49 protein-coding genes (2 of these 49 running past the window's edge) are annotated in these 57,671 nt (G+C 40.7%); 25 read left to right on the top strand and 24 right to left on the bottom strand.

Annotation, left to right across the window (positions count from 1 at the left end; all coding sequences use genetic code 11):
* Both OWEHO_RS09305 and OWEHO_RS09300 read right to left on the bottom strand, forming a co-directional pair.
* Window positions 1-1,250, bottom strand: the 5' portion of a protein-coding gene (locus OWEHO_RS09305) for a cytochrome P450 (protein WP_014202222.1). Its footprint begins 157 nt before the window's first position; only the first 1,250 of its 1,407 coding nucleotides appear in the window; the start codon lies at window positions 1,248-1,250; the stop codon falls past the left edge of the window.
* A 137-nt stretch (window positions 1,251-1,387) separates the two neighbouring features.
* The gene (locus OWEHO_RS09300; protein WP_014202221.1) at window positions 1,388-2,170 is read right to left on the bottom strand and encodes a glucose 1-dehydrogenase; all 783 of its coding nucleotides are present in this window, start codon (window positions 2,168-2,170) and stop codon (window positions 1,388-1,390) included.
* Between the two features lie 244 nt (window positions 2,171-2,414).
* Between OWEHO_RS09300 and OWEHO_RS09295 the strand changes: the two genes are divergently transcribed.
* The gene (locus OWEHO_RS09295) at window positions 2,415-3,404 is read left to right on the top strand and encodes an LLM class flavin-dependent oxidoreductase (RefSeq protein WP_014202220.1); all 990 of its coding nucleotides are present in this window, start codon (window positions 2,415-2,417) and stop codon (window positions 3,402-3,404) included.
* Between the two features lie 2 nt (window positions 3,405-3,406).
* On the opposite strand, the gene OWEHO_RS09290 is transcribed toward OWEHO_RS09295, so the two are convergent.
* Complete coding sequence (locus OWEHO_RS09290) at window positions 3,407-4,963, bottom strand: peptide MFS transporter (protein ID WP_014202219.1); 1,557 nt, start codon at window positions 4,961-4,963, stop codon at window positions 3,407-3,409.
* A gap of 92 nt (window positions 4,964-5,055) precedes the next feature.
* Window positions 5,056-6,216, bottom strand: a complete 1,161-nt coding sequence (locus tag OWEHO_RS09285) for a GlsB/YeaQ/YmgE family stress response membrane protein (RefSeq protein WP_014202218.1) — start codon at window positions 6,214-6,216, stop codon at window positions 5,056-5,058.
* A gap of 134 nt (window positions 6,217-6,350) precedes the next feature.
* Here OWEHO_RS09285 and OWEHO_RS09280 point away from each other — a divergent pair, with 134 nt between their 5' ends.
* Window positions 6,351-6,809 carry a DUF1569 domain-containing protein gene (locus OWEHO_RS09280; RefSeq protein ID WP_014202217.1) on the top strand — a complete coding sequence of 153 codons (459 nt, stop codon included), beginning with the start codon at window positions 6,351-6,353 and terminating at the stop codon, window positions 6,807-6,809.
* A 19-nt stretch (window positions 6,810-6,828) separates the two neighbouring features.
* Here the strand turns inward: OWEHO_RS09280 and OWEHO_RS09275 are convergent, their stop codons facing one another.
* The 3 genes from OWEHO_RS09275 to OWEHO_RS18495 form a co-directional block, all read right to left on the bottom strand.
* Complete coding sequence (locus tag OWEHO_RS09275; RefSeq protein WP_014202216.1) at window positions 6,829-7,869, bottom strand: AI-2E family transporter; 1,041 nt, start codon at window positions 7,867-7,869, stop codon at window positions 6,829-6,831.
* Between the two features lie 64 nt (window positions 7,870-7,933).
* Complete coding sequence (locus tag OWEHO_RS09270) at window positions 7,934-8,830, bottom strand: AlbA family DNA-binding domain-containing protein (RefSeq protein WP_014202215.1); 897 nt, start codon at window positions 8,828-8,830, stop codon at window positions 7,934-7,936.
* Between the two features lie 51 nt (window positions 8,831-8,881).
* Window positions 8,882-9,034, bottom strand: coding sequence for a hypothetical protein (locus OWEHO_RS18495; RefSeq protein ID WP_014202214.1), 153 nt, complete (start codon window positions 9,032-9,034; stop codon window positions 8,882-8,884).
* Window positions 9,035-9,157: 123 nt separating this feature from the next.
* Between OWEHO_RS18495 and OWEHO_RS09260 the strand changes: the two genes are divergently transcribed.
* Both OWEHO_RS09260 and OWEHO_RS09255 read left to right on the top strand, forming a co-directional pair.
* Window positions 9,158-9,784, top strand: a complete 627-nt coding sequence (locus OWEHO_RS09260; RefSeq protein WP_014202213.1) for an OmpH family outer membrane protein — start codon at window positions 9,158-9,160, stop codon at window positions 9,782-9,784.
* Window positions 9,785-10,189 (top strand): hypothetical protein, encoded by a 405-nt coding sequence (locus OWEHO_RS09255; RefSeq protein WP_014202212.1) that lies wholly within the window; start codon window positions 9,785-9,787, stop codon window positions 10,187-10,189.
* A gap of 10 nt (window positions 10,190-10,199) precedes the next feature.
* Here OWEHO_RS09255 and OWEHO_RS09250 read toward each other — a convergent pair whose 3' ends face one another.
* Window positions 10,200-10,949, bottom strand: a complete 750-nt coding sequence (locus OWEHO_RS09250; RefSeq protein WP_014202211.1) for a hypothetical protein — start codon at window positions 10,947-10,949, stop codon at window positions 10,200-10,202.
* Window positions 10,950-13,571, bottom strand: a complete 2,622-nt coding sequence (gene alaS / locus OWEHO_RS09245) for an alanine--tRNA ligase (protein WP_014202210.1) — start codon at window positions 13,569-13,571, stop codon at window positions 10,950-10,952.
* 127 nt (window positions 13,572-13,698) lie between these two features.
* Between alaS and OWEHO_RS09240 the strand changes: the two genes are divergently transcribed.
* The 12 genes from OWEHO_RS09240 to OWEHO_RS09185 all read left to right on the top strand — a co-directional run bounded on the left by OWEHO_RS09240 (window position 13,699) and on the right by OWEHO_RS09185 (window position 22,797).
* Complete coding sequence (locus OWEHO_RS09240; protein WP_014202209.1) at window positions 13,699-14,670, top strand: M23 family metallopeptidase; 972 nt, start codon at window positions 13,699-13,701, stop codon at window positions 14,668-14,670.
* Window positions 14,670-15,002, top strand: coding sequence for a MerR family transcriptional regulator (locus OWEHO_RS09235; protein WP_014202208.1), 333 nt, complete (start codon window positions 14,670-14,672; stop codon window positions 15,000-15,002). Before OWEHO_RS09240 ends, OWEHO_RS09235 begins: the two co-directional genes overlap by 1 nt.
* 119 nt (window positions 15,003-15,121) lie before the next feature.
* Window positions 15,122-15,712 (top strand): LemA family protein, encoded by a 591-nt coding sequence (locus OWEHO_RS09230; RefSeq protein ID WP_014202207.1) that lies wholly within the window; start codon window positions 15,122-15,124, stop codon window positions 15,710-15,712.
* A gap of 59 nt (window positions 15,713-15,771) precedes the next feature.
* The gene (locus tag OWEHO_RS09225) at window positions 15,772-16,218 is read left to right on the top strand and encodes a TPM domain-containing protein (RefSeq protein ID WP_014202206.1); all 447 of its coding nucleotides are present in this window, start codon (window positions 15,772-15,774) and stop codon (window positions 16,216-16,218) included.
* A 4-nt stretch (window positions 16,219-16,222) separates the two neighbouring features.
* A complete protein-coding gene (locus tag OWEHO_RS09220) occupies window positions 16,223-16,975 on the top strand; it encodes a TPM domain-containing protein (protein WP_223252678.1) in 753 nt (250 codons plus the stop codon).
* 86 nt (window positions 16,976-17,061) lie between these two features.
* On the top strand, window positions 17,062-17,475 hold the full coding sequence (locus tag OWEHO_RS09215; protein ID WP_014202204.1) for a 6-pyruvoyl trahydropterin synthase family protein: 414 nt from the start codon (window positions 17,062-17,064) through the stop codon (window positions 17,473-17,475).
* Between the two features lie 61 nt (window positions 17,476-17,536).
* Window positions 17,537-17,893: a four helix bundle protein gene (locus tag OWEHO_RS09210; protein ID WP_014202203.1), complete on the top strand. Its 357-nt coding sequence runs from the start codon at window positions 17,537-17,539 to the stop codon at window positions 17,891-17,893.
* 65 nt (window positions 17,894-17,958) lie between these two features.
* The gene (fabD, locus tag OWEHO_RS09205; RefSeq protein ID WP_014202202.1) at window positions 17,959-18,837 is read left to right on the top strand and encodes an ACP S-malonyltransferase; all 879 of its coding nucleotides are present in this window, start codon (window positions 17,959-17,961) and stop codon (window positions 18,835-18,837) included.
* A gap of 27 nt (window positions 18,838-18,864) precedes the next feature.
* Window positions 18,865-19,908 carry a diphosphomevalonate decarboxylase gene (gene mvaD / locus OWEHO_RS09200; protein ID WP_014202201.1) on the top strand — a complete coding sequence of 348 codons (1,044 nt, stop codon included), beginning with the start codon at window positions 18,865-18,867 and terminating at the stop codon, window positions 19,906-19,908.
* 104 nt (window positions 19,909-20,012) lie between these two features.
* Window positions 20,013-20,951 (top strand): mevalonate kinase family protein, encoded by a 939-nt coding sequence (locus tag OWEHO_RS09195; RefSeq protein WP_014202200.1) that lies wholly within the window; start codon window positions 20,013-20,015, stop codon window positions 20,949-20,951.
* 1 nt (window position 20,952) lies between these two features.
* Window positions 20,953-21,837, top strand: a complete 885-nt coding sequence (locus OWEHO_RS09190; RefSeq protein WP_014202199.1) for a geranylgeranylglycerol-phosphate geranylgeranyltransferase — start codon at window positions 20,953-20,955, stop codon at window positions 21,835-21,837.
* A gap of 66 nt (window positions 21,838-21,903) precedes the next feature.
* Window positions 21,904-22,797 carry a T9SS type A sorting domain-containing protein gene (locus OWEHO_RS09185; RefSeq protein WP_014202198.1) on the top strand — a complete coding sequence of 298 codons (894 nt, stop codon included), beginning with the start codon at window positions 21,904-21,906 and terminating at the stop codon, window positions 22,795-22,797.
* Between the two features lie 36 nt (window positions 22,798-22,833).
* Here OWEHO_RS09185 and OWEHO_RS09180 read toward each other — a convergent pair whose 3' ends face one another.
* The 4 genes from OWEHO_RS09180 to OWEHO_RS09165 are packed head-to-tail and all read right to left on the bottom strand — an operon-like array spanning window position 22,834 to window position 25,404.
* Window positions 22,834-23,535: a hypothetical protein gene (locus OWEHO_RS09180; protein WP_014202197.1), complete on the bottom strand. Its 702-nt coding sequence runs from the start codon at window positions 23,533-23,535 to the stop codon at window positions 22,834-22,836.
* A gap of 31 nt (window positions 23,536-23,566) precedes the next feature.
* Window positions 23,567-24,271, bottom strand: coding sequence for a hypothetical protein (locus OWEHO_RS09175; protein WP_014202196.1), 705 nt, complete (start codon window positions 24,269-24,271; stop codon window positions 23,567-23,569).
* 33 nt (window positions 24,272-24,304) lie between these two features.
* A complete protein-coding gene (locus tag OWEHO_RS09170) occupies window positions 24,305-24,712 on the bottom strand; it encodes an NUDIX domain-containing protein (protein ID WP_014202195.1) in 408 nt (135 codons plus the stop codon).
* Window positions 24,712-25,404 carry a hypothetical protein gene (locus tag OWEHO_RS09165; RefSeq protein WP_014202194.1) on the bottom strand — a complete coding sequence of 231 codons (693 nt, stop codon included), beginning with the start codon at window positions 25,402-25,404 and terminating at the stop codon, window positions 24,712-24,714. Before OWEHO_RS09165 ends, OWEHO_RS09170 begins: the two co-directional genes overlap by 1 nt.
* Before the next feature lie 148 nt (window positions 25,405-25,552).
* On the opposite strand from OWEHO_RS09165, the gene OWEHO_RS09160 reads away from it, so the two are divergent.
* Window positions 25,553-26,941, top strand: a complete 1,389-nt coding sequence (locus OWEHO_RS09160) for a dipeptidase (protein WP_014202193.1) — start codon at window positions 25,553-25,555, stop codon at window positions 26,939-26,941.
* 49 nt (window positions 26,942-26,990) lie between these two features.
* On the opposite strand, the gene OWEHO_RS09155 is transcribed toward OWEHO_RS09160, so the two are convergent.
* Both OWEHO_RS09155 and OWEHO_RS09150 read right to left on the bottom strand, forming a co-directional pair.
* The gene (locus OWEHO_RS09155; RefSeq protein ID WP_014202192.1) at window positions 26,991-27,857 is read right to left on the bottom strand and encodes a DUF4846 domain-containing protein; all 867 of its coding nucleotides are present in this window, start codon (window positions 27,855-27,857) and stop codon (window positions 26,991-26,993) included.
* A gap of 135 nt (window positions 27,858-27,992) precedes the next feature.
* Window positions 27,993-30,245, bottom strand: coding sequence for an inorganic phosphate transporter (locus OWEHO_RS09150; protein ID WP_014202191.1), 2,253 nt, complete (start codon window positions 30,243-30,245; stop codon window positions 27,993-27,995).
* A gap of 175 nt (window positions 30,246-30,420) precedes the next feature.
* On the opposite strand from OWEHO_RS09150, the gene OWEHO_RS09145 reads away from it, so the two are divergent.
* From OWEHO_RS09145 to OWEHO_RS09135, 3 genes are all read left to right on the top strand, one after another.
* Window positions 30,421-32,403, top strand: coding sequence for a thioredoxin domain-containing protein (locus tag OWEHO_RS09145; RefSeq protein WP_041628131.1), 1,983 nt, complete (start codon window positions 30,421-30,423; stop codon window positions 32,401-32,403).
* A gap of 119 nt (window positions 32,404-32,522) precedes the next feature.
* Window positions 32,523-33,467, top strand: coding sequence for a 1-aminocyclopropane-1-carboxylate deaminase/D-cysteine desulfhydrase (locus tag OWEHO_RS09140; RefSeq protein ID WP_014202189.1), 945 nt, complete (start codon window positions 32,523-32,525; stop codon window positions 33,465-33,467).
* Window positions 33,467-34,345 carry a glucosaminidase domain-containing protein gene (locus OWEHO_RS09135; protein ID WP_014202188.1) on the top strand — a complete coding sequence of 293 codons (879 nt, stop codon included), beginning with the start codon at window positions 33,467-33,469 and terminating at the stop codon, window positions 34,343-34,345. The genes OWEHO_RS09140 and OWEHO_RS09135 overlap by 1 nt, the downstream gene beginning before the upstream one ends.
* Window positions 34,346-34,519: 174 nt before the next feature.
* Here the strand turns inward: OWEHO_RS09135 and OWEHO_RS09130 are convergent, their stop codons facing one another.
* The 6 genes from OWEHO_RS09130 to OWEHO_RS09105 all read right to left on the bottom strand — a co-directional run bounded on the left by OWEHO_RS09130 (window position 34,520) and on the right by OWEHO_RS09105 (window position 46,497).
* Entirely contained in the window at window positions 34,520-34,750 is a 231-nt protein-coding gene (locus tag OWEHO_RS09130; protein WP_041627529.1) for a hypothetical protein, read from the bottom strand.
* Window positions 34,751-34,809: 59 nt separating this feature from the next.
* A complete protein-coding gene (locus OWEHO_RS09125; RefSeq protein WP_014202187.1) occupies window positions 34,810-40,935 on the bottom strand; it encodes a right-handed parallel beta-helix repeat-containing protein in 6,126 nt (2,041 codons plus the stop codon).
* Window positions 40,936-41,187: 252 nt separating this feature from the next.
* Entirely contained in the window at window positions 41,188-43,815 is a 2,628-nt protein-coding gene (locus tag OWEHO_RS09120) for a DUF3352 domain-containing protein (RefSeq protein WP_014202186.1), read from the bottom strand.
* Window positions 43,816-44,036: 221 nt separating this feature from the next.
* Entirely contained in the window at window positions 44,037-44,630 is a 594-nt protein-coding gene (locus OWEHO_RS09115; RefSeq protein WP_014202185.1) for a hypothetical protein, read from the bottom strand.
* Window positions 44,631-44,769: 139 nt separating this feature from the next.
* The gene (locus tag OWEHO_RS09110; protein ID WP_014202184.1) at window positions 44,770-45,375 is read right to left on the bottom strand and encodes a ribonuclease HII; all 606 of its coding nucleotides are present in this window, start codon (window positions 45,373-45,375) and stop codon (window positions 44,770-44,772) included.
* On the bottom strand, window positions 45,376-46,497 hold the full coding sequence (locus OWEHO_RS09105) for a glycosyltransferase family 4 protein (RefSeq protein ID WP_014202183.1): 1,122 nt from the start codon (window positions 46,495-46,497) through the stop codon (window positions 45,376-45,378).
* Window positions 46,498-46,549: 52 nt separating this feature from the next.
* Between OWEHO_RS09105 and OWEHO_RS09100 the strand changes: the two genes are divergently transcribed.
* The 5 genes from OWEHO_RS09100 to OWEHO_RS09080 all read left to right on the top strand — a co-directional run bounded on the left by OWEHO_RS09100 (window position 46,550) and on the right by OWEHO_RS09080 (window position 55,474).
* On the top strand, window positions 46,550-47,989 hold the full coding sequence (locus tag OWEHO_RS09100; RefSeq protein ID WP_014202182.1) for an oligosaccharide flippase family protein: 1,440 nt from the start codon (window positions 46,550-46,552) through the stop codon (window positions 47,987-47,989).
* Between the two features lie 50 nt (window positions 47,990-48,039).
* Window positions 48,040-49,077: a Wzz/FepE/Etk N-terminal domain-containing protein gene (locus OWEHO_RS09095; protein WP_014202181.1), complete on the top strand. Its 1,038-nt coding sequence runs from the start codon at window positions 48,040-48,042 to the stop codon at window positions 49,075-49,077.
* Window positions 49,074-50,501, top strand: a complete 1,428-nt coding sequence (locus tag OWEHO_RS09090; protein WP_014202180.1) for an O-antigen ligase family protein — start codon at window positions 49,074-49,076, stop codon at window positions 50,499-50,501. The genes OWEHO_RS09095 and OWEHO_RS09090 overlap by 4 nt, the downstream gene beginning before the upstream one ends.
* Before the next feature lie 169 nt (window positions 50,502-50,670).
* Window positions 50,671-53,973: a SusC/RagA family TonB-linked outer membrane protein gene (locus OWEHO_RS09085; RefSeq protein ID WP_014202179.1), complete on the top strand. Its 3,303-nt coding sequence runs from the start codon at window positions 50,671-50,673 to the stop codon at window positions 53,971-53,973.
* A gap of 25 nt (window positions 53,974-53,998) precedes the next feature.
* Window positions 53,999-55,474 carry a SusD/RagB family nutrient-binding outer membrane lipoprotein gene (locus tag OWEHO_RS09080; protein ID WP_014202178.1) on the top strand — a complete coding sequence of 492 codons (1,476 nt, stop codon included), beginning with the start codon at window positions 53,999-54,001 and terminating at the stop codon, window positions 55,472-55,474.
* A gap of 83 nt (window positions 55,475-55,557) precedes the next feature.
* On the opposite strand, the gene OWEHO_RS09075 is transcribed toward OWEHO_RS09080, so the two are convergent.
* The 3 genes in view from OWEHO_RS09075 to OWEHO_RS09065 are tightly spaced (at most 27 nt apart) and all read right to left on the bottom strand, a layout consistent with a single transcriptional unit that may run on beyond the window.
* Window positions 55,558-56,499 carry a UDP-3-O-(3-hydroxymyristoyl)glucosamine N-acyltransferase gene (locus OWEHO_RS09075; protein WP_014202177.1) on the bottom strand — a complete coding sequence of 314 codons (942 nt, stop codon included), beginning with the start codon at window positions 56,497-56,499 and terminating at the stop codon, window positions 55,558-55,560.
* Window positions 56,500-56,504: 5 nt separating this feature from the next.
* A complete protein-coding gene (efp, locus tag OWEHO_RS09070) occupies window positions 56,505-57,071 on the bottom strand; it encodes an elongation factor P (protein WP_014202176.1) in 567 nt (188 codons plus the stop codon).
* Between the two features lie 27 nt (window positions 57,072-57,098).
* Window positions 57,099-57,671, bottom strand: partial view of an ABC transporter ATP-binding protein gene (locus tag OWEHO_RS09065; RefSeq protein WP_014202175.1) — the 3' portion only. 54 nt of this gene lie beyond the right edge of the window; the window shows 573 of its 627 coding nt (coding positions 55-627); the start codon falls outside the window, past its right edge; it ends in the stop codon at window positions 57,099-57,101.

The following is a 57,671-nucleotide window of genomic DNA, read 5'->3' as shown; positions in this document are numbered from 1 at the left end:
GGGCAAAAACGTGGGCCAGCCCCAAAAGCACGCATCATTTGTGGCGAATGTGCCGTGTGGTGTGGGCATCCATTGGCAATCCATCTTTCGGGAATAAATTGATCAGCATCAGTAAAGTGAGCTTCATCCGTTTGCCCCACCTTGTTTTGCATCATTATCGTAGTTCCTTTTGGTATTGCCAAATCCTGAATCACCACATCTTCTTTGGCCTGCATGTATAAGTTTGGCGTCACAGGCTTCAGGCGCATTGCCTCCATACACACAGCCTCGGTATATTTTAGTTCGGCTACTTGTTCATGTGAAGTAGCACATCTTGTACTGCCAAAAACCTGCTGGGCTTCTTCTCTTACTTTTTGATACACTTCAGGGTGTTGAGCTAAATAGAACAGTGTCCATGAAATAGAATTGGAAGTCGTGTCTTCGCCCGCCAAAAGGATGGTGAATACATTCCCAAAAACCTCCTGATCAGTAAAGTCAGGGTTTTTCTTTTGCTCCACTAAAAGGGCTTCCAAAAAGTTAGTTGGGTTTTCCTGAAGCTCAGAATTATCGTGTAGTCTGGCTTTAGCTTCTTCAATAAATTGATGCACCAAATCCTCAATCGCCTTCAATGCAACATCCAGTTCTTTGTCCTTTTTAGATTTTATTAATCGCCAAATAGGGATGGGCGCGGTAATTCGGCTGTTGATCATGGGGAAGATTTTCTCCATATGATCCTGAATCACATCGCCTTCTTTTTCCAGTGTATTCACATCATAACCAAAAGCGATGGAGGTGGTGATGTCTACCGTATATCGCACCATTTCCTTTTGTACGTCTATTTCTTTTTTCGCTTTCGCGAAAGCGCACCACCGTCCGTAAAGGCGCTCCGTCATCATCTGAAGAGTAGAGAAGAAGCTCCGTACATTTTTCACATTTAGCGCCTCAGCGGTCAATTCGCGATGTTGTTTCCACTGCTCACCTTCAGCATTAAAAACGCCAACAACACCCATCTCGGTGAGAATCTCATTTATCTTAAAAAAGCGCTGAAACTTATCAGGACGACTTTTCAGAATTTCAAGATTTATATCTGGATTGGCTGAAACCAAAAATGGCTTTCCGAGCATATTGATTCTGAAAACATCACCAACTTCCTTTACCCAATTTTCAAGTACTGTGTGTTTGGCTTCCGAGTTGAATTGTAATAAGTGCCCAACAATGGGTTGACCTTTTGGGGAGGGAAGGTCATTGATGTTTCTTTGAGAGGTGTCCATCCTTCAAAAGTAAACCAAGCTCTGTTATTTTAAGCTTTATCTCTTGAAATTAAACACATTGGGTGTAAAAAAAGAAACACCGATTCCTGGGTTGTAAGACCTTAGGAATCGATGTTTTATGAATAAGTTGTAAAACCTTACACGATACCGTATACATTGGACTGGCCTCCATCAATTGCAATGGTCTGGCCACTTACATATCCGTTTTCAGGGCTCAAGAAAAACGCAACTACTTTGGCTACATCTTCGGGTTCACCCAATCGTTTGGTAGGATTGTTTGCCGCATATTCTTTTTCAGCAGCTTTTGGGTCATCAGGGTTCACTTGCTTAAATGAGGCGGCCACCATAGGTGTAAGAATCGCTCCAGGTGCTATGGCGTTGGTCAACACCCCATCTTTACCAAATTCCAAGGCGGCATTTTTCGTCATTCCTGATACCGCATGTTTACTAGCTACATAAGGAACCTCGTTTAGCACTCCTCTTATTCCCCCTACAGAGGCTACATTTACAATACGTCCGTAGCCCTGCTTTTGCATTACAGGAATTACATAGCGCATGCCGTAATAAACCCCCATTAGGTTAATGTCAATCACCTTTTTGAAGGTCTCCATTTCATATTCAGTGATGGAAGCTTGTTTACCTTCAATCCCTGCATTGTTGTAAAAACCATCGATACGTCCAAATTTCTCTACGGTCTTGTCTACATAGTTTTTTACGGCTTGCTCATCGGATACATCGGCTATCACAGTAAGTATTTCTACTTCTGAATATTTATCTTTTATTTCCTTCTGTGCAGCTTCCAATTTTTCTTCATTGTAGTCTACCAAAACCAACTTGGCACCCTGTGAAGCTAATTCTACGGCTGCAGCATAGCCTAGTCCCATTGCTGCTCCGGTGATGATAACCACTTTATCTTTCATATCGTTATTTAAATTTTGAATAATTAATTACAGGATCTATTAAAATCCTTTAGCTAAGTAACTCAATGTGGTGTTGTGAGTTCGTTTATTTTGAAAGAATATTCCTATAAAAAGATAGGTTTAGACTAATGTGTTTTTCTTGAAATTGTTGTAAATCAAGCTATATAAGATTGAACTATACGTAGATTGATCTGTAAAGGAATACGCTAGCTGATTAATAGCTTTGCCATCTCAAAAAGAAACTATGTCAATTCCATTTTCAATATTAGAACTAGCCACTGTTGGCAAAGATTTAGGCCCGGGTGTAGCTTTACGCGATACACTAAAAATTGCCAAAAAAGCGGAGGAATTTGGCTATTCTAGATTTTGGTTAGCCGAACATCACAATATGGTAAGTATTGCCAGTTCGGCTACAGCTGTACTTATTGGGCAAGTGGCGGCTGCAACTAAAAGTATACGGGTAGGTTCTGGTGGAGTCATGCTTCCTAATCATTCACCTCTTATAGTTGCTGAGCAATTTGGAACCTTAGGTCATCTTTTTCCCAACAGAATTGACCTCGGATTAGGACGCGCGCCAGGAACGGATCAAGTTACGGCCAATGCGATAAGGAGCGATAGAATGCAGGCCACGCATCACTTCCCACATGAAGTGGAAAAAATTCAGCAATACTTCTCTGTAGAAAATGAAAATTCTGATGTTCGCGCTACTGTGGCCGAAGGTGTAGATGTTCCTATTTGGATTTTGGGCTCCAGCACCGATAGTGCCCACTTGGCTGCAGAAAAAGGTTTGCCCTATGCTTTTGCCAGTCATTTTTCTTCGGCACAACTTTTTGATGCTCTAAATATTTACCACAATAATTTTAAGCCTTCAAAGTATCTGGATAAGCCCAAAACTATAGCGTGTATAAATGTGATTTTGGCGGATACTGTTGAAGAAGCTGAAAGACTTTTTACTTCGTTAATCAAACGGTTTTTAGGCATACTCACAAACGACCGTGACTATATGGACCCTCCGCAAGATATGACACCAGAGCTGAGGGAGTTGACACAGCACCCTTCTTTCCAGCGAATGCTTAAGTATACATTCGTGGGCACCAAAGAAAAGGTAAAGCCGCAGGTGGATGAATTTGTAAAAGCCACGGAGGTAGATGAGTTGATGGTGGTGTCACACATGTACAGTACCGAAGACCGAATAAAGTCTATTCGTTTGTTCTCTGAAATTATGAAGGGTTAAAATCAATTAATTCCACCCATCAGCTTTTTAATAATCGGTGAAATCACAATGGCCAAAAGGCCGAGTAAAACCATAAGCACGCCAAAACCGGCATACACCGAAACGTATGAATAGAGCTGTTCAAAACCTGGAACATTGGCTGTAGTAATTTGTGTATAATCAAGGCCGGTGACCCAAGCGGTGATTTTTCCAAAAAATCCTTCTGAAAATATATTTACCTCTCCTTTTTTCAGTGCGGTGAGCGAGGCTATTTTTCCTGCAAAGAAATGCCCAAAAAAGGATGACGAAAAGAACACGCCCATTACAAAGGAAACATACTTTGTAGGCGAAAGCTCCGTCATTTTAGAAAGTCCGATTGGAGAGATGAAGAGTTCGCCAATGGTAAGAATAAAATAGCCAGCAAAGAGGTAAAACATAGGTGTCCGGGCAAGTGCATCCACATCACGGGCGGAGAGTGCGAAAACCAAAAAACCAATACCAAGAAATAGAAGGCCCATTCCTGATTTTATGGCTGAGTTTGGATTGCGATTTATGCGGGTGAGGTAAGCCCAAAGTGCAGAAAATGGAATGGCGAGGGCAATTATAAAGAGAGAATTAATGCTATTGGTTTGTGCGGCACTCAGCCAAATGAGATTCACATTTCTATCAGCAAACAAGGTGAGTGAACTTCCGGCTTGCTCAAACACAGCCCAAAACAAGGTCATAAGCATGGTGAGGTAGCCAATTACAATCAGGCGGCTTTTTTCAACTTTATCAGATTTTAGATAAATCTGAACTAAAACGCCAACAATGAGGAAGGCTGCCAGCCACACAATAAAATGCTCATAATGGTGAAGATAAATGCCAAGCGCAAATAAGGGAACGCTAAGAAAGGATAAAAGGGCGATGAGGTTTCCGCGGTTTAAGCCAGCTACTTTTTGGTTGTAAATTTCTTGAGAAGGAGGAAGTCCATGGTTTCCAAATACGCCACTTTTTATACCTCTGTAAAAAACGATAAGGCCAGTTATCATGCCCAATCCGGCAAGGATAAAACCATAATGCCAACCGTACATTTCGGCAACCAATGCGCAAAGTAAAGGAGCTAGCGCACCGCCAATATTTATTCCCATATAAAAAATGGTAAAGCCCGAATCTCTACGAGGGTCTTTTTTGTGATACAAGCTTCCCACGAAAGTGGAAATATTGGGCTTAAAAAAACCATTACCCACAATGATAAGCGCAAGTGAACCGTAAAAGAAAACGGGCATTTCTATGGTGAGGAGCAGGTGGCCCAAAGTCATAAATACGCCACCGATAATTATTGCTTTGCGGAAGCCTAAAAATTTATCGGCCAGCATACCGCCAATGAGTGGAGTAACATACACCAGCGACATATAGGCGGCAAATACGCCAAAGGACATTTCATCGGTAAAGAGGAGCTGCTTTATCATGTAAAGCACCAGCAGGGCTTTCATTCCATAAAAGGAAAACCGCTCCCACAATTCGGCAAAAAAGAGATAAAATAAACCTTTGGGATGCCCCATCATTTCGGGGGCGCTTGTACTTTCTTGTGCTTTCATTTTAGCTTCATTTATAATGAATGGCCAAATAATGAAAGACGGCTTACGAGGATGAAGTGTTGTGACAATGAATAGTAAAAAATAACACAATGTTATTTTTTGTAACCGCTCGATGTTTGGTCTAAAATGCTTTGGTACTGGGGGTTTTTGGCATTAGCTGCAAATTCGCTTAGCAAGGCATCGTCTATAAAAATATCCTGCGGCAGCATTCGGATTCTGTACTTTCCTTCGCCCAAAAAGGTGAAAAGGTCCTTGCGCTCCAGTGCATTTTCAGGGCTTTGGTTTAATATCTCATTTATGTTTTCGAGGATGCGGGTGAGATAGGTTTGGTTTTTAATTTCACCAGCTGCACCTACCACCATCGGTTGCATTTCGGCAGCACCATATTTTCGCCTTATGGCAAATTTTAAAAGATTGCTGAACTGAGTGGTTTTGGAACTAAAATCCACCGTTTGGTCTTCGATGTTTTTAGATGGAATGGTAAGTTTTATAAGTGACCAGTCTAAAAAGTGAATACGCATTTCGGTGGGCCGTGGGGTATTTGCCAGCTGAATGACCCAAGTGGTAGCCAATACCAGGAAAATAAAAATCAAGGAGGTTTTGGAAACTATCTTGAGCAGGTACACTGCAAAGTCATTCTTTAAAAATAAAAAGACCTCGGGCAGTTGAGAGGCTAGCATAAGCATTACCACAATAGAGGAAATAACTGCAACCACCGGTAAGCCCCGATGCAAAAAAGTGCGGTACAAAGATATAATGAGTAGAAACGAAATAAGGGCAGAAAGCAAGAGGTCTGGCAGGGCTTTTAGGCTAAGTCCAAAATAAATCATGGGTTTGTCCGCCAAGGCAGCGCCCAAGGTTAGTAGGGTTACCAAAATAATGATGGACAAGATTACACGTCCGCCCTTTTTGCTTTCATAAACAAACGAGGGTGCATACTGAAAATAGAAAAGTGCCAGCAGCAAAAAGAAATTATTGGCAATAGAAAGCAGACTGATAATTAAAACTTGGAAGGGTGATGTTTGAAAATTAAAGTGATAAGCCAAGTAAGAGTCAAAGCCAGAAACGACCCACACGAGCATGGCAAGGCTCAGGTAAATCAAACCTCTATCCACACGCTTTTGTGATTCGTCTTCGGCCAGCAGGCTACCAAAGCGCTTGCGAATATTGCGATAAATAGCTAGTAATACGATTGCGCCAATTAGCGAAATGAATAGGTGAGAAAGGTTGTGAAACTGGGCTACGTCTGTCATAAAAAAAGGAGCAAGCTTTTGTTCAAAGCTAAAATGTTTTTTGATTGAAGCTTAGGAAGTGGAAAAGCTAAATCAAAAACTAGATAAGTGAAGCATTGGTTTAGATTTGTGTTTTAGAATAATAAAGAAAAAAAATGGACTACCCTGATATTTTTACCAAAGAAGTAAGTGATGAAATAGTGGAGCGAATAGGTAAACTTACACCCGAAACACAGCCACAGTGGGGTAAAATGTCAGTAGGTCAAATGCTGGCGCATTGTTGCGTAACCTACGAAATGGTGTACACGGATAAATTTCCCAAGCCAAAGGGTGTGGTAAAATTTATGCTAAAGGTATTTGTGAAAAACACGGTGGTAGGTCCAGCCCCTTACAAGAGAAACTCACGTACGGCCCCAGCTTTTTTGATTACCGGAAGCAAAGATTTTGATGCTGAGAAAGCACGGCTGATAGGTTACATTAGGCAGACACAAGAATTGGGTGGAGCGCATTTCGGCAATAAGGAGTCACTCTCTTTTGGGAAACTAAGAACCGATCAATGGAACACTATGTTCTACAAGCATTTGGATCATCACCTTAACCAATTTGGTGTGTAGCTGTACAGAGCTTTTTACATTACTCCATCACCTTTACAATTACCTCGGTACTTTTGAATTGCTCAAAAATAATTTTGAGCATTACGGTAATTGGAACAGAAAGAATAAGCCCTGCAACACCCCAAATGTAGCCCCACAGCATAAGCATTACGAGTACGGTAATGGTGTTTATCCTAAAAGATTGCCCCATAAAAATGGGCTCTAAAACACCTCCTACCAAAACTTGAATGCCGACAAGGATTAATACAAAGGCAAGAAATGACCCCGGTGCGGTCAGATCGATTAAAGCAAAAAGGGCCAGGAAGATAGTAACAACAACGGAGCCTATCATTTGCACATAGTTGGTGGCAAATGCTATTAAACCCCAAAACAAGGCAAAGCTTACCCCAAAGAAATAACAGGTCAGTCCAAAACCGATTCCTGTCATTAAGCTGGTAAGTGTTTTAACTTTTATAAACGTAACAATGCTGCTTTCAATTTTGCTAAATGCTTTTACTGATGAGTTTTTTCTATTGAAAACGAGAGTGCCAAAAATCTGTTGAACATTTAAGGATCCAGATAGGAGAAGAATTAAAAAGAAAAGCATCATGAGGATAGTAACTACCATCCGCTGAACTACGGCAATGGTGCTTCCAAAATGACTGTACACCCATTCAGATACTTTGTCATTATCCATGAGTTCTTTGGCGATGCTTTCATCATTATTAGATGAAACTTCAATGTCAAGCATGTCTGTGACTGGAGCCCATGTGGTAGTTAAACTTTCGTCAGCCTTTTCCCAAAATTCTGTTTGACCTTGTGTTATTTGTCTTACACTAAGACCAATAAGTTGATAGGTGCCAAAAAGCACCACGAGCATTATAAAAGCGGAAATAGTGACGGACGCCCACTTTGGAACTTTTTTACGCCTTAACCAGCGCATAAGAGGTGTAAAAAGCAGCGCCAAAAAAATGGCGGATATAAAAGGGATAAAAATGAAGGAAAGAATTTTTAGCAGATAAAAGCTAAGAACCACGGCCATAAAAATGAGAACTCCCTTAATAGTATTCGTGTTGTCCATACGTTATGATTAGTTGAAATAGAACCATAAGTTTAGTCAAAAGTTTAACTCAATCAACGGGAATTTACGCCAGAAGATATTTATTGGTTTCAAAAAAAACTACCGGGCTCGGGGCATTTATTTCTTCAGAGTAATAAGTAGCCAAAAGCTCGGTTCTGGTCTTGGCTATTGCTACAAAGGCTGCTTTTGTTTTGGTAATTAGGTTTTCGCCAAAAGTGTCCACCTGAATGTAAATTCGCTCACTGCTATATGGAATAGAAACTTTGTCTTTCCATGATTGATGTTGGTTCAGAGTTTTGTGAAAATATTTCTCTACAACAAAACGCTCCATTTGCCTTACCGGCAAACACTGCACTTTGTAACCAATGTTTTTCGCAGTTTTCGAACTTAGGTTTTCAATAGAGATAGCCAAGCTTAAATCATCAACTTCCTTGTCCAGTTTTAGTTGTATTTGCAGGTTTCCATTTTGCCTGTTGGCAAACATTTTCTCCACTTCTCGATGACGCGCGGGACGGGACATATCTCCATCTCTAAAGTAGTACTTTCCATTTCGCAACACTTGATGAGGAGCGGCTGGGCTGGCAGGAATATCAATCACAAATACATTGCGGGTGGAATCCTGAAGCTGTACAATTTCTAATCGAGGTGGCGGAGGAATTATATCATTTGATAAATATGTCTTTACCGTATCTACCGATTCAAAACTGGACTTGGTGAGTTCACCAATGCAAACACCTGTATCATGGGGTCGTTCAAGTTCTCTAGGAGCGCCAATTATTAAAACACCACCTTCTGCATTGAGAAAGGCTCCAACTTCTTTAAGAATTTTGTCAATCGTAACCTCCCCACTCTTAAACTCTAGGTGCTGATTTTCCCTTCGCTTCTGCGAAAAGTATTCCTCTAAATCGGCAAAGGTTAATTCCTGTATGCTTTTTTTAAACGGATAGGGATGTGGGTTCATGTGGTTAAAATACAAAAAGGCTCTGTTTGAAAACCACAGGAATGTTAAGGATTAATTTTTAGACGAAGAATCAGCTGTGTCATCGCCATCACGAACTTTGCGCCAAGCCTGCACACCTCGGTAGCCCAAGGCAAGAAGTCCTAGAGAACCACTTTTTGGAATGTCAAACTTCTTATTTTCTTTGTTTATGCTATCACCTTTCATGGGGGTAAATTTATGAAAATAGCTTGTTTGCATTTTTTTAAAGTAAAGCCCACCCTTTCTCTTTTTTTACCGTTAGTCTTATAGCATCCCTTTTGCTTATTTTCGCGGCAAAATAATTTTTTGATGAAGACTTTTAACACTGTAGCAATTATCGTTTTAATAGTAGCCGTTGGCTATTTGTTTATTAAAGATTCAGGCAGCGGGAGCTCCGCAATATCACCAGCTAATGATAGTGAGGTAGCTGAAAACTTGAAAGGCCAAGATTTTAAGGGTGTACGTGTGGCGTATATCAATACTGATTCTTTAGTAAGAAAATATGATCTTCATAAAGAACTTCAGGAAAAATTGGCGGGCCGCGCTCGTATTTTGGAGCAGGATATGGCCAATAAGGCACAGGTTTTTCAGCAGAATGTAGAGCTTTTGCAAAAGCAGGCCCCAAATATGAGTGAAGCTGAATTGCAGGCTGCACAAATGGATTTGCAACAATCGCAACAGTCGCTTATGGCTTATCGTGATGAAAAGGGAGCTGAATTAGCGAAAGAACAGCGCAGCCTTGATTCTTTGATAATGGATGATTTAAAGGATATAGTGGAAAATGTAAAGGACGAATTCGGTTTGGACTACATTTTGAGCTACGACCCAAATAGCATTTTGCTTGCGGCTAATGAAAACTACAATATCACAGCAGTGGTAGTAGAGCGCCTAAATAAGAAGCACAATCAAGGAAAGGCTTCTAAAGAAGAAGAGTAAATGAAGAAATTTGTAAAGTCCTTATTGCTTGTAGCATTTGCCTCTTTGGTATTTGTGGCCTGTGAAAAGGATCCGGAAGAAGTTGAAGACTTTAGAAATCGGTACATTGGCACATGGAGTGCCAATGACCGTGAAGGTTGGAATGCTCCGGCTTTTTATGACATTACCATTGGTGAGGGTGCTGCTCCTGATGAGGTGGTTATAAGAGGGCTTTACAATCACCCCAATACTGAGCTGATTGCTGTGGTAAACGAGTATAACTTGATTATTGTAAAGCAAACTACAGATGAAATCACCTTTAATGGTGACGCAAAAGCAAACCTGGATTTTGATCAAGTTACCTTCACTTACACCGCCAATGATGGCACTGGCGATGATGAGGTGAAAACTGTTTGTACGAGATGATTTTTTTCGCTTAGAAACTGTATTTCAAGCCGAGGTCTATCCCAAAACTTAGCGTTGTCTCTCTAGGATAATTAGGTTGTTCGATTAATGCATTCAGCATATAGCTTACGTTTCCACGAACGATTAACCCCCAATTGTCTGCAAATTTATAGGTCCCTCCAAGACTTAAGCCTACAGTAAAAGTCGGGCTGTTCAGGTCATCATCACCATCATAAGTATATTCCTGAATCATACTATTCACAGGTTTTACCTCGCTTGTGTATTCGTAAGGTAGATTAACCTGAATAGCAGGCACAACCTCTAAATCCCAAATATCATTGATTGAGGTATTGAAATTGAACTTAAAGGGAATAGTGTACCACCTTGCTGAGTTAGTGAAATCAGCAACAAAAGTAGTGGTGTCTCCAGGTTGTGATTCGTAATCATTCACTAGCACATCTTCTACTTTATAGCTGATACCGCCATGGCCAAAACCTACACTAATATCAAGGGCAGAGCCAAGTGAATAAATTATATCAATACCATAATTTAACTGAAACGAGCCTATAGCTCTATTGTTGGTTAATAGAAAGTCGCCACCTTCGGGGGTTTCATTATTAATTAATCTACGATCGCTAAAGTTGGGGTTTGTTATCAAAGCAATTCCAAACTTTGAATGCTTCACATTGGCGTCATCGTAGTATACAATATCGTCTTTCTTTTTCTGCGCGCTAAGGCTAAGGCCAACAGCGACAAGGGCGAGGGTAAATAGTTTTTTCATTTATAAGAGAGTTTTAGCTTTTTCAAGTGCTTTGTCAATACCTGCTGGGTCTTTACCTCCAGCTGTTGCAAAAAATGGTTGGCCACCGCCACCACCTTTGATTTCACGAGCAAGTTCTTTCACCATATTGCCCGCATGCCAGCCCTTTTCTTTGGCAAGTTCGTCACTAAAGGCAACTGCAATTTGCGCTTTATCGCCCATATCAACGCCAATTACAGCGGCAATATTTTCATTTTCATTTTTGATTTGGAAAAGAAGGTCCTTCACAGCGCCCCCATCCAAAGCAGTTTTTTGGATAATCAAAGTGTAGCCATCTTTTTGAATGGCATTGTTCACCCACACATCTTTTTCGCCTTTTGCCTTTTCGCGAATCAGTTCTTCAATTTGCTTTTTCAGCTTGCTGTTTTCGTCTTTCAAGCTATTGATTCCGGCAATCAGGTCTTTTACGTTTTTAAGTTCTTGCTTAATGGTGTTCAAGGTTTCGATGTGCTCATTCACATACTTTCGGGCAGTAGCTCCGGTAAGTGCTTCAATTCTGCGAATGCCTGCAGCTACAGCACCTTCGTGAGTGATTTTAAATAAACCAATCTCACCGGTAGCTCCTACATGAATACCTCCGCAAAGTTCAATGGATTCGCCAAATTTAATAGCACGAACGGTGTCGCCATATTTTTCACCAAACAACATCATAGCGCCCATTTCCTGCGCTTTGTTTATTGGGATATTTCTGAATTCCTCTAGTGAGAAGTTTTTCTGAACACGGTTATTTACCAAATCCTCAATTTGCTGAATTTCTTCATCCGTCACTTTTGAAAAGTGACTAAAGTCAAAACGCAAGTGATTTGGAGCTACCAATGATCCTTTTTGTTCTACGTGTGTTCCTAACACTTCGCGCAAAGCTTGATGCAGCAAGTGCGTTGCACTGTGGTTGTAGGATGCGTCAGTGCGTAACTCGGTGTTTACTTCTGCCTGAAATTTAGCATCAAGATTTTCAGGAAGCTTTTCAGCAATGTGAATAATTACACCGTGCTCTTTTTTGGTGTCAATGATTTCAATCTTTTCATTGTCATTGTGTAATAGCCCTTTATCACCAACTTGCCCACCACCTTCGGGGTAAAAAGGAGTAAGGCTAAATACCAATTGATAAAGTTCTTTTTTCTTAGCTACTACTTTGCGATAACGCGTAATGGAAACCTGAGCAGAAGTATAATCATAACCAATAAATTCTTCCTTTTCATCATCCTTCAGAGTTACCCAGTCTCCGGTGTCTAACTTCCCGGCACTTCGTGCGCGCTCCTTTTGTGAAGTCATTTCGGTGTCATAGCCTTTTTGATTGTAGCTATACCCTTGCTCGCTAAGAATAAGTCCGGTCAAATCTGGTGGAAAACCAAATGTGTCATACAATTCAAAAACCTTTGCGCCTTCTACCATTTTGCCATCAGTTTCAGCAATAATTTGATCGAGGCGGCTAAGGCCTTGCTCCAAAGTTCTTAGGAACGAATTCTCTTCTTCGTGAATTACTTTCTCTACCAACTGCTTCTGCGACTGTATCTCCGGGAAAAATTCGCCCATTTGCTCAGCCAGAATTTCTACCAATTGGTATATGAAAGCTTCCTTCATATTAAGGTAAGAGAATCCATAACGGATAGCTCTTCTCAAAATTCTTCGGATCACATATCCAGCACCAGTATTTGAAGGCAATTGTCCATCTGCAATAGCAAACGCCACTGCACGTACATGGTCAGCAATTACACGGATTGCAATGGTTTGCTGTTCATCTTTACCATAAGCGATTCCGCTGAGGTTTTCAATTTTCGCGATAAGCGGAGTAAACACATCCGTATCATAATTGGATTGCTTGCCTTGTAAAGCCATGCAAAGTCTCTCAAAGCCCATCCCAGTATCTACGTGCTTGGCAGGTAGCTTTTCTAAGCTTCCATCAGCCTTGCGGTTAAATTCTATAAATACAAGGTTCCATATTTCCACCACTTGTGGATGGTCCATATTTACCAAAGTGCGCGCATCTACTTTTGCGCGCTCATCGTCATTTCGTAGGTCGATGTGTATTTCAGAACTTGGTCCACATGGGCCTGAAGCCCCCATTTCCCAAAAGTTATCTTTTTTATTTCCGTTAAGGATTCTATCCTCAGCGGTAAATTTTTTCCAGTTGTTAAAAGAGTCCTGATCTTTTTCAAGTTCATCTTCTTTGTCACCTTCAAATACGGTAACGTAAAGTCGATCTTTATCCAAACCGTACACTTCCGTCAATAATGTCCAGGCCCACTCTATGGCTTCGGTTTTAAAATAATCACCAAAACTCCAGTTACCCAGCATTTCAAACATGGTGTGGTGGTAGGTATCATGGCCCACCTCTTCCAGGTCATTGTGTTTTCCGCTTACGCGAAGACATTTTTGAGTATCCGTAACACGGGTGTTTTTTGGAGTGTCATTTCCCAAAAAGTAATCCTTAAACTGATTCATACCAGCATTGGTAAACATCAGTGTAGGGTCGCCTTTTAGCACTATTGGTGCAGAAGGAACGATGTCATGTTTTCGTGCTTCAAAAAAGTCAAGAAACGATTGACGAATTTTACGGGCGGTCCATTTTTGGGATTGATCCATAGCTGTTTAAACAAAAATATCTTAAATATGTACTTTTGGAGTTCTATAAAGGCTTTCATTTGTAAGCTGAAACCTTGTAAAACCTGTACATTTCCACTTAAGGAAATGCAGGCCAAAAGTAGAAAATATGGCGAAGGTCAAGTACTATTACGACCCTAAAACATTATCCTATCGAAAAATAGAGAAGGGGACGCGTTATAAAATACGCAATACCGCTATTTTTCTGGCTTCCTCAGCTTTGATGGGAGCGTTATTCTATTTGGTGGCTGACAATTTTATCAATTCACCCAAGGAAAAACGGCTGCACCGTGAGGTGGAAAATATGAAGATTCAGTATGATATCCTTAACGGGAAGATGAATCAGGCTGTAGCGGTGCTTGAAGGTTTGCAAAAGCGGGATGATGATATTTATCGAGTAATTTTTGAAGCAGAACCTATCCCTAATACTATTCGAAAGGCGGGATTTGGTGGAGCTAACCGTTATAAAAAGCTTGAAGGGTTTGACAATAGTGAGCTTATAAAAGAGACAGCTCAACGCATGGATCAGATTACCAAAGAGATTTATGTACAAAGCCGCTCTTTTGATGAAATAGTGGATATGGCCGAAGATAAAACTAAGTTGTTAGCTGCGATTCCTGCTATTCAGCCCGTGGCTAACAAAGATTTAAAAAGGATGGCATCTGGTTTTGGACTTCGTGTAGATCCGTTTACCAAGGCTCGTAAAATGCACAACGGTATGGATTTTAGTGCTCAAATCGGAACTCCAGTATACGCTACAGGTGATGGAAAAGTGATTCGTGCGGATAACCGTGCCAGTGGTTTTGGTAACCATATCCGCATAGATCATGGTTATGGCTACACCACGGTGTACGCTCACCTTAATGAATATAATGTCCGTAAAGGGCAGAAAGTGAAGCGTGGGGAAATAATAGGTTTTGTTGGAAACACTGGTCGTTCCCGTGGTCCACACTTGCATTATGAAGTATGGTTAAACGATGATAAATTGAATCCTGTAAACTTCTATTACGGTGAGCTTTCTCCAGAAGAGTTTAGCACAATTATTCAAATGTCTAGTCAGCCTAACCAATCATTCGATTAATGAGCATGAACGATGAAATAGAAAAGCGCTATTACACCATTGGTGAGGTGGCGGCTATTTTGGACGTGAATACCTCATTGGTACGCTTTTGGGAAAAGGAGTTTGACATTCTTAAGCCCAAGCGAAACAAAAAGGGCAACCGCCTTTTTACGTTGAAAGACCTGGATAATATCAAGCTTATTTATCATTTGGTAAAAGAGAGAGGTTTTACTTTGGAAGGTGCTCAAACCAAATTGCGGGAAAACCGCGAAGACACCGCCAAAAATGCTGAAGTAGTAGATAAGCTCAAGATGATCCGTCAGGCTTTGATGGAGATAAAGAGAGAACTTTAGGGTTTTCACCGCCCCATTTCTACCAATTACCTACCATTCTGCCCTTGTGGCAGAGCAGCTTCTTTGGAATACCAATTGCTTCGCCTAAGTTTGTTAGAAATTAAAACAATCAAACTCAAATGAAAAAGGGACTTATCGCGCTAATAGTAGTCGGTCTTCTTGTAGTGATCGCTTACTTTTCTTTTAAAGGTATGTACAACAATATGGTAACTATGCAGGAAGCCACCGCGGGCCAATGGGCTAATGTGGAAACTTCTTATCAGCGTAGAGCCGATCTTATTCCAAATTTGGTGAACACAGTAAAAGGTGCCGCTGACTTTGAAAAAGAAACTTTAACTCAAGTAATTGAAGCGCGCGCAAAAGCTACTTCTGTGCAAGTGGATGCTGATAATATTTCTCCAGAACAATTGCAGAAATTTCAGCAGGCACAAGATGGATTGAGTGGTGCTCTTAGCCGACTTTTGGTAAGTGTGGAACGTTACCCTGAATTGAAAGCGAATCAAAACTTCCTTGCGCTACAAAGCCAATTGGAAGGTACAGAGAACAGAATTTCTGTAGAAAGAAGAAGGTTCAACGAAACGGTGCAGGGTTACAACTCTTACATCAAGAAGTTTCCTCAAATGTTTATTGCCGGAATGGGTGGCTTTGAGAAAAAAGGATACTTCCAGTCTGCCGCAGGTTCTGAGAATGCACCAGCTGTAGAATTTTAGAATAACAAAATTGAACTCCGCTCTTGGGCGGAGTTTCTTTTATAAAACCACTTCATACTATGAAGAAGGAAGAAGCCAAGAGCTTTTTTACCACAGAACAGGAGAAGGAAATTGTAGCAGCCATAAAGACTGCCGAAAATCAGACTTCTGGAGAAATCCGCGTGCACCTCGAAAACCATACGGATGAGCCCAACTTGGAACATGCCAAAAAAGTGTTTGAAGAAGTAGGTATGACGAAAACAGAGCTTCGGAATGGAGTGATGTTTTATCTGGCCGTGCAAGATCATCAGTTTTCTATTTTAGGTGACAAAGGAATTAATGAAGCTGTGCCTTCTGATTTTTGGGACAATATTCGTGATGTGATGGTTGGCCATTTTAAAGCTGGCGATTTTACCAAAGGAATGGTAGAAGGCATTACCATGGCGGGCGAGGCGTTAAAAAAATATTTCCCCCATCAGGGCGATGATGATATCAATGAATTACCTGATGAAATCTCAAAATCTTAAAGGTTTGCATAAACTGAAATTTATACTTCCGTTGCTGCTAATGGTGGCAACAGTTTTTGGTCAGCGTTTTCCGGAAAGGCCAAACCCGCCCAAGTTGGTAAACGATTTTACCAACACACTGTCATCACAACAAAGGGCTCAGCTTGAAGAAAAGTTACTTCGCTACAATGACACCACCTCTACGCAAATTGCGGTTGTGCTCATTAACACATTAAACGATGAAGACCCTAATCTTTATGCTGCTGAGCTTGGTCAAAAGTGGAAAGTTGGTGTGAAAGGAAAGGATAATGGCCTCGTTTTTTTGGTTGCGGTAGATGATCGCAAAATGGCCATTCAAAATGGTTATGGTTTGGAAGGGGCTCTTACCGATTTGGAAACCAAACTGATTATCGAAGACTATGTAATTCCCTATTTCAAAAAACAGGACTACTACGGTGGGATTAACGAAGGAACCACACAAATCATAAAGCTCCTTGCCGGAGAGTTTGAAGGCAAACCTAATCGTAGAAAAGAAGGCAAACGTTTCCCATGGGTGGCGATCGTAATTTTCGGAATTATCGTGCTCATGTCTCTTCGTAAGAAAGGCGGTGGAGGCCGAGGTTCAGGTGGTTATCGCGGTGGCGGTGGCTACTGGATTGGTGGTTTTGGCGGTGGTTCATCCTTCGGTGGAGGATCTTCTGGAGGCTTTGGTGGAGGTGGTTTTGGCGGCTTCGGAGGCGGAGGCTTTGGAGGTGGCGGTGCCAGTGGAAGTTGGTAATACGTAACTACAAATTCTAGTTTTCACCTAAGCTATTCTACATTCTATCGCATAAGTTATCTTTGCGCAAATTTTCAAATGATCGTATGATCTATATAGAAAGGAAAGAACGCTTTAGCGCAGCGCATCAGCTGTACAATCCCAATTGGAGCGAGGAGAAGAACCGCGAAGTTTTTGGAAAATGTTCCAATAAAAATTTTCACGGGCATAACTATACGCTTATCGTTACCATAAAGGGCGAGATAAATCCAGATACCGGATTTGTAATGAATCTTGTGGACCTGAAGCGCATTATTCAAAAGAAGGTGACCGATAAACTGGATCACAGCAACCTCAATCATGATGTCGATTTTATGAAGGGGAAATTTAGCAGCACGGAAGTGCTAGCTGTGGAAATCTGGAAAATATTACAACCTGAAATAGAAAAGCACGGAGCTCAGCTGCACAAGGTTCGCCTTGATGAGACGATAAACAATGCGGTGGAGTATTTTGGGGAGTAGCTGCAAGTACAAAGTACTGAGTATTTAGTACAAAGTATCTGGTGCAAAAAATCATCTTGATATGCATAAGTTTAAGGAGTTGAAAGTTTGGCAAAAGGCGATGGAGTTGGTTAAGGAAACTTACATCATAACTAGCCAGTTGCCAAAGTCGGAGCAGTTCGGATTGATTTCTCAAATAAACAGATGTGCAGTTTCAATTCCTTCAAATATAGCTCAAGGTGCAGGTAGAAATAGCCCGAAGGAATTTCTCCACTTTTTAAGTATTTCCAATGGCTCAGCGTATGAATTGGAAACTCAGCTTTTATTAACAGAAGAGTTAGGATTCACAAAACAAGAAAATCTCCAAAAGCATTTTGAACTAATAAATGAGGTGTGTAGCATGAACTATGCTCTTCAAAATCATTTAAAACACAAATAAGCCGAATATAAACCTCAATACTGAGTACTTATTACTATGTACTCAGTACTAAGTACCAAAAAAATATGAAAGCATACATTTTTCCTGGACAAGGAGCCCAGTTTGTAGGAATGGGTAAGGACCTTTACGAAAATTCAGAAGTAGCAAAAGAGCTATTTGAGAAGGCCAATGAAATTTTGGGTTTCCGTATTACCGATATTATGTTTGACGGAACTGCCGAAGATTTGAAGCAAACTAAAGTTACGCAGCCAGCTGTGTTTTTGCACTCAGTTATTTTGGCAAAAACCCTTGGAGATTTTGCTCCTGATATGGTGGCTGGTCATTCTTTGGGTGAGTTTTCAGCTTTGGTAGCTAATGGCGCTTTGTCTTTTGAAGATGGATTGAGATTGGTTTCTCAGCGTGCTTTGGCCATGCAAAAAGCTTGCGAAAAAGAGCCTTCCACTATGGCCGCAGTTTTAGGTCTTGAAGACCAGGTGGTGGAGCAAGTTTGTAGAGAAATTGACGGAATAGTAGTGGCCGCAAACTATAATTGCCCAGGGCAGTTGGTGATTTCTGGAAGTACCGGAGCAGTTACTTTGGCTTGCGAAAGAATGAAAGAAGCAGGTGCCAAGCGTGCCTTGATGCTTCCTGTGGGTGGAGCTTTTCACTCGCCATTGATGAAGCCAGCCGAAGAAGAATTGGCAGCAGCTATTGCCAACACCACTTTTAGCCAGCCTATTTGTCCGGTTTACCAAAACGTGACTACCACAGCGGTAAATGACCCTGAAGAGATTAAGAAAAACCTAATTGCTCAGCTTACTGCTCCGGTAAAATGGACACAGAGCGTGCAGCAAATGATAAAGGATGGAGCTACTGAGTTTATCGAAGTAGGCCCTGGAAAAGTATTACAAGGCTTGGTGAAGAAAATTAATCGCGAAGCAGAAGCTCGTTCTGCGGAAGCTTAATTCATTCACCACAAAAAAGAAAACACCTTGAAAAAGTCTGCTAGCTGGCGTAGCCCGTCAAACATTGCTTTGGTAAAATATTGGGGCAAATACCCAAAACAGATACCTGCCAATCCGAGCATCAGCTTTACGCTGAATGATTGCTACACCGAAACTGAAGTTATTCTTGATGACAAGAAAACGGATGCAACTTTTTCTTTTGAGGTCATTTTGGATGGCGAGACTAAACCAGACTTTGCACCCAAGATTGAAAAGTTTTTTAATCAAATTGTAGATGAAGCTCCTTTTTTGAAGGAGTTTCATTTTACTATAAAAACCCACAACAGCTTTCCACATAGCAGCGGAATTGCTTCCAGTGCTTCGGGTATGAGTGCTTTGGCGCTTTGCCTGCTTTCGCTAAAAGAAGAAATTGCTGGAAAGAAAGAAGATGACTTTTACCGTAAGGCAAGTGAGTGGGCAAGGCTAGGTTCAGGAAGTGCCAGCCGATCGGTGTATGGCGGTTTGGTAGAATGGGGCCGTTTTGCTGGAATGCCGGAAAGCAACGATGAGTTTGCCGTTCCGTTTACCGGAAAAGTGCATGAAGTTTTTAAAACCTTCTGCGACTATGTTTTACTAGTTGAGGTGGGCGCCAAAAGTGTAAGTAGCACTGCCGGACATGGTTTGATGAACAATCACCCATTTGCCGAAAGGCGCTTTTTACAAGCACATGAAAACCTTGAAAAGCTAACTGAAATTCTAGCCAGTGGAGATTTGGCAGCTTTTGGAAATCTGGTAGAAAGTGAAGCATTGACGCTGCACGCCATGATGATGACCTCTGATCCATCATTCATCCTAATGAAGCCCAATACCGTACATATCATTGAGCGCATTCGCGAGCATAGAAAGGAAACGGGAACACCAGTTTACTTTACTTTGGACGCTGGCGCCAATGTACACGTGCTATTTCCCGCTACAGCGGAACAAAAAGTTAAGTCCTTTGTTGATAGTGAGTTGAAGCAGTATTTGAAAGACGGAAGATATATTTGTGATAGAGTAGGGCAAGGACCGGAGTTTGTAGGGAGTAAGGAATAAGGAAATTCTTAATACCTAATACTCAATACTTAATACCCAGTACTTAGTACTATTTTTCCCCTATATTTGCCACGTGATGCTGTAAGGCGCATAAAATTAGATAGATGAATAAGAATCCACTTTATTATGCTAAGATTCTCCTTTTTGGGGAGTATGGCATCATTAACGACTCTCAGGGATTGTCTATTCCTTATGATTTTTATCGTGGAGCTTTTAAGCAAAGTGATGCGCTGGAAGGCAAGTCTGAAAAGAGCAATACCAGCCTAAAGAAGTATTTTCAGTATTTGAAGGAACTTCAGGAAAGTGGAGAAATTATCGCTCCTCTTGATCTTATAAGTTTGGAGGCTGATATTGAAGCTGGATTCTATTTTGACAGTTCTATTCCCGAAGGATATGGTGTAGGAAGTAGTGGTGCATTATGCGCAGCTATTTACGATAAGTACGCTGTAAACCGAATTGACCCCGATACCGATATTGACAAAAATTCCATAGTTGAGCTAAAGAAAATTTTAGGTCAGATGGAGTCCTATTTTCATGGTAAGAGCAGTGGCTTGGATCCATTGATTTGCTACTTGAAATTACCCGTTCTTATTTCTTCCAAAGAGGAATTGGGAACTGTGGCATTGCCAAAGCCTGGACAAGGCAAAGGCGCTATATTTTTATTGAATAGCGGCCAACCGGGCGAGACTCAACCGATGGTAAACATCTTCATGGAAAAGATGAAAAACCACGGTTTTAGAAACGTAATGAAGGAAGAATTTACCAAGTACAATGATGCTTGCATTCAGGCCTTTTTGAAAGGAGATACCAAGCCTCTTTTCAGCAATTTGAAAAAACTCAGCCATCTGGTTTTTGAGTATTTCACACCAATGATTCCTAGCAGCGTGCATGAGCTGTGGAAAAAAGGAATTGAAACAAACGCCTATTATTTGAAGCTGTGTGGCTCAGGTGGAGGTGGTTTTGTATTGGGCTTTACGCTTGATTATGAGAAAGCCCAAACCATGCTTCAGGGACATCAGCCAGAACTGATACACCGATTCTAAATTGAGACTTAATAGGAGGCAAAGATTACTAATCTTTAAGCTTTCGGCCTTGCTGAGTATGGTGAGGTGGTACAATATTTTCTTTTTGGCCTTGGCCCAATATCTGGCGGTAATTTTTATTCTAAATGATCACCACGATTGGTGGAACACCATCACCAATCCCAATCTTCATCTTATTGTTTTTGCATCACTGTTTTCGGTAGCTGGAGGTTATTTGATTAATAACTTTTACGATTTGGAGAAGGACATGATCAATCGTCCTAATAAAACGCTTTATGAGAAAATCGTGAAGCAGTCTACCAGCCTAAGATTGTACTTTTTGTTTAACGTTATCGGTGCTTTGTTGGCATGGTTAGTTTCGTTTCATGTATTTCTGTTTTTCAGTGGATTTATTTTCCTGATGTGGTTTTATTCGCATAAGCTAAAGAAGATCCCTTTTGTGGGAAACATGGCCGCAGCGCTGCTTTCTATCACACCTTTCTTTGCTATTTTCATTTATTACCAGCTCGAAGATTTATTGATTATCACTTACGTGAGTTTTGTGTTGTTGGTGATTTTTATTCGCGAAATAATTAAAGACTTGGAAGCTCTAAAAGGCGATGTGCTTGCCGGGTACAATACTTTGCCTGCAACTGTAGGGGTTAATAAAACCAAGTGGCTCATCACCGGCTTTGCGCTTTTGGGAGCTATTCCTGCCTTTGCAATTTTTTATAAAACCAACTTTTCAGGAATAAGTTACTACCTAATGGCGGGAGGTGCCGGAGTATTTATTTCTATCTTTTTTCTGATCCGAGCTGGCTCGCCAGCCGATTATCGCGTGTTGAACCATTTGTACCGACTGTTGATTATTGGCGGTATTTTGGGGCTGGTACTATTTGCGTGGTAAATCGTAAAATAATTGATGGTATAAAGCGGTAACAGCTTCCTTACTTTTAAGGGAAATAAACTCAGAATGCTTCGACTACTATTCTTTTTCTGTTTGTCGTCAACTTTAATGTTTGCCCAGCAAATTCCTAATGCTGGATTTGAAAATTGGTATGTAGTGCCCAATACAAATGGGAAAGAAGATCCTGACCATTGGGAATCTACAAATAGGTTGCTAAGTTCAAATTTCTCGGAGGGGGTTTCAAAAAGTAGTGATGCCAATTCTGGAAACTATGCGGTAAAACTTACCCCTTCGCTGGAAGCAGGAAAGTACACCCAATTGGTGCTTGGAAAATTGTCTTTGGATTCTTTGGGGAACAGCACTTTTAGGAAGTGTCCGGGGCAAGCAGTGCCACACTTGCCGTTGGTTATTAGAGGGCATTATAAATTTTCACGAGCTCAGCAAAATGTTCATGCTGGTATAAGTGTGATTTTTACCAGTGGTTGTTACAACGGTATTTATGGTTTTTACGTTTTCGGAAGTGAAGCATTGGAGCCAAATCCAAATGAATATAAACCCTTTGCGGTGCCGATTGAGTTTCATGGGAGCTCTTTTTCTGATTTGGATACTATGGTGATTTTTATACAAATTGCCGGCCCCGATACCAATGCCACCAGTAGTTTTCTTTTGATAGATGATGTATCGATTCTTGGTGAATATGTGGGGGTTGAGGAAAGTAATCACTCTCCTGAGACTGTTCAACTTTTCCCTAATCCGACTAGTGGGTACGTAACCATAGAATCACTCGCGACAGACCCATTTGCCGTAAAGGTGTACTCCCTTCATGGTAAATTGCTTTTTGAAGATTATGCTATCATGGAGAGTCAGTATCAGCTAGATCTGATTGGTCCTGCTGGAGTTTACTTTGTGGAGGTCACTTCCAGTGAGGGAAATCGTGTGTTCAAAGTGTTGAAGGAATAGTAATGCTATTTCGGCTTATTCGAAACAATGATCTGCTTATAATTCTAATGTAGTATTTACAAGAATTTTGGTGGTTCCAGAAGTCATTTCAAAATCACATAAAGTAAGGGTTGATCTGGTACTGTCCATTTCCAGATGTGCAAGTTGATTAGGTACACCAGTGAAAGAGATTACATTCCATCTTAAGAGGATGCTAACTTCGTCTACGGTATTATTTACACTTGACTCCTTGGAGATGTAGGTGCGAGATTCTGTAGGAACAGACTTTTGGCCAAAGTCCATGGTTAATTCACTATGTTGGCCATAAGCATCAATCTTGTAACTACCTGTACCTTTCATACCGCCATTTACACTGTAAAAATATAGGTCATCATTTGAGAAGGCGGATGTGAGTGTGTCCACTGGATGCTTGCAAGGTACTGCCGCAGGAACTATGGTAACGTGAGTTGAGTCAGTTATTAGATTACCATCACCGTCATAAGTGCTGGTAAAGTACCACCCATTGTCGGAACCGCGTGAGCTATCGGTTTCGTAGCTCCCATCATACTCTCTGTTTGCCGGGTGGCTAATTACATATTGGCGATCATCGTCATTTTCAGATGTTACAAATACTCTTAAGCTAGAGCCAAACTGAACTGGACTATTACTCCTTAGTTTAAATCTTACACGAGAGTCATTGTCTTTGGTACATGCGGAAATTATAATGACAAGTAAAATAAAGCGAATTAGATTTTTCATAAAGAGGTTGAGGTACTTGAATAGAATGTTTTTATAAAGAAAAAGTTAGTTTAACATCTATCCTTTCGGAGAAGGTGTCATACTGCACTAAAAAGTCGCAAACAGTGAGGATCATTCTTTCATCTTCAATTTCAACAAGTACTGGCTGACCTGGATCATTTACATGAGTTGCCCCGTATTTTATTAGGTAGCAGTAAACCTGATTTTCCTTTATGTTTGAACGATTTGAAGTAGACGCATAGGTAGAGGTTTCATCGAGAATATCATCCGATTTAAATCGAAACATCATCCATTCTGTATCGGAAAACACCCAAATCTCATATCCACGTTCAGTTATTTCTCTACTCCCACTAGTAAAGTGTTTAATGTTTCCGCTGCTATACATTACGGCATTGTTCGGAGGTGTGCACGAAATGGGAGGGTTGTCTACTTTTACTAAAATGGAATCTTTTTTTTCTGATTGCCCGGATGCTGTGACTATATACACACCGTCATCTCCAATATTGGCACTGTCTGTAGTGTAACTGGTGCCATGAGTAGTGCCAAGTGGGTGTAGTAATTCGTAATTCCAATCTGGATTGGTGACTTCAACCCAAACTTTCAGTTTCTCCCCAGCTTTCACGGGAGAATTACTTTTTATTATAATTCTTCTACCCTCGTCATCATCATCTTTTTTTAGCTTTTCGCATGAAGTAAGTAATAGGAATGTTGCAAATAAAAAATAGAGGTAGCGCAAGGTTTTAGTTTTGATTTTCAGGGTGTGAATATTTTAAATAGATTCTATAATGCGTTGGTGATCAAAAGCCAAATCAGGTAGGTCATTCAGTAAAAACCACTGAGCTTTATTTGCATCGTCAGCTGCTTTATACTTTGTTTTTGCTGGAACTTCTGCCGCAAAGGCAAAACTAATGATACGACCGCGGGGATCTCGATTTGGATTATCAAAATAACCTATAAACCGAAGCTCGGCTTCAGATACTTTTATCCCTGTTTCTTCTTTTAATTCCCTCACAGCAGCAGTTATTATAGTTTCATCTGTTTCTACAAAACCTCCAGGTAGTGCCCATTTTCCTTTGTGAGGATCATTTTTTCGTTGAATGAGTAAGATGTGTTTATTACCATTCTCGATTTTGATGATTACTACATCGGTGGTAACTTCTGTTTTCGTTATTCTCATTATTTACTGAATTGTAAATTGGCATCAATGTAAATTTTCTGACTGTAACCTCTTAAAGCAAAGTTGCAAAGACTGATGGAAATAGTTCCATTATTTACTTCAACATAAATAGGTTGATTAGTTAATGATTGAAGTTGTCCATTGGATTCCATGGTTACAAATACATCATACTCCAACATACTATATGTAGAGGAAGTTGAGATATAAGTGGCATTTCCCTGTGGACGGCTAGATTTCTTAAAGCGTAGGGTAAGTGATGTGGTGTCTGTTTGATACTTTACAGTATAATTTGGTAGGGTTGTTTCAACTGCACTATTCAGATCAAAATAAATTCCATTGTCTCCAATTAATTGATTAGTGGATGGACTACAAGGTGCAGTTAATGGGATAAGGTCGACATAGAGAGAATCTGTGCGTGTTTCGTCTCCAATGGCTTCTGCAATATAGGTTCCTCTATCACTTCCATAAGAAGCTCGGGTGTTGTAAGAAGCACCTTTATATAATCCAGTTGGGTGAAATAATCTATAGTTGTAACCCTCTTTATTACTTTCTATCCATACAGCAAGGCTATCACCAAACGGTACAGGTGCATTTGTTTTAATGATAATAGGTTCATGGTAGGAGTTGTTTTTTAGCTTGTCACATGAGCATAGCGATAGCAAAAGGAGGATAGGAAGGAGGAAATAGCGCATAGTTTTGTCTTGGCACAAATCTAAATAAAAGTGTGACAGGTAGATATAAACGTTAAAGGGTCAAGATCTGTGAGCTTTATTCTAAACTAAATTTTCAATGAGGGCTTAGGTAGGATGTTACTTTTATCTTTGGCTAAAATTTTACAATATGAGCGATCAATTAAAATATATTAAGGAGAATAAAGACCGTTTTTTAGAAGAGTTGAAGGAGCTGCTTCGCATTCCTAGCATTTCTGCAGATTCGGCTTATAAGAAGGATGTAATGGCGGCAGCTGAAGCAGTGGGCAAAAGCCTGAAAAGTGCCGGTGCCGATAAGGTGGAAATTTGTCCTACCCCTGGTTATCCAATTGTTTACGGAGAGAAAATCATCGATCCAAAATTACCAACCGTTTTGGTTTATGGGCATTATGATGTGCAGCCAGCTGATCCAATCGATCTTTGGGATAATGATCCGTTTGATCCCGTTATTAAGAAAACAGATATTCACCCTGAAGGTGCCATTTTTGCTCGTGGAGCTTGTGATGACAAGGGCCAAATGTTTATGCACGTAAAGGCGCTTGAAGTGATGATGCAAACCAATACTTTATCCTGCAATGTGAAATTTATGATTGAGGGTGAGGAAGAAGTTGGAAGCGTGAACCTAGGTTGGTACGTAGAGCGCAACAAAGAAAAATTGGCTAGTGATGTTATCCTTATTTCTGATACAGGGATGTTGGCCAATGATGTACCTTCAATTACCACAGGACTTCGCGGCTTGAGCTATGTTGAGGTAAAAGTTACAGGGCCAAACCGTGATTTGCACTCTGGTCTTTACGGTGGCGCTGTGGCCAATCCTATCAATATTCTTACGCAGATGATTGCCTCGCTGATGGATGAAAACAATCATATTACCATTCCTGGTTTTTATGATGATGTGATTGAAATCTCAAAAGAAGAGCGTGCAGAAATGGCAAAAGCTCCACATAGCGATGAAGATTACAAGCGCAAGCTTAAGATAAATGATGTTCACGGAGAGAAAGGTTACAGCACTCCTGAGCGCGCATCCATCCGTCCTACTTTAGATGTAAATGGTATTTGGGGTGGCTATATGGGCGAAGGTGCCAAAACGGTAATCGCTTCTGAGGCGTTTGCCAAAATATCTATGCGTCTTGTTCCTGATCAGCATCCGGACAAAATCACGAAGCTATTTAAGGATCACTTTGAAAGCATTGGTCCAAAGTCTGTAACAGTTGAGGTTACTCCGCATCACGGTGGTGATCCTTATGTTTCACCAACTGACAACAGAGGTTACAAAGCGGCAAGTGCTGCTTATGAAGATACATTTGGCAAAAAGCCGATTCCTGTTCGCAGCGGAGGGAGCATTCCTATTGTAGCGCTATTTGAGCGCGAGCTTGGTGTAAAATCTATCCTTATGGGCTTTGGTTTGGATACGGATGCCATTCATTCACCAAATGAGCATTATGGTGTTTTCAACTACTTTAAAGGAATTGAAACTATCCCTCAGTTCTTCAAGCACTTTGCTGAAATGGAGGATTAGGAAATATATTAGAAAGAAGAAAAGCGGCTATTTGGTCGCTTTTTTTGTTTTAGAATGATCTTAACTCTGCATAGTAGAAATTCCATGAAGGCGTATCAAGAATCATTTCAGATTCATTTAATTCATACCATGGAGATATTTTTTCGTTTTCAAGGTTTTTTACAATGTGAATGCTTTGAGCGGGCATGTAGCTTTGCGCAAGCATAAAAACTTTTTTTCCAGTTTCGTTTAGAGCAACATCTACAATAAGCATAGCATGACCTGGGCTGCCACCGCGAATAAAAACGTCACCAATACTAAGGTCTGCGATTGGTTTTGGTTTTAACTCCTTTTCAAGTGATGCCGTGCCAGCGTATATATAAACCATTGTGAGGTAATCTCTGAAGTTTTGGTAACTGTAGTCTGCTGATTTGTTACCATACCACTTGGTGGTGTTTCCTTTTACACTTATTCTCTCGCCTTTTGCCCAGCGATTATAATCAGCGCTGAAGCCATTTACAAAATGATAGGATATTTGGTCGTATTCTTTTCTTTTGAAAAAATACTCTGCACGAATCCGCATTATTGCATCTGCACATTGCTGAAGGTCTCTGTCGCCAATGTCCATATCTAGGACGGCTGCGTGTTTATTGGAGTTCTTCAAACTTCCATCGTAAAATAGAACAGGACTTTCATTGGGTTTTAATGGTAGATTACGCAAATATTCGCCAAAAGAACCTGTCAAGCAATGTTGTCTATCATAGCCGGGAGGTGGATTAAATCGCTCCAAAATAGTTGTGCCCGGAGAGTGGGATATTGGAGCTGGTGTTTGTGCTACAATGTCATTTGATGTTGTAAGAATAGAGGTGACGTTTTCTGAATTTGCTTGGCAAGCAGAAAAAATTAAGAAAATGGTAGCTAGGTTGATGTAGCTCATTAGTTACTTCTTTTTTGAATATCAGAACGATAATGTCATAGGTGAAAGTATTTAATGTCAATCACAACTAAAAAACAAAGCCCTGATGAGTTTTGATTCATCAGGGCTTTGTTATATCTATTAGCTAAATCTTATTTACACTATCGCATCTAGTATACTTCCTTCAGCATCTTTACCTCTCTGGTAATTTTGAACGATACGCCCTTTAATGGCCACTAAGTTTTTTAACAGTAAAATGTATTCAGAAAGTACAATTGCTTGCTTATGGCTAATGTGCTTTTGAGAAGAAATAACCATTAGTTGATTCAATGCATCCTGCATTTCTTCCTGAGTTTCTTTTTTAAGACGCAGCAAGTCATCGATGTTTAGCAACAAGTCTCTTTCAAGCTTTTCAGAAATCAACTTATCATAGGCCTGGTAAGACGGCTTTAGATTAAGCACAATCTTTACATAATCTTCTTCAGGCAGCGATTGATGATTTTTTTCGTGTTCGGTTATAAGGTCAACCAATGCACTCAGGTTTTTCTTCAAATCATCAATATGATGCTGATTAAACAGAAGTGCAACTCCATATTCTTCACTGTGCGAAGATTTCTTAAGCACATGCTTGTAAACCACTTTTTTGAGTTTGTCGGCTTCTGCTTCAAAGTCTTTCCAAGCATGGTTTAACTTACGAACAGGCTTTGGTTTTTCTTTCTTTATATATTTAAAAGCATGATCTACAACTTCATCTTCAAAGGCCAGTAGCTTAATAATGTCTTCTTTTAAAACTTCAAAAAGACGTTCTTGCTTTTCTGGATCAATTTCCTGAGCCTTAAGCTTAGTTTCTGCCTTTTGTTTTTTGTTGAAACGAAGGTTGCTATTTACGAAGAAAGCAAGGGCTAATACTCCCAAAAGTATAGCTACCCATGGGCCTCCAAAGTAAATACCTGTGGCAAATGCACCAGCGGTAAAGAAAGCCATCAAAGCGGTGATTAACCATCCTCCAATTACATTAAGTACTCCAGCTACACGGTACACGGCACTTTCTTGCCCCCAAGCTTTATCAGCCAATGATGTACCCATAGCCACCATAAATGATACATAAGTAGTAGAAAGAGGAAGTTTGAACGAGGTAGCTAATGCAATAAGGAAACTAGCTACAATCAGGTTGACCGAAGCACGTACCAAGTCAAAAGCAGGACGATCATAATCTGAAACTTCGGCAATCCGTTTGTAAAATCTAACGTCCATACGTCTTACAGCGCCTGCAGGCAAAGTAGTACGCATCCATGAACCCATGTTTAGTGCACCTCCCACAATTACTCTGGAAAGCAAATTGGGCTTAAACCTTTCTTCACCAGCATCCTGACGACCAAGGTTTACCTCTGTTTCAGTTACCTTTTGTGCTTTGCCTGAAAACCATAGTGTTACTACCATAATCAAACCTGCCAGCAAAAGAAAGACGAAAGGAGTTTGCACTTTTGCGCCAAGCTGATCCATCATAAACATATCTGGAGCAATACCGCTGCCATCCCAAATATTAAAAGACTGGTATCCTGCTAGTGGAACTCCAATAAAGTTTACAAGATCGTTGCCTGCAAAGGCCATGGCTAGTGAGAATGTACCCGTAAATACTACAATTTTCAGAGGGTGCGCATTTACAGTTTTTACCAAAATAAAAATCACCAAAAGGGAAATAAGGAACACCACACCCATTAGTTCAAGTGTGTGTGTGGCAACAAAATTTGAAACATCTTTACTAAGAAAAGAACTGCCCTTAGCCCCTTTTATCAAAAGGAAGTAGGTGATAATACTGATCGCAATAGAGGCAAAAATCACCCCATGGGTTTTTAGGTGTTTTTCAAATTTGAACGAAAACCAAAGTCGGCATAAGTACTGAACAATTCCACCAATGGAAAAGGCGACACCTATGGAGAGGAATATGCCCGAAATAATAGCAGTTGCTGTACTTATATTGATGGCCTCAGCCACACCAGCAAAGCCGCTAGAGGATTCCAAAGATTTCCAAATGGCAACAGCTACGGCTGCCCCTAATAAATCGAATACAATACTTACCGTAGTGGAGGTGGGTAACCCAAGCGAGTTGAAGACATCGAGGAGAATAATGTCTGCCACCATTACGGCCACAAAAATCACCATCACATCAGAAAACGCAAACATCTCGGGATTGAAAATTCCCTTACGGGCAATCTCCATCATTCCGCTAGAGGATAAGGCCCCAAACAAAACTCCGGCTGCGGCAATTATTAATATTGTCTGTCTTCCTGCTACCTTTGACCCGATGGCCGAGTTGAGAAAGTTTACGGCATCGTTGCTTACTCCAACGATCAAATCAGCAACAGCGAGAAGAACCAGAGTAATGACTACTAGTAGGTAGGGATCCATGTATTTATACCTTTAGGCGTTTGGGCGGCAAATGTCCACACTTAAGATTACCTTAATGTTAAGAATTACAAATTATATAAAAATTTATAGACCTCAAGTAATCAGCAGTTTCCTTGTATTTATCGCATTTTTGAGCGGATGCAAGGGGCCAGATGCGCAGCAAAAATCGTTAAAAATGAACACTAACCAACTTATTAATGAAACAAGTCCATACTTACTTCAACATGCTCACAATCCTGTTGATTGGAATCCTTGGGGAGAGGATGCTTTCGCTAAAGCGGAAAAAGAAAATAAGTTGGTGATTGTTAGCATTGGGTATTCAGCTTGCCATTGGTGTCATGTAATGGAGCATCAAAGTTTTGAGGATTCGGCAGCGGCAGCCCTCATGAATGAGCATTTTATTTCAATAAAAGTAGATCGTGAAGAGCGACCTGATGTGGATCAAGTGTACATGACCGCGGTGCAATTGATGACGGGACGTGGAGGCTGGCCGCTAAATGTGATTACACTTCCTGATGGGCGACCAATTTGGGGTGGAACTTACTTTCCTAAGGACGGGTGGATGCAGTCCTTGCAAAGCATTGTGGAGGTGTATCATGATGATCCTGAAAAGGTGCTGGAATATGCGGAGAAACTAACGGAAGGAGTGGTGCAGTCTGAACTTGTTAGTCCAAACGAAACACCTGGCGACTATTCCAAAGAAGAGATTGATTTGCTTTTTAAGAACTGGTCTAAAAACTTTGATAAAAAAGAAGGAGGCAGTGCTGGTGCTCCTAAGTTTCCAATGCCCGTGGGTTATGAGTTTTTGCTGGAGTATGGCTCCCTTACGGGAAATGAAGAAGCCATGCAGCAATTAAATTTAACTCTTCGCAAAATGGCCTTCGGAGGAATATACGATCAAGTAGGTGGAGGTTTTTCACGCTATAGCGTAGATGATGAGTGGAAAGTTCCGCATTTTGAAAAGATGCTTTATGACAACGGACAGCTTGTGAGCCTTTATAGCCGGGCGTATCAAAAAACTAAAAACCCACTTTATAAAAGTATCGTAATACAAACTATTGAATGGTTGGAGCGCGATATGCTAGGTCCTGATGGGGAGTTTTACTCGGCATTGGATGCTGATAGCGAAGGCGAAGAGGGAAAATATTACGTGTGGCCCGAAGTGGAGCTGAAGGAAATAATTGGCGATAGCGACTGGGAAGATTTCACAAACTACTTTGATCTTAAAAAAGGAAAATGGGAAGGCAGAATTGTACTGATGCGCAGCGATGATTCTGAAAATACCGATTCTGCTAAAGTGAAAGCCTGGGAGCAAGAATTATTGAAGGTTCGTGAAAATCGTGTGCCTCCCGGTTTGGATGACAAATCTTTGACAAGTTGGAATGCCTTGATGATTACCGGATTGGTTGATGCATACAAGGCTTTTGGAGATTCTCACTATTTGGATTTAGCCAAAAAGAACGGGGAGTGGTTGCTGAAAAATCAAGTGCGAAAAGATGAAAGCTTATTTCATTCTTACAAAAAAGGAAAGAGCAGCATTGATGGCCTTATTGAAGATTACACTTTTGCTGTTCAAGGTTTTTTGGATTTGTATGAAGCCACCTTTGATGTAAAATATTTGGAGCAGGCCAATGCCTGGATGAAATACGCCAAGGCCAATTTTGAGGATGAAGGAACTGGCTTATTTTTTACGAGAAGTAAAAATGCCAAACAGCTTATCGCAAAAAGCATGGAGGTGCATGACAATGTGATTCCTGCGGCCAACTCAGTGATGGCGCATAATCTGTTTCACTTGTATCACCTTACGGGAAATGAAAGCTATTTAGCGCAAAGCGAAAAGATGCTAGCCCAAATGGACAAAGTACGCCTGGTAACCTATCCCGAAAGCTTTAGCAATTGGGCTCGCTTGCTCTTGAACTTTAAGTATCCATTTTACGAAGTTGCCATTGTGGGCAATGAGGCGGATGAAAAATACATGGAGTGGCAAAAGCAATTTGTGCCTAATGTTTTGATTCAGGGAAGTTGGAAAGAAAGTGACTTACCATTACTCGAAAATCGTTTTGTAAAAGGCAGCACCATGATTTATGTGTGTGAGAATCGGGTTTGTCAGCTTCCGGTGGAGGAGGTGAGTAAAGCTTTAGATTTGTTGCTGAAGTAGTTTTGTTTCCCTCTGGGGAGCTTGTCCAGATTATTTTGGGAGGGTGCCTGAAAGACGGGGCAAGGAATTTATAAAGAACATAAGGGTCTTTACCTTTGCCCTTTCAAACTCAATTTCCCTTGAATTCATTCGAAAAAATAAACAGTCCTATTCAGCATGTAGATACGCTCAATGGTGTGGAAGTTTACATCAAACGCGATGACCTCATTCACCCTGAGGTGAGTGGGAATAAATGGCGCAAGCTGAAATACCATTATGAAGCATTTCGCGAAAGCAATAAAAAAGTGATGCTCACTTTTGGTGGAGCTTTTTCTAATCATATTGCTGCTACCGCTGCCTTGGGTAAGATGTATGGTTTTGAAACCAAAGCGTTAATTCGAGGGGAAGAAATTACTACTAATCCAACCCTTGACTTTTGCCGCAGCTGCGGAATGGAAATCGAGGCTATTTCGCGCAAGCAATACGATGAGCGGGACAATCCTGAGTTTTTGGGAATGCTGGGCGAGGCACTTCCAGAAGTTTACTTGGTGCCTGAAGGTGGAAAAGGAGTACTCGGCATGCGCGGCTGTCTGGATATAATGGATGAGGTGAAAGACCAATTTGACATGGTGTGTGTAGCAGGAGGAACAGGAACTACCATGGCTGGAATGATGAGCAGTGGGTACGAAACAAACTTTCAGCTTTTCCCGGCTTTGAAAGGAGGAGATTTTTTAAGGCCAGCCATTCAAAAGCACATTGTGGATTTTGGTCAAGAATTGTCAACACAAGGTTTGGGAAAAATTTCTACCCGAGCTACTCTTACATTGCAAAATGATTATCACTTTGGCGGCTACGGAAAAGTGCAGCCTGAGCTGATTCATTTTATGAATTCGCTTTACGAAAAGTACCAAATACCGCTCGATCCGATTTACACCGGAAAAATGATGTTTGGAATTTTGGACAAAATTGAAAAAGGTGAAATAAAGGCCGGAACTAAGATTTTGGCTATCCACACAGGTGGGCTGCAAGGAATAAAAGGAATGAACGAGCGTTTGCAAAAACGCGGATTACAAATAAATTATTGATGAAGTATAAATTGGTTTTGGTAATGATGATGATGGTTTCCTTGGTTTTTGCCCAAGGAAAACAGCAGGCGTATATCAAAAAATACAAGGATGTGGCTATCCGCGAAATGAAGCTTTACGGAATACCGGCCAGTATTACTTTGGCGCAAGGTATTTTGGAGTCGGGCAGTGGCGAGAGTTATTTGGCTACCAAAGCCAATAACCATTTTGGTATAAAGTGCCACACCGACTGGGATGGCAAACGTGTGTACCATGATGATGATAAAAAGAACGAGTGTTTTAGATCATATAAAGATCCTGATGAGAGCTTTAAGGATCATTCCTTGTTTTTGAAAAACAGGAGTCGTTATGCTTTTCTTTTTGAAGAATCACCAACGGATTATAAAGCTTGGGCTAAAGGTTTGAAAAAAGCGGGATATGCTACAAATCCTAAATACCCCAAATTGCTGATAGATTTGATTGAGCGCTATGAACTTCACAAGTATGACCTTAATGGCTATAATGCCAATCCTCACGGTGAGGAAAAGGAGATTGCGGTGGCCTTGATAAATGTGTCTACCAATGGTGTAAAATACATTGAAGTAGGTGAGGGCGAATCTTTAGAGTCTATTTCACTGAAGACGCAGGTGAAAATGAAAAGACTATTGAAGTACAATGATCTTTCATGGGATGCCAAGGTGAGCGAAGGACAACGTTTGTACACGCAGCCAAAGCGGAAAAAGGCTGCTCGTGATTTTAATTATCACAAAGTGGAGGCGGGAGAGGATATGCATTCTATTTCCCAAAAATTCGGGATTAGATTGGAGTATCTATACAAGCGAAACAACATGAAAGTAGGTGAGCAACCGAGAGTTGGGACTACTTTGTACTTGAGATAACGAGGAGAAACTCGAAGCTCTAAATCCGAAATGCTAAATAAAATTGAAATTCTAAAAGGAGAAGTTCAAGAAAGCCAAGGATTGTTGCTTTAAAAAGGGGGTTGGTAAACAATAGCTTAAAAGCTTTGCTTCTTAGCGACTTTGCGTGAAGCAATGCACGCTGTCATTTTATAACTACTCCAATTCCCGCTTAGGCGTAATTTTTTTAAGAATGGTAGAAAGGATTAAGCTGTAAAGCACAAAGGCCAGAAATATAACAAAGCCCGGTTGCAAGGACGTCAGGTTTGTAGCGATAGAACTCACCGATTGTGAATCCATATTTAGTATTTCCAGTTGGCTGTCCAATATTCTGCTGAAGCCTACAAAGCTCATAAAGTATAAATCCAGCGCAATTGTTTGGCTCATAAAATAAAGAGGCTGCTCAAAATGAGACAGCCTCTGTAGGGTTATGGTTTTGGATCAATTTAGAACTTCATCACTCGCTTGCTTTGGTAGTTTGTATCCCCAGATTTTACTCTGATAATATACATTCCATTAGCAAGTTCGCTTAAGTCAATATCCATGATGCCTGTTTGTGGGTTTACCAAGGAGCGATTCATGATCACCTTACCATTCAAATCAAGCACGGTAACTGTGTTGTCTCCAGTGGGGCTTTCAATTAGATCAATAATTACTCTACCTGTGGTTGGGTTAGGATAAATATTAAAGTTCACTTGAAGGTCGTTTGCTTTTTTATCTTCATTCCCATTTCTTTCAGAGGTGGTTTTACGGATTACAGGGCTTCCTGCTTTGTCTAAATCTAATCGTAAGGAGAAGCCACCTTTGTCAGTAATACCTTTATTGCGAAGAGCTACAGTAACGTAATTATCTCCTTTACGAAGTATGTTGTCAAAGTCAACACTTTCTACTTGGTCAAACAAGTCTCCTCCGGCATTTCCGTTGGTTATGGTACCTCCTGCTTGAAAGTCTACATCATGGGCTGCAAGAGTGCGGTCACTGTAGTTTGTAGAATAGTCTGCCGCGATCAATACCCCATTTACATAAATCATCACACTTTCATCAAATGTAGAACGTAGTCGCACATTTACATCGGCAGAATCCATAATGGTAAATCTTCTGGTATAGTAGGTTACATCAGTACCAGACTTTATCGCAAATGAGCCAGGTACTTCTTCGATACTATAATATCCATATGGTTGACCAAGCATTACATTTTTAGTGAATGTATTTGCAGCTGGAAGACCACTAACGCCAGACCAGTTAAAGCTAGTTCCCCCTGGAGTGGTTACTGTGCTTTCCATCCACTCTATATCAGAAACCAAGTATCCGGTAAGTTCTGGCATATAAGCTTCACCGGTTTTTAGCTCCATGCGGAAACTGAAACCACCTTTGTCAGAAGTTTGTGGTGCATTTCTAAGAGCAATTATAAGCTCATTTTCTCCAGCTACTACTACTGAATCCAAGCGGTAATTATTCACGATATCAAATTCCATATCACCATTGTGACCATTGTCCTGATCACCATTTTGAAGAAGAACTAAGTTATGAGGAAGACCTAAAAAGTTTGCTGTGGTTCGGTTAGCTTCACGTGCTATCATGTGTCCGTTTATGTAAATTTCCATTCCATCATCCATACGTGAGATGATTTGTGCAGCTACACCTGTGTCAACATTCAGATTAAAAGTAGTTCTGAAAAATCTAATTCCATTGTCTCCACGCAATACCCGAGCACCATCAACACTGTCAATAGAGTGATAGTGGTACGGCTGACCTACAACTGCAGGAAGGGTGTAAGTAGATACGTCAGGAAGAGTGGTAACCCCTCGCCAAGGGTAACTATATGCATCTACAGTGTTAACCTCTGTGCTCATCATCCAGCTTGCGTCTGATACGATAAGTAGGCTATCCGCTTGAGAAGAAGGTGCAACACATGACCCTGGAACCGGCTGAAACCCTTGAGCTACATCATTGTCAGTTCCATTGTTTAAGAATGGGCTGTAAGTTAAAAAGCCATCTAAAAGAGCCTGAATTGAAGCATCATCGGTTGTTCCATACCAGTTGCAGGTAGCATCTAATGTGGCGGCAGCATCACTCTCAATGGCTTTGTCTGAAATGCTGGTAATACTATTTTCATTGATGGTAGCAGAGGCGGTAGAACCTCCAGCTTCATATACACCAATGCCCGTAACTACATTCATCACGGAGTTTCCAGAAACAGTGGCAGTAGCATTTGTGCCACTTGACTGAACAATTACCCCATAATTACCATCTTTTATATCATTATTGGTAATAGTAGCATCTCCATTGAAATCATAAATGTGTGCATCATTGCTGTCAAGATTGTTACCATCAACTTCAATACTTCCTGCGTTTGCATAAAGTAACATTCCTGTAGCCGTCCAGTTATTTGGAGTATACCAAAATCCCTTCACTACGTTGTTTTTGATTTCGCCACCAGCGGTGCCATAAAATTGAATTCCGTTTTGCGCAGGCAATGGAGTTCCAATAGCACCGGCTCCGGTTATCATATTGTCATTTACATAGCCAGTAAGGTCAGCTCCAGAAAGAGATATAGCATTTTTTTGGCAATCTCTTATCATAGAGTTTTTAAGAGTAAGTGTGCGAGCTGTACCGCTAGAAGCATCGGCAAATAGGCCTATCCCATGTTGGTTTCCATTAAATGGAGTTTCGATAACACTAGTGATTTCAATATTATCTAACGTACCACCAGCGTTGCTGTAGCCTACTCCTTGATAACGGTAATTGCTATTTCCTTTACCGTCACCATCCACAGTGAGGTCTTTGATGTTTACACTGTCTGCATCATGTACATATACAATTGGATAATTGTCACCTGATGTAGTAAAGAACAAAGGCATATTGGCTGAACCCAAAATGGTAGTAACACCTATTCCGGCACCAATTATTTCCACATCTTTTGTTATCTCTACCTGTTCGGTGTAAGCACCTGCATCTACATATATAGTGTCACCTGCATCCGCGGCATTTATAGCAGCTTGGATTGTTAAATATGGTGCTAAGCTTGTTCCGCTATTAGCATCATTTCCTACTGCAGTAGTGAAAATGTCACCAGTTGTGTTGTTGTCATTTACATAAAGAGCAGTTAAATTAACTGTACAAGCACCAGGTGCTGGCTGGAAGCCTATTGCCCCTGAGTTATCAGTTCCATTCGTTAAGTATGGTTCAAAAGTTACAGTACCTGTGTTTTTTGAAGCAATTGTTGCTGAGCTTGTCGAACCCCACCAGTCACAAGTGGAAGCAACTGCGTTTGAAGATCCATTTAATACCCCAAACACGGCTCCCGACAAGTCATTCTCTGTTAAAGTAATGCCCTCTACTGCAGGGGTTGCTGAAACTATACCTAAAGCCGTATGACTATTTGTGAATGTATTATTCTGAACGCTTATGTCCTCCACACCTTGTCTGAAATGAATACCACGATATTGATCATTTGTATTAATAACCGCAGCCGTAAAATCGTGAAATATATTATTTTCAATTACCAGACCCGCAGAATTCGGACCACTGAAGCTAGTACCAAAAACATCAATACCACGCATATAGAGAGTACCGCTAAAGTCATAAGCACTTATGCCCGTAAAGGTATTACTTCTGATTACTCCACCATTTATAGTGGTAAGCTGTAAACCAAATCCATTAACATTTATAGTGTTGTTTTCAATAGTCGGGTTATCAAGGTCATTCATATTAATGGTCGGTAAATTGGTAGCCGCAAAATAGTTCCCACTAATTGTTAAATCTGAGGCACCTCCAAAAATGGCTGCTGCGTTACTACCCATAAAATCATTGCCATCAACTAAAATATTTTTAAGTCCCGAGGCACTTCCATTGAAATAAATAGCACCAGTGCCACCTTGCACTCCTGAGAACCTATTGTTTCTAATTATCCAATTTTCCCGAGTAGCCGTACCTATAAAATGTAACATTTCAAGTCCGGAACTAGCCGTGTTCTCAATTAAACAATTTTGTAAAATGAAATTATCAGCAGCTACACCAGTATTTCTGATTACCCGTACGCCAGCCGAGCGAATATGCAAACCATCAATTGTGATATTATCTGTATTAATAAGTAGGCTTCCTGTCATAGTAACTACTGATTCAGTAACCCTTCCCGCAGGAATATTTCCAGAACCTGAGGCCGCATGGTTACCCGAATTACTACCTACAATGGTCAAACTTTTAGTCATTGTCAAAGCTGCTAGTGTATAATCCCCAGCATCTACATAAATAGTATCGCCAGATGAGGCTGCGTTTACTGCTGCCTGAATGGTTAAATACGGAGCTGAACTTGAGCCGTTGTTTGCGTCATTTCCCACAGCTGTGGTGTAAATGTCACCAGCGATGTTATTGTCATTTACATAAAGTCCAGTTAGGTTAACTGCACAAGCCCCTGGAACAGGCTGGAATCCTTGAGCCATATCATTATCAGTTCCATTGTTCAAAAATGGAGTGTAGTTTACAAGTCCAACTAAAAGAGCCTGAATGGCTGCATCATCGGTAGTTCCGTACCAGTTACAAGGGGCGTTTACTCCGCCAGTTGATGCACCGTTATAAATGGCTTTATTGCTATTGCCGGTCAAGTTGTTATTCGTGATGGTAATGTTTTGTCCTGTAAGGTCTTCACCATTTTTTACAGCTACACCATTGTAAGAATTGGTGAGGTTGTTGTTTTGAATGGTAATCGGACCAGTAAAGGCTGTGCCGTACAATCTTATAGCCCCTTTGTCGGATCCATTGCCTGTGTTTGTATTAGAAATGGAATTGTTTTCGATAGTAACGTTTCCGCAAGTTCCTGCAAGTTGTAAACCTTGATTCGTGGTATTTGAAATTTCGTTTCCAGAGATGGTTAAGCCATCAGCAGAAGGGGTTTGTATTCCACTGTATCCCGTAGGGGTTCCATTGTAAGCGAGGTCTATCTTGTTGTCAGCAATTAGAGAAGTGCCATATATACCTCCTAAGAAAATACCTGATGAAAGCGTATTTGTGAGTCCATCAATCAAATTACCTTTTACCGTAACATTTCCGGTGGCTGAGCTTATTCCTGAACGGATGGCGTCTTTATCATTATCAATAAAACGGTTGTTCTCGAATGTGAAGTTGTTCGAATTACCATAAATATATATCGTCCAGGTACTCGTGGCTGGTACTTCGAAAAACTCAAAACCACTTATGGTAACATCAGTGGTTGCGCTAATATTAACTCGTTGTAGAAGAATTGCTTCTGAAACTCGTGTTCCATTTACCGCGCTGATGTTATCATTGGGGCCAAACAGTGTTAGTGCCTTGTCTATCAGTAAAACTTCATCGTAAGTGCCGGCTGAAGCTACAATTGTATCTGTAGCGTTAGCAGCATCTACAGCGGCTTGAATACTGCAGAAAGATGTGTTTTGTGTAATGTTGCTTACAGAAGGAGCTCCATTAGAGGTCGTAGTAAGACTTGCGTCTGTGTAGAATGGGGCAAGAGTTACATTATTTGGAACATATTTCCCCGCTCCACAAGCATTGTTTACAGGATTGTTAGGACCTGAGGCATCTCCCCAATAGTTTAGTGAAGCGTCTACGGCATTTGAGCCGGTGGCCATCCCTACAAGGTAATTTCCGTTAAAGATATTGTTGTCGATAGTATAACCAGTACCTCGAGTTCTTAAGGCTGCATACCATGAAACGGTTGTTCCATTAAAAGTGTTTCCACTAATGGTGTTGGTCCCTACTAGGTCAAGCGTTACAAGCATATTTCCTTGATCGGTTGGTGAAATTGGGTTTCCTGAATTGTCAGTAGTACTTTGGCCACCAGTTACCGTAGAAATCACATTGTTGGTGAACGTGAAGTTCATGGTATTGGTAGTTCCACCGCCACCACCAAATACCACCGCTTGGCGAGGTACATTTAGCAAGGTGAATTGAGCTCCAGACCCTACACCTGCAGGGTTTGCACCATTAAAGGTTTGACCAGATATTAGGTTGTTATCAATAACAATATTGTTATTTGATGCGTTGTGTTCGCCCATCAAGCCTGCGTCACCTCTTGCTTCAATCTCATTATCAATAATGGTGATGTTGGATTGGGTGCCTTGCAGATATATTGCGGCTTTTTCTAGCCCTGCAGGACCGTCAATTCCAATTATATGAAATCCTTGGCTCATTGCACCAATTTGAATATTGTTTCCACCGGTTGGAAGGAAAATAGTACCTAAACCAGAACCGTTATTGTCGCCATCAATTATGGTAGCTCCACTGCCTGCGCCCAGTAAAGTGAGTGATTTGTCTACAGAAACATTCTCATTATAAGTTCCTGCATCTACATAAATAGTGTCTCCAGATGAGGCTGCGTCAATCGCACTTTGAATGCTTAAATATGGCGAGGCCATAGTTCCGCTGTTTAAATTGCTACCTACTGCAGTTGTGTAGATGTCTCCTGCGGTGTTATTATCATTTACATAATAGGAGGCTGCGTTGGCCGAGTGAGATCCTGCTGCAAAAAATACAGAGCAGAATAAGGACAGGCTGCTCTTGCGCCAAAGCGCAGAGCCAGAGGTAATGTTTTGCATAGTAATTAGTTTTGGTTATTAAAAATACAGTTCATGCAAAGTGCAAGAGTGTACGATTGCGATTACAGGGAAATACTATGCCGAACGAATTAATTATACGTAAAACATCTGCTTATCACCATGTTGGTGTATTTGTTTGTAGGAAAAGTATTCCTATGATGGGAACTATAGGTTTAATACAGGAATAATTCTAGATAAAGTAAATCCGGAAAAAATAAATTCCAGAAATAGAAAATAGAGTGCTGCGAAAACTTAATTCACCCGATAGCACACCAATGTGCCATCCTCGGTATAAGTTACAATATTGATGGCGCCATCTTGCTTGAGGGATCCCATGTCGAATGGCCCTTGAGCATATACAGGGAAACCTTCTACCAGTTCACCTTTTTTATTGAAGAGACGTATTTCGTCAGCACTTTTGCTAAAGGCTGCAGCATAAAACTCATTTCCAAAAATCATCACTTTCGGGCGTGTTGAGATATCGCCATCTAGCTCAGCAGACCAAGGCTGGTTGTCACTTTTTATGATGAGTTTTTCATCATGACTAAACACATATTTTTCGTCAAAGTAGATGAAGTAGTCAGCGGGGTTTTCTTCATCCAGATATAGATTGTCAGCAGTTCCACCTGGTATTATAGAATATAATTTTCCATCCGGGCCGTTGGCCAGCATTTCCGATTTTGCCAATGATTCTCTCTCTTTAAGGAAGAAAGGTATTTGCAATTTGGGTAAACCCTCTACCGGCTCAAATCGCTGCTCACCTCTTCGGTTTAGTTGTAACAATTGGCCACCATCATTTAATACCACTATCACATCTTTTTTACTTACCGTAAAATGTTGAGGTTGGGTAATTAATTCATGCTTTGAAGCTTTAAAGTTCCAGCCTTTTACTTCTTTGCCATCTACACCGTAGTTTTTTAAATTTTTGCCGCAGGGCACCACCAGGCGGTAATTACGCGCCATATCATAATTAAAAACTCCCACAGGAGCGGTAGCTGGCTCTTTTAACTTTACAGGAAAATTCTCAACATCACGGCCGAGGCGGTCAATCACGTAAAGAGTTTCGCGTGTGTTGAGCACCATCTGCAGTTTGTTGTTTTTGTAAATATCTATTTGAGTGATGTTGCCCATAATTGGGCCATCCAGATTTTTAGTCCAAAGCAACTTGCCGCTATAATCTATAAGGTAAAGCCTGTAATCTTTATCCTGAACAGCCACATCATATTTGGCATTGGTGTAATTTTTCAAAAACTGAGGAGTATTGGCTGCATCACTCTGCAACTCTACATTCCACAAGCGAGCTACTCGCTCTTTCCGCTGGGTAGATTGCAGCATGTAAAAGTTGGTTAGGGCGGCATCGTCATCTACATTGATCTGTAAGGCAGCCCAGCGGAAGTTGCTCAGCTTGTCAAAATTCTTTTCCAGAATTTTAGCATCACCTCCCTCTAAACTTGTAGAAGCGTAATTTAAAAACCCGGGACTGGAAGCAATTATTTTAATGTGTGACTCAGAAGGCAGGCTGGCGCTAAAGTTTTTGAACTCTTCATCAGCACCTAAAGTTTTACCATCCACCATATCATTTATGATTCCCTTCATGCTGCTAAGGTCTTCCGCAAAAAGCGCAAAACCATTGCTCACAATAAAGTAGGGGTAATGAAAGTCGGTGAATATAGGTCCGTAAAAGCGGGGTAGTGCATTTTCAGCTTTCAGTTTTTTGATGATAATTCCACGGTAGCCTTCTATAAAATCAGTGGCTAAAGAATCCAACGCTTCACGGGCATCATCTTCATCGCGGTGTTTAAAATAGGCTACATAATTAATACGGCCACCTTCACCTGTGGTGGTGAAAATCCCCATTTCGGAATCCACCCACTCGAGTAGATGTTTGTTGTGGTCAAAATCTAATTTCTCTAAAAGTTGCTCATGCTTGCGTAAGCGTCCTGCACTTTCCAGATATGCTAAATAATTGCGATAATACTGCTCTGCATTGGCAAAGGTGTGCGATACCCAAAGCCCGCTGGCGGCAGGAACAATTTGCTGCCCTTCTGTTTCACGAGCTTTCACCTTTTGGAAAGACTGTAAGAAATAGGGCTCATTTTCTGGAAATAGGATAAGACCACTCATCAAAAGCTCTTTGTTGTAGGCCTGAATATCCAACTCGGCCCAGCTACCCATCCGACTTATAAACTGCTGATTTCCGAGTGGGAGTTTGGTTTTTAAAAATTCAGGAAGCTCTTTTAGGTTGATATAAAGATTCGCAAGGTCCTTTTTGTTGCTAGTATTGTACAGCTTTTGAAATTGTAGGTTTTGCTTAATGTTAAACTCGCTATTTACTTGACGAATACCTTCTTCGAGCAAGAAGCTGCTGGTGCTAAAAAGGAGTAGGTTGCGGTAAGAGGAAACGTAGTAATTCTTGCTTTTATCTTCTTTATAAAAGTGATACACTTCAGCTTCGCTGTAGGTTTTTTGCGAAACCTTATAAACTGAACTCAATCTTTTACCTATTGACTTTTCAAAATCCTTATTACCTAGAGCGATAAAAAGTGCTCCATATTTTTCGGCACCACTTAGTGCAATGGCCATTATTACAGGTCGCTTTTTTAAAAAGTCTGTTACACTATCCGTGTCAAAATTTCCTTTGAGGGATTTCAATTCTTCTGCAAAAGCAAGGATAGGCGGCAAGCTGTCTATCTGGCTGTACATGCTGGTTTGGCTTATGCTATTCAAAGCCTCACCAATGCTGCGGCTTTCCAAAACTAAAACGGAAGATTTAGGAACGGCAGAATACAAATCAGCGCTGGTGGCCGCATCTTTTTTGCAGGAGCTAAATAGGAGTAGAGTTGAAGTTAGAGTGAGAATCCAGTATTGGAAAAGCTTCATAGTGGTGGCCTAATTTTGGACAAAAATAAAGCAATTTTAACGGCTACAAACTCAGTTTTATTTGAGTTGCCAACAAGCTAAAACCTTGAAGTTGATAAGCTATGGTTTCCTATTTTTCCTAATCAACCAGCGTTTCTCGAATAACACCTATGCATACTTCAATTTCTTTTTTCGAAATCGAACCGAGAGTCTTGATGATTTGTGATTCATGAATGGGTGGCTCACCCTCCTGACATTCCAATATAAAAGTCTTTTCCTTCGGCACAGTTCCATGTTTCATTCTGGTTAAAAAGGAAATTTTCCTTAATGCAATCTACGGTAGACTCTATCTCATCAACAGTTAAGATTCTTTTGGAATGGATTAAATATTGCTCAAAGGGTTGGCTTCTGCCAAGTTTTAACTCGTAGGAGATTTTTTTTGCCACATTTGCTGAAATCAAAAGGTATTGGGTTTTAAAAGAACCTTGAAGTGTAAATTGAAGAAGGATTGTACCTAGATCAAAATTCAATTTAAAATATCCGCTTTCATCTGGTACGTACGGTTCCATTTGGCTAGAGTCTCTTGGGTCAAGTCTCCAAATTAAAGTTTGTAGGGCTGAGTCTCTATAGTCGCTTATAGTTCCTTCAATAGTTAAGTAACCATCCTGTTCTAAACTATCAGTTAGGGTAACGATGTTCGGCTCTTCAGAGTAGTTTAATGTTAACCAGTACTCATAGGGAGATGCTGTATCCCAGTCGCGATAGTTTAGTTCATAAGATTGTGCAATTGCCATTGAATAGGAAAAGCACAAAATGGTGATAAACTTTAGTTTCATTTAATTGACTTAGAGTTAAGTGCAAATTTGCGTTGTGCTGTTAAAGGGGTTAGATGGTTATAAGGGAAAGTCAAGTAATTATCGCTATCTAATTTCCGCAAAAAAAAAAACCTTAACACACAAAGCTTCAACTCTTACCCTAAAATTCCAACTTCACCTGCCTTGCCAACAACCTAAAGCTCTGACGATGATAAGGCGTGGTTCCATATTTTTCGATGGCAGCTCGGTGGTCCATCGTAGGGTAGCCTTTATTTTTTTTCCAGCCGTATTGTGGAAATTCTTCAGCCAACTTAGCCATGTATTCATCACGGTGGGTTTTGGCTAAAACAGAGGCTGCAGCAATGCTTTTAAACTTACCATCACCTTTAATAATACAATGATGGGCAATATTCGGATAGGCGTTAAAACGGTTGCCATCAATCAGTAAAGCCTGCGGAACGATCTTTAATTGTTCTACCGCGCGGTGCATCGCCAGGAAGGAAGCATTTAGAATATTGATTTTGTCAATTTCTTCGTGAGTTACTGAAGCCACAGCCCAGGCCAAAGCTTTTTCCTCAATAATAGATCGAAGTTCTTCGCGGTGGGCTTCTGTCATTTTTTTGGAATCATTCAGCAGCTTGTGACGGAAATTGGGTGGCAAAATAACCGCAGCGGCAGTTACGGGCCCAGCCAAGCATCCTCGTCCGGCTTCATCACAGCCAGCTTCTATTAATCCTTTAGTATGGCAGTTTAGTAGTCGTGGCATTTATTGATTCATCGTTTGGGTGATGCAGTCCCACATCATTTCTGCTGAGCGTTCCCAAGTAAAAAGTGTGGACCGCAATTTTCCTTTGGCAATGAGGTCCGCTCTTACCTCGGGTTTATCCACTTCGTGCATGGCATTAGTGATAGCCTGTGTGTCGCTGGGGTCACACAGTAGGGCAGCATCTCCGGCCACTTCGGGCATTGAGGTGGTGGTGGAGGTTACTACCGGAACTTCACACTTAAAAGCCTCTACAATCGGAATCCCAAATCCTTCAAAATTGGACACGAATAACAAAGCAGCTGACGCGGCTAAAACTTTGTTGAGCCCTGAGCCTTCCAGTCTTCCAGTAAAAATGATGTCTTCCCGAAAGGGGTGATTTTCATAAGCGTTAGCAATGTCATCGCTCCAAAACATTTTTTCGCCAACAATCACAAACTTGTTGTGTCCACCACCTTCCCGGTATTTAGCAAAAGCCGCCAACATGCCGGTTATATTTTTTCTCGGGTTTAGTGCGCCCACAAAAATGAAGTAGGGTTTTCCCTCGCTTATTTCTGCACGAACTGTTTTTATTTCCTCCGCTTTAAGCGGAAAGAAGAAGTCTCCACAGCCGTTATACACCAAATCGATTTTATTTGGAGATACTTCATATAGCGTGCTGATGTCGTCTTTGGAATATTGTGAAACGGTGGCCACACGGTCAGCCCTGTGCGCATATTTTGGAAAATACTTTTGGTAATATTTCCCCGCTAGCTTCGGGATATTCTCCGGGTTATGCTCAAAATTCAAATCATGAATCACCGAAATACTCTTCACATTACTCTTTAGCGAAAGGTATCCATCGGGCGAAATGAAAAGGTCGGGTTTATGCTTTTTAAATATTCGTGGCAAGCTGTATTCATACCAAATGTGCCACAAAATAGGATGACGCGCCTGCGGAGAAACCACAATTGGCGTGATGTTGTCAGAAAATATAAAGTGCTCCTTATATTGTCGGTCAAATAGAAATAGCCACTCTACCTCAGGATGATTTTGAGTGAGTCGTTTGAATATTTCAAAGGTAAACCAACCTATGCCTTCCAGTTTGTTGGGAAGGAGGAAACGGGTGTTGACAGCTATTTTCACGCTTCAAATATAGCGTCAATAAAACTTTACCTTTGGCCGTTTTTAAAACCTTATGCAGAAGAAGTTTGTAAGTAGTCTTCTTTTATTGCTGTTGCTCAATCTACTAGTAAAGCCGCTGTGGATTTTTGGCATCGACCTCACCGTTCAAAATAGGGTTGGGGCAGAGGCTTATGGGCTTTATGCCGCTATTTTTAGCTTCACTTTTGTGTTCAACATTCTGCTCGACCTTGGGCTAACACATTATAATAACCGAGCCATAGCACAAAATCCCGGTGAGGTAGCCCGAAATTTCTCGAAGCTTACTGGGCTTAAATTCTTTTTAGGTTTTGTTTACATTTTGGTTGCACTGGTTGTTGGCTATTTTCTCAAGTACGCATCTCAAGCGTTTTATCTGCTTCTGATTTTGTCTATCAATCAGTTTATTTCGTCTTTCATTCTGTTCCTGCGCTCACACCTTTCGGGTCTTCATCTTTTTAAAGCTGATTCTTTGATGAGCATTCTCGACAAGGTTTTGATGATTGCTACCTGCGGTATATTGCTTTTTGGCGGAGTAATGACACGTGATTTTACTGTTGAGGATTTTGCTTTGGCCCAGTTGGGTAGCTATTTGCTTACTGCGCTTATTGGTTTTGTTTTGGTATTAAAAAAAGCGGGGAGTTTCAAATTGCAAATCAACTTTTCATCTTATTTGGTTGACCTGAAAAACAGCTTGCCGTATGCAGTGCTTATTTTACTCATGGCGCTCTACACACGTGTAGATAATATTATGATTGAGCAAATTTCTGGTGCATTTGAGAATGGTATTTATGCACAAGCCTTTCGTTTGCTGGATGTGGTAAATCAGGTTAGTTATCTGATGGGTGTTTTGCTGCTGCCCATTTTTGCAAAAATGTTTAGCAACAAGGAGGACGTTACCAAACTTTCCAAATTGGCTTTTAGCCTAATTTTTATTGGAACGATGGGGGTGGTAATAGCCGCTACCGCCAGCGCAGAAGGAATTATGAATTTTCTGTACGTAGATCATGTGTTGAAGTCTACAAATGTTTTTAAGATTTTAATATTGAGTAGTATCGCCTTCGGTTCTACCTACGTTTTCGGAACAATGCTTACGGCACGCGGAGATATCCGCACGCTGAATATTGTGGCGATGTCAGGTTTTGGGCTCAACATTATTCTCAACTTTATTTTTATAAATAAATATGGCGCTATTGGCGCAGCTTGGGCTACAGTGGTTACACAGTTTGCTACTGCTGGAATACAACTATGGCTTTCTCTTCGTTTAGTGAAAATCCGATTTGAGATGATGTATTGGATGCGGCTTTTGGCATTCACGGGCTTGGCTATTGCCGTTCCCTTTTTGCTTAGTAATATATCTCTGTTGTGGTGGGTTTATTTGCCCCTAAATGCATTCGTAATATGGCTGTTAGCATTACCTTTGGGGCTTTTCAACTTAAAGGCCGCAATAGAATTAATGCAAAGCCGTTTCAGGTGAGCCGCTTAGTGGGCGGTTTTTCTATTTTTGCCAAAACCTAAATATTGCCCATGGAATCAAATCCTAATGAGGATAGAGTTTTTGACTCATCAAATTTGATAGTATATATTTATAAGTGGCGTAAGCCTTTGATCATTGTTACATTGGTTGCTGCAGTTCTTGCCGGAATTTTTAGTAGTCCACTTTTTATAAAGCCAAAGTATAAGTCCACGGTAACTGTATTTCCTACTACTACAAACTCACTTTCCAAAGCACTTTTGCCTCAGCAGTTTTCGAGCCGTGGTCAGGATATTTTAGAGTTTGGTGAAGAGGAGCAAGCTGAACAGCTTTTACAGCTTTTAAATTCGGATGAAATACGTGATGGTATTATCAATAAGTATAACTTGATGAAGCACTACCAAATTGATTCTGGAAAGTATACCAAAACGGAGCTTTACAAAACATTTGAAAGCAATATTTCATACAGGCGTACAGAGTTTATGTCAGTAGAAATAAATGTATTGGATACCGACCCTGATACAGCGGCTATGATCGCTAATGATATTAGTGTATTACTGGATGAGGTCAAAAACCGTATTCAAAAAGATCGTGCAGAAAAGGGTTTAGCGATTATCTCTCAAGAGTATAATAATCTCAAAGCCGAGGTTGTTTCCTACGAAGATTCTCTTACTCAATTGCGTTATAAAGGTGTTCATGATTATGAAACTCAATCTTCAGTTTTTAATGAGCAGCTGGCAACTGCCATTATTGAGAGTGGGGCAAATAGCACGGCTGTGAAGGCTATTGAGGAAAAGCTCGATACCTTGGCAAAATATGGTGGTACTTATGTTTCTCTTCGTGATGAGCTTCAGTTTTTAAAAGAAGAACAGGTAAAGCTGAAAACGAAGTATGATCAGGCTAAGGTGGATGTGCAAGAAAGTCTGCCAGCATCATTTAAGGTAAACTCTGCATATCCCGCAGAGAAAAAATCGTACCCTACACGGTGGCTGATTGTGGCATTAGGGGCGATAGGTGCATTTACAGTTACTCTTATCGCAATCCTTATCTTGGATACGATTCGCACTGAGGTAAAGAGAGGCAAATCGTGAGACCCACTTGGGAGCCCAACAGTAAAACCGTTATAACAATAGGAGTGCTTTTTAGCCTCCTGAACGTGGTATTTATAGCTACCGAAAATTTTTGGGGTTTGCTTTTGCCGTTTGGCTTGGCCTTGATTGCAGCCATAGTTTTGGCCCTCGATAAGGTGTTGCTATTTTTGGTGTTTGCCACTCCTCTCTCTATCTTTTATTATAACCCCGATTTACATGTGGGCTTTACCTTGCCTACTGAGCCCATCACTTTCGGAGTGATGCTTCTATTCTTTTTTAAGCTACTTTACGAAGGAGGTTTTGATACCAAAATAATTAGGCACCCCCTTACAATTGCCATTCTATTTTATCTCTTCTGGATTTTCTTCACGAGTTTTTCCAGTCAGATGCCGTTCGTAAGTTTTAAGGTGTTTCTATCAAGGTTATGGTTTATATCGGTCTTCTATTTTTTGATGAGCCAGCTTTTTAAAAAGTATAAAAACATTCGCTATTTTTTTTGGCTGTATATGATTCCGCTGAGTATGGTAGTTATTTATACTCTTTATATCCACGGGCAGCATGGATTCACTAAAGATACTTCTACATGGGTTATGTTTCCATTTTTTAAAGAACATACCAGCTACGGAGCGGTGTTAGCAATGTATGTTCCTATAGCATTTGCATTTGCATTCCTGCTGAAGCAAAATTTGAATTTACGTGTAGTAGCGGGCATTATATTCTTGATTCTGTTTGTGGGGGTTATATTGTCATTTACCAGAGCAGCATGGCTAAGCCTTATTTTGGCTTTAGGAGTGATGGTGCTGGTTTTGCTCAAGGTGAGAAAAAGTACGCTGGTGGCAATGACCTTGGTAGTATTAGGAGGAGTTTGGTACATGTGGGGAGACATTATGCAAAAGTTTGAAAAAAATGATCAGGTGAGCAGTGATAATCTTACCGAGCATGTAGAGTCTATTTCAAACGTGTCTACTGATGCATCCAATATGGAAAGGGTGAATAGGTGGAAATCAGCTCTTAGGATGTTTGAAGAACGACCGTGGCTGGGTCATGGTCCAGGAACTTACATGTTTCTTTATGCCCCTTATCAAAAACCTTATGAAAAAACGATAATTAGTACCAATGCCGGAGATATGGGAAATGCCCATAGTGAATATATCGGACCGCTTGCTGAGTCTGGCTTTATAGGCGCCCTAAGTGTGCTTGTGATAGTAGCAATAAGTATAGTTACAGGAGTAAAGGTTTATTACAAAATGCCTACCCGGGAATTGAAAATAATAGCCATGGCTACTTTAATGGGTTTAATAACTTATTGGACTCATGGTTTTCTAAATAGTTTTCTAGAAATGGACAAAGCTGCATGTCCTGTATGGGGTTTTTCTGCCCTTTTGGTTGTTCTTGATCAATATTTTAGCGAAGAAAAGTTATAACTTTTTTCGACTTTAAAAAGGCTGTTTTAAGTCAGTCATGAAGCGAGATATAGGACTTTATTCACGCATAACAAACTTAACATTCCCTTAACCGATCTTTGTTAACTACTTGATTATGTCGAATATTCTTCTCAATTTAGGGTAACGTTTAACACAAAATTTTACCTACATGAAGAATAAGGCAGCGCTGCTGGCATTATTGCTAGCGCTATGCGTACACTTGGGCTATGCCCAAACGCGAACCGTCTCAGGTGTTATTAAGTCCGCAGACGGAGAAACCCTTCCAGGGGTTGCAGTACTCGAGAAAGGTACCCGAAATGGAGTTAGTACCGACTTCGATGGAAAATTCACAATCACCCTTACGTCAGAGAACCCGATTCTCGTATTTCAGGCCATCGGCCAGGAAACTAAGGAAGTGATTGTTGGTTCTGAAGACTTCATAAATGTACAAATGGAGGAAGCTACCGAGAAGCTTGATGAAGTGGTGATTACAGCTTTGGGTATTTCAAGAGATAAAAAATCTGTAGGATACTCTGTGCAGGAAGTAGGAGGTGAGGAGCTATCTGAAGCTCGAGAGGTAAATATTGCCAACTCCTTATCTGGGAGATTGGCGGGGGTTCAAGTAAATAGTGCCACAGGGTCTATGGGTGGTTCATCACGAATCCTTATTCGAGGGGCAACTTCAATTAATAATAATGACAATCAACCGCTCTTCGTACTGGATGGTATCCCATTAGATAACTCTAATTTTACCTCTACTGATCAAGAAAGAGGTGCTGGGGGGTATGATTACGGAAATGCTATTCAGGATATAAATCCGGATGATATTGAAAGCATGTCGGTGCTTAAAGGAGCTGCTGCAACAGCGCTTTACGGCTCTAGAGGAGCTAATGGGGTAATTCTAGTCACTACCAAAAAAGGAAAGTCTGCAGGAAAAGGTAAGGGAATAGGCGTGTCTTATAAGTTTGGTGTTTCTATGGAGAAAGTTTACATCCTCCCAGATTATCAAAATGAATATGGAGGTGGATTTGGCTTTGATACGTTATGGTATTCAGATGACCCATCTGCATTTGGAAGTAGAGGTGCTGGAACATACCAAGGGGTGAATGGCGGAGTATCGGATTCTTATGATTTGCTAGCTCAATATGCGGTAGACGAATCATGGGGTCCAAGATTAAACGGACAACAGGTGCGGCACTGGTGGTCATGGGATGAAGGCCATCCTGACTACGGAAAAACGGCACCTTGGGAAGCTCATCCTGATAATGTTCGAAATTTCTTTAATACGGGTTATACCTTTAATAACAGTATTGCTTTATACAATGCCACGGAAAGGAGTAGCTTTCGCTTGAGCTACAATAATTTAAACCAAACTGGGGTGTTTCCAAATAGCGAAATCAAAAGGAATAACCTCTCTTTTAATGGTTCTACAAAACTTACCGATAAACTCTCTACACGTATTGGCGTGAATTACGCTAAAACGAATGCCACTGGTAGACCTGGTACTGGATACGATGCAAATAATGTAATGCAGCAATTCAACCAATGGGGACAAAGGCAATGGTCTGATGAAAAGATGGAAGATTATAAACTGGAGAACGGTGATCAAAGAACATGGAACAGAATAAGTTATTCAAATGGTGACCCTCAATATACTGATAACCCCTATTGGACCAGATATGAAAACTATCAGAATGACACTCGAGAAAGAGTTTTTGGAAACATAAACCTGAATTATGCTTTTAACGATAAGTTATCAGTTGATGGGACAGCGATGACAGATTTTTACAATGATGTGAGAGAGGAGAGAATAGCTATTAACTCTCAAGAAGTGCCAATGTATGAACTCGCAACGCGATATGTTCAGGAGTCAAACTACGAGGGAAAGATAAATTACAATACTCGCTTCAATGATGATTTTGGATTAGTAGCCATTCTAGGTGGTAATATTAGAAATAATACATACAGACGCTTTATTGGAACCACTGAAGGGGGATTGAATGCCCTAGATTTTTACAATTTATCAAACTCTGTGGCTCCGGCTGTGACAGATCAATATACTGAATTTAAAAGGGTGAGTAGTGTATTTGCAAGTACCTCATGGGATTATAAAAATATGCTTTATGTAGATCTCACTTATCGTATTGATTGGTCTTCAGCTTTACCTGAGGAAAATAGAATGTTTGATTATCCTTCCGTGTCTGGATCCTTTGTATTTACCGAGCTGGAAGCATTTAGAGGTAATAATGTATTATCCTTCGGTAAGTTAAGGGCTGGCTGGGCTGCTGTAGGTAATGATACTGATCCTTATCAGTATTATAAATCTTATGATATAAATCCATCTATAGCTGGAAATGCGAGTGTTTCTAACAAAGATTTACTTCCCAACCCAGATCTTCTAGCTGAAGAGACTAGTCAATGGGAAGTTGGAACGGACATCCGTTTTTTTAAGAATAGGTTGCGTTTAGATTTTACTTATTACCATTCAAGATCATACAACCAGATTCTAGAGTTACCTATTTCTGCAAGTACTGGTAGCTTAAGAAAGCTTATTAATGCGGGGGAGATGGAGAATAGTGGAATAGAAATCATGTTGGCCGGAGACATCATTAAACCAGCCAATAGAGGAGATTTCCAGTGGACAATGGCAGTAAACTTTGCTAAGAATGAAAATAAAATCATCAAACTATATGAAGATGAGGAGCAGGGGATACACATAACGAATTACCTAATTGCTCAAGCACCCTTCGCTGTTTCTGTTCAAGCAGTGGAAGGAGAGTCTTATGGAAGCATTTATGGATATGCGTATAAAACCGATGCAGCTGGAAATAGGCTGGTGGATGCTACAGGTGCTTACGTGAGGAGTGATCAGCAAGAGGTTATTGGCGATGTACTTCCTGATTTTACTGGGGGTGTAACAAACAGTTTTAGTTATAAAGGAGTGTCCTTATCAGCTTTGATTGATTTTCAGGTTGGGGGTGATGTTTTCTCAACTACCAATATGTGGGGTAAGTATACAGGGGTGCTAGAAGAAACTGCAGCCGATGGAATAAGAGAAAATGGAACTGTTGTAGAAGGTGTGTATGCTCCAGGTACCATGCTTGACCTTGATGGGGACGGTACTGCCGAAGATGTAGGTGGTCGTACGAATCAGACTAATATTAGTGCGCAGGATCATTTCTTTTATAATGGAGGTTACACCATAGGTGAAGCAGACGTATATGATGCAGGTTACGTTTATCTTAGGGAGGTAACTCTAAGTTACGCTCTACCTGAAAAAATAATTGAAGACTGGAAAATTCAGAAAGTAACTTTTGGTCTATTTGGACGGAACCTGTGGTTGATTCATAGTAATATACCACATCTAGATCCAACTGCTTTGGCAAATTCCGCTACCAACGCACAAGGCCTAGAAGGAGCAGCGTTACCTAGTATCAGGTCTTTTGGGTTCAACGTATCATTTAACTTTTAAGGAAAACTGAATTAAAGTATAGAATATGAAAGCGATAAATAAACTTAAATACATAGGGATAGCTTTGCTCGGGTTCATGTTGCAAAGTTGTGAGAAGGATATGGAGGAGTTAGCGAGCCAAAACCCTAATAGTCCAGAATCCTTAAAATCAGAATGGTTTTTAACCAGTGCTGAGAAAGAATTTATGGATAATATGTGGGATGAGTGGATAAATGCACGTACAGGTATGTTCTATGCACAATATTGGTCTGCCACCGCATATACTGAAGAAAGTAGGTATCGAATAAGAGAAAGTGTGAATAGAACGTTTTGGAGAGCATTTTATTCCTCATTGATCGATCTAGAAGAGGCTAAGTCATTGGCTCAGCAAGAAGAGGGTACCCAAAATAAGATAGCCATTGCAAATATTATGAAAGCATGGGCATTTCATGTAATGTCTGATCAGTATGGTGCATTGCCTCTCATGGATGCTTTAAATCCTGATATCCTCAGCCCATCATATGATTCTCAAGAAGCCGTGTATGATGAAATTCTGGCGATGCTGGAGATGGCTGTAAACAACTTGGATGAAACTGGTGAAAGCTATGGAAGTGGTGATCTAATTTATGGAGGAGATCCGACTATGTGGAAAAAATTCGCAAATTCACTTAGGCTCAGAGTAGCCTTAAGAATGGCGGATGTAAACGATGCGAAGGCATCTGCTGTGTTTACGGCTGTAGCCAATGATCCTTCCAATATAATGGGGTCTAACTCTGATAATGCTCTGTTTCCATATCAAACGGCCAATCCGAATAATAACCCAATTAATGAAAACGCAAAAACCAGAACTGATTTTGCTGTTTCAGAAACTATGGTAAGTTATATGGATTCACTAAATGATCCACGTTTAGCTATCTATGCAAGACCAGCTGTGAATACAGGGACATATATTGGTCTAGAATATGGATTGTCTAACGCTCAGGCTACCGCCATACCAAATGATGATGTAAGTCTGCCTGGAGAGGCGGTAGAAGCGGCAAATGCCCCAGGTATTTATATGCTCTACTCCGAAGTTTGTTTTATGATGGCTGAAGCGCACGCGCGTGGATGGGGAGTTACAGGATCGGGACCTCAATGGTTTGAGGACGGAATACGTTCCTCTATGGAGTTTTGGGGAGTTTCTGATCAAGCGGCTATTGACAGTTATGTGATGGAGCAAGGATTTAATGATGGTGACTGGAAAAATGTGATTGGCACCCAAAAGTGGCTTGCCTTATATATGCAAGGATTGCAAGGGTGGTATGAGTTTACCCGCTTAGACTTTAAAAAAGTAACTGGTGAAGATTTAATTATGCTGCCAGCAGCGGGATCAATGGACCCTGAACTCAGCGGAATTTTTCCTCAGAGGATGACATATCCTGATGAAGAGTATACGTTAAACGAAGCCAATGTTCTTGGTGCTGGAGCTGAACTTAGTTCTGGTGATTCTAAAGCATCTAAATTGTGGTGGGATGTTTTTTGATATGAATGGCAAATTCCTATAACTAAAAATCCCCGCTGCAAAATTCTGTAGCGGGGATTTTTCATTTTATAAATCAAAGAAAATTATGAATCCTTGATAGTGATTTTTTCAATCAATTCAGGCAAAATTCGGATAGAGGCTAGTTCACGATATTTTTTACGAGCTTCTTCAGCAGGTGATCCAAAATATGTGGTTCCTCCCTTAAGACTACGAGCAATACCAGATTGAGCTAAAACAACAGATTTTTCTCCAATGGTAACACCACTTGTTATTCCAACTTGTCCCCAAAGGGTAACGTGATCTTCTATTACAACGCAACCAGCTACACCCACTTGAGAGGCGATTAGGCAGTGTTTTCCTATTGAAGTATCATGTCCAATTTGGATATGGTTGTCTAACTTAGAATCATAGCCAATTCTTGTAGAGCCGCTAACACCTTTGTCTATAGTACAGCTGGCGCCAATTTCTACTCGATCTTCTATTACCACATTACCTCCAGACAAAAGACGGTCAAAGCCATCTTCACGCTTTTTGTAATAAAAAGCATCTGCTCCAATGACAGTGTTTGCATGAATGATTACATCGTTACCAATCACCGTATTGTCATAGATGGATACATTACTGTGAATTATACAATTTTCGCCAATCACCACATTGTTACCAATAAAAGCATTAGGTTGAATTACCGTATTGGCTCCAATACTTGCTGAGCTAGAAATACTAGCTGAGGCAGGAGTGAAGGGCATAAAGTTCTTGGTAATCTTATTGAAATCCCTAAACGGATCGTCTGAAATCAATAAACCTTTTCCCTTAGGGGCTTCCACCTTTTTGTTGATCAAAATGGTAGTGGCAGCAGAGTTTAAGGCTTTGTCATAATACTTGGGGTGATCCACAAATACGATATCCCCAGGCTCTACCACATGGATTTCATTAATACCAGTTATGCTGTGCTCGGGAGAACCTACAAATTCACAATCCAAAAAATCAGCCATTTCGGCCAAGCTATGTGGTTTAGGTAGTTTCATTTTACCTAGTCTTTGTAGCGTTCTTTATAGTCGCCAGAGGCAGTATCAATCCAAATCTTTTCGCCTTCGCCAATAAATAAAGGAACACGTACTTCGGCACCACCTTCTACTGTGGCAGGCTTAAGTGTGTTGGTGGCAGTATCACCTTTTATTCCAGGCTCGGTGTAGGTTATTTCTAGAGCTACTTTTTGCGGCAATTCGCAAACCATTGGTCTGTCTTCATCCGCATGAAAAAGTACATTGCACTCCATTCCTTCTTTCAAGAACTGAGGTGCGTTGATAAGTTCTTTAGGAATAGTGATTTGATTGTAATCATCCATATTCATAAAGTGATGCCCAGATGGATCATCATATAAAAACTGATAAGTTCTGTTTTCGATACGGATTACATCTAGCTTAAAACCACTTGGAAAGGTGTGATCTAATACTTTACCGTTATCAAGATTTTTCAATTTTGTTCTTACAAAAGCAGGGCCTTTACCAGGCTTTACATGTAAGAATTCTATAATCTGCCATGGTGCATTGTTAAACTGGATGCACAATCCATTACGGATATCTGAAGTTGAAGCCATTTATTTAAATTTTGGCAAAGTTAAACTTTATGATCTATTCAGGCTTTGAATCTCAAGCCTGTGTGGGCAAAAGCCCATCTCTCTTTCGTCAAAGTTGCTACCTACTATCAGGGTGCGCTCAACTAGCTGTTCGTTTACCAACTTTTGATACCACTCCATGCCTTGAGGATCGAGGTTGGAGATGGGTTCGTCAAGCAAAACCATTTCTGACTCCGTAAAAAGAGCTAAACTTAGCCTGAGTCTTTGTTTCATGCCTGAACTAAAGTTGCGTATTTCTTTTTTAGCGGAAGCTGTGAGGTAACAATATTCTAAAATTTCATCGGGGGAGATACCCTTTCTGAAATTTCTAAACTTACTGTAAAAGGTAAGAAACTCTTTTGCGGTAAGCTCTTCTATAAGTTCCAGGTAGGGGCTGGCAAGTGTGGTTTTAAAAACCACGTCTTCTTGCTTTATACTAGTGCCGCGAAGCTGGTAATTTAAATTGCCTGAAGTTGGTGTAAGTGACCCGTAAATCATTTGAAGCAATGTGCTTTTTCCACTACCGTTTCCACCCAAAATGGCGTGACGATTGCCTTGGTGAAAAATGTAATCTACATTTTC

Source organism: Owenweeksia hongkongensis DSM 17368 (genome assembly GCF_000236705.1).
Lineage (GTDB): Bacteria > Bacteroidota > Bacteroidia > Flavobacteriales > Schleiferiaceae > Owenweeksia > Owenweeksia hongkongensis.
This window is presented reverse-complemented; position numbering and strand designations above follow the sequence as displayed.

Coding starts and splice junctions, on each gene's coding strand:
- OWEHO_RS09300 (WP_014202221.1), bottom strand. CDS start 2,170: ATGAAAGATAAAGTGGTTATCATCACCGGAGCAGCAATGGGACTAGGC.
- OWEHO_RS09295 (WP_014202220.1), top strand. CDS start 2,415: ATGTCAATTCCATTTTCAATATTAGAACTAGCCACTGTTGGCAAAGAT.
- OWEHO_RS09290 (WP_014202219.1), bottom strand. CDS start 4,963: ATGAAAGCACAAGAAAGTACAAGCGCCCCCGAAATGATGGGGCATCCC.
- OWEHO_RS09285 (WP_014202218.1), bottom strand. CDS start 6,216: ATGACAGACGTAGCCCAGTTTCACAACCTTTCTCACCTATTCATTTCG.
- OWEHO_RS09280 (WP_014202217.1), top strand. CDS start 6,351: ATGGACTACCCTGATATTTTTACCAAAGAAGTAAGTGATGAAATAGTG.
- OWEHO_RS09275 (WP_014202216.1), bottom strand. CDS start 7,869: ATGGACAACACGAATACTATTAAGGGAGTTCTCATTTTTATGGCCGTG.
- OWEHO_RS09270 (WP_014202215.1), bottom strand. CDS start 8,830: ATGAACCCACATCCCTATCCGTTTAAAAAAAGCATACAGGAATTAACC.
- OWEHO_RS18495 (WP_014202214.1), bottom strand. CDS start 9,034: ATGAAAGGTGATAGCATAAACAAAGAAAATAAGAAGTTTGACATTCCA.
- OWEHO_RS09260 (WP_014202213.1), top strand. CDS start 9,158: ATGAAGACTTTTAACACTGTAGCAATTATCGTTTTAATAGTAGCCGTT.
- OWEHO_RS09255 (WP_014202212.1), top strand. CDS start 9,785: ATGAAGAAATTTGTAAAGTCCTTATTGCTTGTAGCATTTGCCTCTTTG.
- OWEHO_RS09250 (WP_014202211.1), bottom strand. CDS start 10,949: ATGAAAAAACTATTTACCCTCGCCCTTGTCGCTGTTGGCCTTAGCCTT.
- alaS (WP_014202210.1), bottom strand. CDS start 13,571: ATGGATCAATCCCAAAAATGGACCGCCCGTAAAATTCGTCAATCGTTT.
- OWEHO_RS09240 (WP_014202209.1), top strand. CDS start 13,699: ATGGCGAAGGTCAAGTACTATTACGACCCTAAAACATTATCCTATCGA.
- OWEHO_RS09235 (WP_014202208.1), top strand. CDS start 14,670: ATGAGCATGAACGATGAAATAGAAAAGCGCTATTACACCATTGGTGAG.
- OWEHO_RS09230 (WP_014202207.1), top strand. CDS start 15,122: ATGAAAAAGGGACTTATCGCGCTAATAGTAGTCGGTCTTCTTGTAGTG.
- OWEHO_RS09225 (WP_014202206.1), top strand. CDS start 15,772: ATGAAGAAGGAAGAAGCCAAGAGCTTTTTTACCACAGAACAGGAGAAG.
- OWEHO_RS09215 (WP_014202204.1), top strand. CDS start 17,062: ATGATCTATATAGAAAGGAAAGAACGCTTTAGCGCAGCGCATCAGCTG.
- OWEHO_RS09210 (WP_014202203.1), top strand. CDS start 17,537: ATGCATAAGTTTAAGGAGTTGAAAGTTTGGCAAAAGGCGATGGAGTTG.
- fabD (WP_014202202.1), top strand. CDS start 17,959: ATGAAAGCATACATTTTTCCTGGACAAGGAGCCCAGTTTGTAGGAATG.
- OWEHO_RS09195 (WP_014202200.1), top strand. CDS start 20,013: ATGAATAAGAATCCACTTTATTATGCTAAGATTCTCCTTTTTGGGGAG.
- OWEHO_RS09185 (WP_014202198.1), top strand. CDS start 21,904: ATGCTTCGACTACTATTCTTTTTCTGTTTGTCGTCAACTTTAATGTTT.
- OWEHO_RS09180 (WP_014202197.1), bottom strand. CDS start 23,535: ATGAAAAATCTAATTCGCTTTATTTTACTTGTCATTATAATTTCCGCA.
- OWEHO_RS09170 (WP_014202195.1), bottom strand. CDS start 24,712: ATGAGAATAACGAAAACAGAAGTTACCACCGATGTAGTAATCATCAAA.
- OWEHO_RS09165 (WP_014202194.1), bottom strand. CDS start 25,404: ATGCGCTATTTCCTCCTTCCTATCCTCCTTTTGCTATCGCTATGCTCA.
- OWEHO_RS09160 (WP_014202193.1), top strand. CDS start 25,553: ATGAGCGATCAATTAAAATATATTAAGGAGAATAAAGACCGTTTTTTA.
- OWEHO_RS09155 (WP_014202192.1), bottom strand. CDS start 27,857: ATGAGCTACATCAACCTAGCTACCATTTTCTTAATTTTTTCTGCTTGC.
- OWEHO_RS09150 (WP_014202191.1), bottom strand. CDS start 30,245: ATGGATCCCTACCTACTAGTAGTCATTACTCTGGTTCTTCTCGCTGTT.
- OWEHO_RS09145 (WP_041628131.1), top strand. CDS start 30,421: ATGAACACTAACCAACTTATTAATGAAACAAGTCCATACTTACTTCAA.
- OWEHO_RS09135 (WP_014202188.1), top strand. CDS start 33,467: ATGAAGTATAAATTGGTTTTGGTAATGATGATGATGGTTTCCTTGGTT.
- OWEHO_RS09130 (WP_041627529.1), bottom strand. CDS start 34,750: ATGAGCCAAACAATTGCGCTGGATTTATACTTTATGAGCTTTGTAGGC.
- OWEHO_RS09125 (WP_014202187.1), bottom strand. CDS start 40,935: ATGCAAAACATTACCTCTGGCTCTGCGCTTTGGCGCAAGAGCAGCCTG.
- OWEHO_RS09120 (WP_014202186.1), bottom strand. CDS start 43,815: ATGAAGCTTTTCCAATACTGGATTCTCACTCTAACTTCAACTCTACTC.
- OWEHO_RS09115 (WP_014202185.1), bottom strand. CDS start 44,630: ATGAAACTAAAGTTTATCACCATTTTGTGCTTTTCCTATTCAATGGCA.
- OWEHO_RS09110 (WP_014202184.1), bottom strand. CDS start 45,375: ATGCCACGACTACTAAACTGCCATACTAAAGGATTAATAGAAGCTGGC.
- OWEHO_RS09100 (WP_014202182.1), top strand. CDS start 46,550: ATGCAGAAGAAGTTTGTAAGTAGTCTTCTTTTATTGCTGTTGCTCAAT.
- OWEHO_RS09095 (WP_014202181.1), top strand. CDS start 48,040: ATGGAATCAAATCCTAATGAGGATAGAGTTTTTGACTCATCAAATTTG.
- OWEHO_RS09085 (WP_014202179.1), top strand. CDS start 50,671: ATGAAGAATAAGGCAGCGCTGCTGGCATTATTGCTAGCGCTATGCGTA.
- OWEHO_RS09080 (WP_014202178.1), top strand. CDS start 53,999: ATGAAAGCGATAAATAAACTTAAATACATAGGGATAGCTTTGCTCGGG.
- OWEHO_RS09075 (WP_014202177.1), bottom strand. CDS start 56,499: ATGAAACTACCTAAACCACATAGCTTGGCCGAAATGGCTGATTTTTTG.
- efp (WP_014202176.1), bottom strand. CDS start 57,071: ATGGCTTCAACTTCAGATATCCGTAATGGATTGTGCATCCAGTTTAAC.